This is a genomic window from Streptomyces sp. ME02-8801-2C, assembly GCF_033793965.1.
Lineage (GTDB): Bacteria > Actinomycetota > Actinomycetes > Streptomycetales > Streptomycetaceae > Streptomyces.
This window is the reverse complement of the sequence record NZ_JARAXP010000002.1, coordinates 630,881-688,551: the sequence shown is the minus strand read 5'-3', so window position 1 is coordinate 688,551 and position 57,671 is coordinate 630,881. Positions and strand designations below refer to the sequence as shown.

At 71.3% G+C, this 57,671-nt stretch carries 32 protein-coding genes, 1 tRNA gene and 1 pseudogene (2 of these 34 running past the window's edge); 14 read left to right on the top strand and 20 right to left on the bottom strand.

The window, feature by feature from the left end:
- Positions 1-3,233: the 5' portion of an amino acid adenylation domain-containing protein gene (locus PV396_RS07530; RefSeq protein ID WP_319201678.1), read on the bottom strand. Its footprint begins 52 nt before the window's first position; only the first 3,233 of its 3,285 coding nucleotides appear in the window; its start codon is at positions 3,231-3,233; its stop codon lies beyond the left edge, outside the window.
- A 68-nt stretch (positions 3,234-3,301) separates the two neighbouring features.
- Complete coding sequence (locus PV396_RS07525) at positions 3,302-6,481, bottom strand: putative bifunctional diguanylate cyclase/phosphodiesterase (RefSeq protein WP_319201676.1); 3,180 nt, start codon at positions 6,479-6,481, stop codon at positions 3,302-3,304.
- Between the two features lie 398 nt (positions 6,482-6,879).
- Here PV396_RS07525 and PV396_RS07520 point away from each other — a divergent pair, with 398 nt between their 5' ends.
- Complete coding sequence (locus PV396_RS07520) at positions 6,880-8,070, top strand: MFS transporter (protein ID WP_319201674.1); 1,191 nt, start codon at positions 6,880-6,882, stop codon at positions 8,068-8,070.
- A gap of 227 nt (positions 8,071-8,297) precedes the next feature.
- Here the strand turns inward: PV396_RS07520 and PV396_RS07515 are convergent.
- A tRNA-Pro gene (locus tag PV396_RS07515) sits at positions 8,298-8,371 on the bottom strand.
- A 168-nt stretch (positions 8,372-8,539) separates the two neighbouring features.
- Between PV396_RS07515 and PV396_RS07510 the strand changes: the two genes are divergently transcribed.
- Complete coding sequence (locus tag PV396_RS07510) at positions 8,540-9,088, top strand: excalibur calcium-binding domain-containing protein (RefSeq protein WP_319201672.1); 549 nt, start codon at positions 8,540-8,542, stop codon at positions 9,086-9,088.
- 14 nt (positions 9,089-9,102) lie between these two features.
- On the opposite strand, the gene PV396_RS07505 is transcribed toward PV396_RS07510, so the two are convergent.
- The 5 genes from PV396_RS07505 to PV396_RS07485 all read right to left on the bottom strand — a co-directional run bounded on the left by PV396_RS07505 (position 9,103) and on the right by PV396_RS07485 (position 14,667).
- Positions 9,103-9,888 (bottom strand): NPP1 family protein, encoded by a 786-nt coding sequence (locus tag PV396_RS07505; RefSeq protein ID WP_319201670.1) that lies wholly within the window; start codon positions 9,886-9,888, stop codon positions 9,103-9,105.
- A 73-nt stretch (positions 9,889-9,961) separates the two neighbouring features.
- A complete protein-coding gene (locus PV396_RS07500) occupies positions 9,962-10,873 on the bottom strand; it encodes a YceI family protein (RefSeq protein ID WP_319201668.1) in 912 nt (303 codons plus the stop codon).
- A 19-nt stretch (positions 10,874-10,892) separates the two neighbouring features.
- Complete coding sequence (locus PV396_RS07495) at positions 10,893-11,939, bottom strand: maleylacetate reductase (protein ID WP_416071365.1); 1,047 nt, start codon at positions 11,937-11,939, stop codon at positions 10,893-10,895.
- 35 nt (positions 11,940-11,974) lie between these two features.
- On the bottom strand, positions 11,975-12,904 hold the full coding sequence (locus tag PV396_RS07490; protein ID WP_319201664.1) for an intradiol ring-cleavage dioxygenase: 930 nt from the start codon (positions 12,902-12,904) through the stop codon (positions 11,975-11,977).
- 23 nt (positions 12,905-12,927) lie between these two features.
- On the bottom strand, positions 12,928-14,667 hold the full coding sequence (locus tag PV396_RS07485; protein WP_319201662.1) for an FAD-dependent monooxygenase: 1,740 nt from the start codon (positions 14,665-14,667) through the stop codon (positions 12,928-12,930).
- 174 nt (positions 14,668-14,841) lie between these two features.
- Here PV396_RS07485 and PV396_RS07480 point away from each other — a divergent pair, with 174 nt between their 5' ends.
- Positions 14,842-16,599 carry a helix-turn-helix domain-containing protein gene (locus PV396_RS07480; RefSeq protein WP_319201660.1) on the top strand — a complete coding sequence of 586 codons (1,758 nt, stop codon included), beginning with the start codon at positions 14,842-14,844 and terminating at the stop codon, positions 16,597-16,599.
- Between the two features lie 86 nt (positions 16,600-16,685).
- Here the strand turns inward: PV396_RS07480 and PV396_RS07475 are convergent, their stop codons facing one another.
- The gene (locus PV396_RS07475; RefSeq protein ID WP_319201659.1) at positions 16,686-17,696 is read right to left on the bottom strand and encodes a LacI family DNA-binding transcriptional regulator; all 1,011 of its coding nucleotides are present in this window, start codon (positions 17,694-17,696) and stop codon (positions 16,686-16,688) included.
- Between the two features lie 110 nt (positions 17,697-17,806).
- Here PV396_RS07475 and PV396_RS07470 point away from each other — a divergent pair, with 110 nt between their 5' ends.
- Positions 17,807-18,964, top strand: a complete 1,158-nt coding sequence (locus PV396_RS07470; RefSeq protein WP_319201657.1) for a Gfo/Idh/MocA family oxidoreductase — start codon at positions 17,807-17,809, stop codon at positions 18,962-18,964.
- Between the two features lie 203 nt (positions 18,965-19,167).
- On the opposite strand, the gene PV396_RS07465 is transcribed toward PV396_RS07470, so the two are convergent.
- Positions 19,168-20,190 carry a LacI family DNA-binding transcriptional regulator gene (locus PV396_RS07465; protein WP_319201655.1) on the bottom strand — a complete coding sequence of 341 codons (1,023 nt, stop codon included), beginning with the start codon at positions 20,188-20,190 and terminating at the stop codon, positions 19,168-19,170.
- A gap of 123 nt (positions 20,191-20,313) precedes the next feature.
- On the opposite strand from PV396_RS07465, the gene PV396_RS07460 reads away from it, so the two are divergent.
- The 3 genes from PV396_RS07460 to PV396_RS07450 all read left to right on the top strand — a co-directional run bounded on the left by PV396_RS07460 (position 20,314) and on the right by PV396_RS07450 (position 23,385).
- Entirely contained in the window at positions 20,314-21,492 is a 1,179-nt protein-coding gene (locus tag PV396_RS07460) for a phytanoyl-CoA dioxygenase family protein (protein WP_319201653.1), read from the top strand.
- Between the two features lie 11 nt (positions 21,493-21,503).
- Entirely contained in the window at positions 21,504-22,280 is a 777-nt protein-coding gene (locus PV396_RS07455) for an SDR family oxidoreductase (RefSeq protein WP_319201651.1), read from the top strand.
- Between the two features lie 100 nt (positions 22,281-22,380).
- Positions 22,381-23,385 (top strand): Gfo/Idh/MocA family oxidoreductase, encoded by a 1,005-nt coding sequence (locus PV396_RS07450; RefSeq protein WP_319201649.1) that lies wholly within the window; start codon positions 22,381-22,383, stop codon positions 23,383-23,385.
- Positions 23,386-23,416: 31 nt separating this feature from the next.
- Here PV396_RS07450 and PV396_RS07445 read toward each other — a convergent pair whose 3' ends face one another.
- From PV396_RS07445 to PV396_RS07430, 4 genes are all read right to left on the bottom strand, one after another.
- Positions 23,417-24,436 (bottom strand): Gfo/Idh/MocA family oxidoreductase, encoded by a 1,020-nt coding sequence (locus tag PV396_RS07445; RefSeq protein WP_319201647.1) that lies wholly within the window; start codon positions 24,434-24,436, stop codon positions 23,417-23,419.
- 135 nt (positions 24,437-24,571) lie between these two features.
- Positions 24,572-25,483 (bottom strand): ATP-binding cassette domain-containing protein, encoded by a 912-nt coding sequence (locus PV396_RS07440; protein ID WP_416071364.1) that lies wholly within the window; start codon positions 25,481-25,483, stop codon positions 24,572-24,574.
- A gap of 46 nt (positions 25,484-25,529) precedes the next feature.
- Positions 25,530-26,603: an ABC transporter permease gene (locus PV396_RS07435; RefSeq protein ID WP_319201643.1), complete on the bottom strand. Its 1,074-nt coding sequence runs from the start codon at positions 26,601-26,603 to the stop codon at positions 25,530-25,532.
- A 5-nt stretch (positions 26,604-26,608) separates the two neighbouring features.
- The gene (locus PV396_RS07430) at positions 26,609-27,622 is read right to left on the bottom strand and encodes a substrate-binding domain-containing protein (protein ID WP_319201641.1); all 1,014 of its coding nucleotides are present in this window, start codon (positions 27,620-27,622) and stop codon (positions 26,609-26,611) included.
- A 285-nt stretch (positions 27,623-27,907) separates the two neighbouring features.
- On the opposite strand from PV396_RS07430, the pseudogene PV396_RS07425 reads away from it, so the two are divergent.
- From PV396_RS07425 to PV396_RS07410, 4 genes and pseudogenes are all read left to right on the top strand, one after another.
- Positions 27,908-28,102 (top strand): annotated as a pseudogene (locus tag PV396_RS07425) (5-dehydro-2-deoxygluconokinase); the annotation flags it as partial.
- A gap of 123 nt (positions 28,103-28,225) precedes the next feature.
- On the top strand, positions 28,226-29,122 hold the full coding sequence (gene iolB / locus PV396_RS07420) for a 5-deoxy-glucuronate isomerase (protein WP_319201639.1): 897 nt from the start codon (positions 28,226-28,228) through the stop codon (positions 29,120-29,122).
- Complete coding sequence (iolD, locus tag PV396_RS07415; protein WP_319201637.1) at positions 29,122-30,999, top strand: 3D-(3,5/4)-trihydroxycyclohexane-1,2-dione acylhydrolase (decyclizing); 1,878 nt, start codon at positions 29,122-29,124, stop codon at positions 30,997-30,999. The genes iolB and iolD overlap by 1 nt, the downstream gene beginning before the upstream one ends.
- A gap of 80 nt (positions 31,000-31,079) precedes the next feature.
- A complete protein-coding gene (locus tag PV396_RS07410) occupies positions 31,080-31,865 on the top strand; it encodes a GntR family transcriptional regulator (RefSeq protein ID WP_319201635.1) in 786 nt (261 codons plus the stop codon).
- A 64-nt stretch (positions 31,866-31,929) separates the two neighbouring features.
- Here the strand turns inward: PV396_RS07410 and PV396_RS07405 are convergent, their stop codons facing one another.
- Genes PV396_RS07405 through PV396_RS07390 form a run of 4 tightly spaced genes read right to left on the bottom strand, consistent with a single transcriptional unit; the run spans position 31,930 to position 52,843 of the window.
- Entirely contained in the window at positions 31,930-32,166 is a 237-nt protein-coding gene (locus PV396_RS07405; protein WP_319201633.1) for a hypothetical protein, read from the bottom strand.
- Positions 32,163-33,737, bottom strand: a complete 1,575-nt coding sequence (locus PV396_RS07400) for an amidohydrolase (protein WP_319201632.1) — start codon at positions 33,735-33,737, stop codon at positions 32,163-32,165. Before PV396_RS07400 ends, PV396_RS07405 begins: the two co-directional genes overlap by 4 nt.
- A gap of 22 nt (positions 33,738-33,759) precedes the next feature.
- Positions 33,760-33,987, bottom strand: coding sequence for an MbtH family protein (locus tag PV396_RS07395; protein ID WP_319201630.1), 228 nt, complete (start codon positions 33,985-33,987; stop codon positions 33,760-33,762).
- A 55-nt stretch (positions 33,988-34,042) separates the two neighbouring features.
- Positions 34,043-52,843 (bottom strand): non-ribosomal peptide synthetase, encoded by an 18,801-nt coding sequence (locus PV396_RS07390; protein WP_319201628.1) that lies wholly within the window; start codon positions 52,841-52,843, stop codon positions 34,043-34,045.
- 166 nt (positions 52,844-53,009) lie between these two features.
- Here PV396_RS07390 and PV396_RS07385 point away from each other — a divergent pair, with 166 nt between their 5' ends.
- The 3 genes from PV396_RS07385 (at position 53,010) to PV396_RS07375 (ending at position 56,064) form a co-directional block, all read left to right on the top strand.
- A complete protein-coding gene (locus PV396_RS07385) occupies positions 53,010-54,035 on the top strand; it encodes a FecCD family ABC transporter permease (RefSeq protein ID WP_319201627.1) in 1,026 nt (341 codons plus the stop codon).
- A 2-nt stretch (positions 54,036-54,037) separates the two neighbouring features.
- On the top strand, positions 54,038-55,144 hold the full coding sequence (locus PV396_RS07380; protein ID WP_319201625.1) for a FecCD family ABC transporter permease: 1,107 nt from the start codon (positions 54,038-54,040) through the stop codon (positions 55,142-55,144).
- 80 nt (positions 55,145-55,224) lie between these two features.
- On the top strand, positions 55,225-56,064 hold the full coding sequence (locus tag PV396_RS07375; protein WP_319202296.1) for an ABC transporter ATP-binding protein: 840 nt from the start codon (positions 55,225-55,227) through the stop codon (positions 56,062-56,064).
- Between the two features lie 52 nt (positions 56,065-56,116).
- Here PV396_RS07375 and PV396_RS07370 read toward each other — a convergent pair whose 3' ends face one another.
- Together PV396_RS07370 and PV396_RS07365 are read right to left on the bottom strand one after the other, a co-directional pair.
- Positions 56,117-56,749, bottom strand: coding sequence for a GNAT family N-acetyltransferase (locus PV396_RS07370; protein ID WP_319201623.1), 633 nt, complete (start codon positions 56,747-56,749; stop codon positions 56,117-56,119).
- Positions 56,750-56,802: 53 nt separating this feature from the next.
- Positions 56,803-57,671, bottom strand: partial view of a methionyl-tRNA formyltransferase gene (locus PV396_RS07365; RefSeq protein WP_319201621.1) — the 3' portion only. The gene runs 79 nt beyond the window's last position; only the last 869 of its 948 coding nucleotides appear in the window; its start codon lies beyond the right edge, outside the window — the gene reads right to left on this strand; the stop codon is at positions 56,803-56,805.

Here is a 57,671-nt window from a genome sequence, read left to right as displayed (position 1 = left end):
GCCCGCCGGAGGAAGTCGATGTAGTGGTCCATCATCTCCGCGTCCACCGGCGGAATGTCGATCCCGGCGTCCACCAGCGCCCGTTCGGCGTTGCCGCGGGTGAACTCCGCGAAAACGCCCTGGAAGTACATCTCGCTCACGGTGATGTCGGCGCGCGCACACCGGTCGACGAAGAGCGGGACGAACGGGCTGATCGGGTCGGTGGGGTGCCCTGCCGCGTACTTCACCAGAGCGGCGACCCACTCGGCGTACGGGATCTCCTGGACCGGGTAACCCCGTCGGCGCAGGCGCTCGGCGAGCGAACTCAGCGGCGCAGGACGGGGGTTGGTGAGGTGATACACCTCGCCGCGAGCGGAATGGCGGGTGGAGATGTGACCGATGGCGCGGGCGAGGTGGTCGGCCGGAAGGAAGTCCAGCAGCAGCCGGGCGTCCGGGCACAGCCCGGTCCGCGCGATGAAGCCGAAGAGGGCGGCCAGCTCGCTGCTGGTGTTCATCACGCCGGTTCCGCTACGGCCCGTGATGTCCATCAGGCGGTAGACGGCGACCGGCAGGCCCGCGTCGGAGGCCTTCTTCAGCAGCGCTTCGCCGACCCATTTGGTCTCCACGTATCCCACCGACAGGTACTCGGGAAAGCCCAGCGGCGTGTTCTCCGTCACCTCGCGCACCCCAGCCGGCCCGAATCCGGCGAGCACCGCCATGCTGGAGGTGAAGTGGACGGGCACGGCCCGGCCGGCGGCGAGACGGATGATCTCGTATGTTCCGTCGACGTTGGCCGCGCGCAACTCGTGGTACGGGTAGATGAAGTTGACCTGGCCTCCGAAGTGGTAGACGGCGTCGACGGTCGATCCCAGCTCCTCGAACCGGCTTGGGGACAGGCCCAGTCCGGGCTTGCCCAGGTCGCCGACGACCGGCTGGACACGCTCGCTGGTCAGATCGCCCAGGACGTACCGTCGGTGGCTCGCACGGATCCGCTCCATAGCGTGCTGGTCGTCGGAGGCCCTGACCAGGCAGAGGACCCGTCCCGTCGTCCTGCGCAGCAGCTCGTCGATCATGTGCGCGCCGCAGAACCCGGTCGCCCCGGTGAGGAGGACGTCGCCGGGGCGCCGGGGGTCCGGAGCCGACGCGTCACGGCCCACTGTCGGAACGTGCCGATCGGTTTCGGCGGCGAAGTCGACCCTCCCGCCGTCCGGGTGGGCCAGTGTGCCGGCACGTGCCTGGCGGACGGACTCGGCGAACGCGGCGAGCGTCGGATAGCGCAGCAGCGAACGGGTCAGGTCGCGGATCTGTGTGATGCCGATGCCGAACACGACGCGGGTCCGGGCGAGCATCTCCATGGCCAGCAGCGAGTTGCCGCCCAGCTCGAAGAAGTCGTCGTGCGGACGGACGTAGTCCACCTCCAGGATCTGGCCCCACAACTGCGCCATCCCCTGCGGCACCGGACGGTCGTCGGCGCCGACCGGCGCCGCCGCGGCCACGGGTTCCGGCACGGCCCTGCGGTCGAGCTTTCCGCCGGGAGTGACGGGCAGACACTCCACCTCGTGGAAGGCCGCCGGGATCATGTGGCCCGGCAGGACCTCGGCGAGTGCCGACCGCAGCCGTGCGCGCAGCACATCCTCGCCACAGGCCGACCGCGAGGCCGGCGTGAAGTACGCGATGAGGTCCCGGTCGCCGCCTGCGCGCGTGCGGGCCACCACCATCGCCTGGCCGATCTCCGGATGGGAGACGAGCGCGGCCTCGACCTCGGCCGGGTCGACCCGGAACCCGCGGATCTTCAGCTGGTCGTCGACCCGGCCCAGGACCTCCAGGTTGCCGTCCGAGCGCCGGCGGCCCAGATCCCCGGTGCGATACATCCGGTCCCCGGGCGCCGAGCCGTGCGGGTCGGGCAGGAACTGCTGTGCGGTCAGGGCGGGTTGCCGCCAGATACCGCGGGCCAGCCCCGGGCCGCCGACGTAGATCTCGCCGCGCTCGCCCGGCGGCACCGGGCGCAGTTCGGCGTCGAGCACATGGACGGAACTCCCCTCCAGGGGCCTGCCGATCGGGGCGACGGCGGTGTCCGGCGCGGCAAGCACTTCCTCGTTCAGGTCGCAGAGCGTCGAGGTGATCGTGGTCTCGGTGAGTCCGTAGGCGTTGACGAGCCGCGCGCCGGGCATCCGGTGCAGAATGGCGCGGCAGCCCTTCGTGGTGACGATCTCGCCACCGACGATGACGAGCCTCAGCGACGCGAGGCTCTCGTCGCGGTCCGGGACGGAGACGATCCGATGCCAGTAGGCGGGGGTCAGGTCGGCGACGGTGATCCCGTGCTCCGGCAGACGGTGCAGCAGGTCGGTGGGCGCCCACGTGTGTGTTCCCGCGAGGACTAGTGTCGCGCCGCTGATCAGCGTGGCGAAGATCTGCTCCAGTGAGGTGTCGAACCCGAGCGCCGCGGCGTGCAGCACCCGGTCGCCGGGCGTCAGTTCGTATGCCCGGGCCACCGCGGTGAGGGAGTGTGCCAGCGACCGGTGGGTGATCATCACTCCCTTGGGAGGTCCGGTGGATCCGGAGGTGTAGAGCACGTAGGCGAGGTCGTCCAGCCGAGGGCCGGGGACCGGCTGTGTCTGCCGGGGGCTCTCCGGCGGCGCCTGCGTGGCCGGTTCCCCGGCGTGGAGGATCCGCGCCTCGCACTCGGCGAACATCGGGGCGTGCTCGCGGCTGGAGACGATGAGGCGTGAACGGCTCTCCCCGATCAGTGCGGCCATCCGTTGCCGCGGCATCGCCGGGTCGAGGGGCAGGAACGCGCCGCCGGAGCTCAGCACCGCCAGCAGCGCGACGACCAGCTCGGGCACGCGGTCGAGGCACACGGTGACGACGGACTCCGCGTCGACACCCGACTCCCGCAGCCGGTGGGCGAGCCGGTCCGCGCGGCGGATCAGCTCGGCGTAGCTGAGCCGGCCCTCGTCCGAGAGCACCGCGAGAGTGGACGGCTCACGCCGTGCCCGCTCCCGGACCAGCTCGGGCACGGTGCCCCGCCCGGGTCTCGGGGGCCGCCCCGCGGCGCGGGCGGTCGCGGGCCGCATATCGGTCCACAGGCGGTCGACCAGGCTCCCGCACCACCCGGCGGACGCCGGTCCGCCGATGCGACGCCACCCGGCCGGAATCCGGCGGTCGGCGGGCCAGATCGCGTACTGCTCCTCGTCGTTGCGCAGCACGACGCACGGCGCAGCCGACTCTGCCGACTGGTGATCACATTCCGTCACCTCGGGCCTCCTGCCTCGCGCGGCGTCCTGCGGAGCACGATCTGCGCCCCTCGCGGGAGGGGCCGCCATCACCGCTTCCTGTTCGCGCGAGGCACAGGCAGTCCGGCCGGGCGGCCGAGCGGCGGCGCGAGGATGAGCTGCTCCGCCTCCTCGGCGCTGACCGGTTTGGCGAAGAGGTACCCCTGGCCCAGCCGGCAGCCCATGGAGGTCAGCAACTCCCGCTGCCTCACGTTCTCCACACCTTCGGCGATCACCGTGAGGCCGAGCGTATCCGCGAGATGCGTGATGCCCTCGACCAAGGCGTACTGTTCGGGCGAGCGCCCGAGTTCGTCGACGAACGACTTGTCGATCTTGAGTATCGAGATGGGGAACTCACGCAGATAGCTCAGCGACGAGTAGCCCGTCCCGAAATCGTCGATCGCGATACGGATACCGAGGTCCGTGAGCGAACTCATCTCAGCCAGGATACGTTCGTCGTTGTACATCAGCACACTCTCGGTCAGTTCCAGTACGAGAGACGACGGTTCGATGCCGGAAAGCTGCAGGGCGCGCCGGATCACGTTGTGGAACTCGTCGTCCCGGAACTGACGCGGCGACACGTTCACGCTGACATAAGGTGCGGTGCGGTCGGCCGTCCCGTGGCGCAGCACGGAGTCCTCCCACCGGACAGCCTCGGCCGCGGCCTGGTCAAGCACCCAGGCACCGAGCGGGACGATCTGGCCGCTCTCCTCGGCAAGCGTGATGAACTGCTCCGGCAGCACCATGCCGCGCGTGGAGTGGGGCCAGCGAACGAGCGCCTCGAAGCCGGCGATCCGACCGCTGGTCAGCTCCACGATGGGCTGGTAAAGCACCATGAACGACGTCTCGATCGACGAACTGTCCAGGGCCTCCTGCAGCTTGGCACGCTCGGCCATGCCGCTCTGCAGTTCCGGGTGGTAGCGGCGCCACTGGCGCTTGCCCTCCGTCTTCGCCGAGTACAGAGCGAGGTCGGCGTGTGTCAGCAGTTCGACCGAGTCGATGCTGTCCTCCGTCGTCGCGACGCCGATGCTGGCGTACGCGGTCATCGGCCCCACACTGAGCCGGAACGGCTCGGCGAACGCGGTCATCACGTGTTCGGTGAACCGCTCCACACCCGCCGGCGTGGCGGAACCCTCCACCAGGAGCGCGAACTCGTCGCCGCCGATGCGCGCGGCGGTGTCGGAGGCACGGACGGTGGTCTGCAGCCGGAGTGACAGCGCGACCAGGAGTTCGTCGCCCACACCGTGGCCGTGTATGTCGTTGACGACCTTGAAGTCGTCCACGTCGACGAAGAGCACGCCGACCACCGTGCCCTCGCGCTGAGCCTGCACCAGGGCGTGGTTGATCCGCTCCTGGAAGAGCACGCGGTTGGCCAGGTTGGTGAGGGAGTCATGGAACGCCTGGTGCGTGAGTTCGCGTTCGAGCTTGCGTTGTTCGGTCACGTCCCGCAAGGTGAGCACCACCCCACCGACGGTCGCCTCCTCACGCAGGTCGCTCCACCTCACCTCGACCTCGATGGACGTTTGGTCGACGCGGACCATGCGCCAGTGCTCGCGCCTGCTCTGGTACTCGCCCCTCCGTATCCGGCCGAGCGTCTCGACCACCGTGCGACTGTCCTGCGGCGGCACCAGATCGATGAGCTGGGTGCCCTCCAGGCTCGGAACGCCCAGCATCTGGTCGGCGGAGGGGCTGGCGTAACGGACCCGGTCGCCGTCGTCGAGGATCAGGATGACGTCGGAGGCGTTCTGCACCAGCGTGCGGAAGTACATCTCGCTGTTGCGCCGGTTGACCTCTTCGGAGAGGGAGACCCGCGCCGCGGCAAGGGCCGTCTGCGCGGCGAGAGTCGCCAGCGTGTCGTGGAGCACGAGCAGGTCGTGCTCGTCCCCGGCCACGATCAGTGCCCCGATCAGCGGATCGCCCGAGGGGTGATCCTGCGAGGTGAGCGGGCAGACCAGCGCGTGGTCGGTGGGGGCCGGCTTCGTGTCCGGGCCCGTGAGGTGGGCGGCGAGATCGGGCCCCACACCGTCGAGGGCCGCCAGGCGGTTCTCGCCGGACGCGATCAGTTCCCGTACGGCTGCGGTCGCCGGCGCGGACAGGGGCCCGCTCACGCCGCCGTGCGCCCCGTTCACCCAGAGCGTGTTGTCCGGCAGGGTGAGCAGGGCGGAGCGCGGCGGGCCGTTCGACATCAGCTCCGTCACCGCGGAGTGGACGGCGGCGGCCACATCCCGCAGATCGCCCGCTCCGCCCAGCGACGACACCGCGTTGCGCAGCACCTTCTCCCTGCCGACCGCCCACCGGTGGATCGCCACCACGCCCGCCAGGCGGTAGAGCACGAGGAGGAAGAGCACCGCGGAGAACACCCCGATGACGCCGCCGTTGGAACTCACGCCGCGCACCGCCTCCGTCAGGAGGATGACCGGCGCGATCAGCGATGCCAGGATGAGCAGGCTCAGCCGGCCGGTGCCGGCCTCGGCGCGCCATCTCACCGGCTGGGTCAGCGACCGCATGGACGGATGGAGCGCCGCGGCCGCCCAGGCGCCGTACAGGACGGCCCAGCCGAGTTCGACGGCACTACCCGTGCGCCACGTCCCGTTCAGCTGGATCAGGCCGTAAAGCACGTCGGCGGTGAGCAGGCCTACGGTGCCCGCTGTGAGCAGCATGAGCGAGCGGCTCTTTCCGCCTCGCCCGGCGAGCAGGCGCAGCAGCATCGCCAGGACGAGGATGTCGCCGAGCGGATAGGCGATGGCGAACGCCTTCTGCACCCAGGTGAGACCCTCGACGCGGGCGTACGGCTCGATGAGGAAGAGCCACGACAGCAGTGCCAGGCCCACTGTCAGCGTCAGCGCGTCGACGAGACTCGCGCGGTCGCGCCAACTCGTGCGCCAGTGGACGAAGCCCAGCAGCCCGGCCGCATAGAGCGGATATGCCGCGAGATAGAAGCCGTCGGCGATCGACGGGAATGGGATCTCCTCGTGGAGCAACTGGATGAGGATGATCTGGGTGACCTGTCCTGCGGCGAAGGCGAAGTTTCCCGCGGCGAGCAACAGCCAGGGCATTCGATGCGCCGGGTGGTTGAGAAAGATACCCAGGACGATACCGATAACGCCGGTCGCTCCAATGGCGACGAAAATCATCCGCTGTTCCGGAAATACGTAGTAGAACGCGGTCAGCACGACGATAATTGAACTGACGGCGGCCATCGCAGCTTGACTTCGCAGTCGCGCGTTCATCCCAACTAACCTCCTGGGAGGGCCATTTGTCGGACGGTCCGAGCTGGGCGAACGGCACCATCCAGGCGGCGAGAAGCCCGTGGGACCGGGCTGAAAAAGGAGAATTCTCCGGGCCGGGATTCGGCCCTGGTCGCCAGTGAACACGATCGCCGGCATACGCGGTCCGGCCTACGCGGTCCGGCATACGCGGTCGCCGTTATGCGGGCTCCTTCTCGCCGAGACATCGACGTGTCTTCCATCCACCTTACCCGGATTGCCATTTCCCGCACGCGCGCGGAGAGATACCGCCTCGCGTCGCGGGATAGTGCGCCATGCGGGAACATGGAGTACAAGGAGGACGCAGTAACCGGACCGGATCCGCCCAGCGACGATCGGCTCCTGACGGAGCGTGGAGTCCCATGCTCTCCGATTACCGCCGGACCTTCTCTCCCGCAGGCAGTCTGCTCTTCTCCACGGCGGGCTTCATCGCACGCCTTCCGCTGTCGATGATCGGCGTCGGCATCGTCACCATGCTGTCGCAGCTCGGCGGTGAGTACTGGCTCGCCGGCTCGGTCTCCGCCACACAAGCGATCGCCGCCGCCGCGATCGGACCGCAGATCTCCCGGCTGGTCGACCGTCATGGCCAGCGCCGGGTCGTCCTCCCGGCGACGGCCGTGACGGTCGCCGCCATCTGTGCGCTGACGCTGTGCGCCCGGTACGCCGCCCCGGACTGGACACTGTACGTCGCGGCGACGGTAGCGGGCTGCATGCCCAGCATGGGCGCGCTCGTCAGGTCCCGCTGGGCGGAGATCCACCGGGAGTCACAGCGGCTGCTGCACACAGCGTTCTCGCTGGAGTCGGTGCTCGACGAGGTGATCTACGTCGTCGGCCCCGTCCTGGCGATCACGCTGTCGACCGGCCTCAGCGCCGAGGCCGGACCGCTGATGGCGGCGGTCCTGCTCGCCGTCGGCGTCCTGCTGTTCACCGCCCAGCGGCGTACGGAACCGCGGGTGCGCCCCGAGTCGGGGCGCGCTGGGGGCAGCGCCCTGCGTATCCCGGGACTCGGCCTGCTGACGCTGACGCTGACCTCGGTGGGCGCGTCCTACGGTTCGGTGGAGGTCGCGACGGTGGCGTACGCCGGCGCACACGACCACAAGGCGCTCTCCGGCCTGCTGCTGGGCGTGTACGCGCTCGGCTCGGGCCTGGCGGGCGCGGTCTTCGGCGCGATGAGGCCGAGGGGGGAGATCACGCGGCGGTTGCTGGTCAGTGTCTGGGCGATGGCGGTGACGATGGCACCGCTGTTGTTGGCGCCGGGTCTCGCGGCGCTGGCGGGGGTGCTCTTCGTGGCGGGCATGTCCGTCGCGCCGACCCTGATCACCACGATGGGGCTGGTGGACCGTCTGACGCCGGCCGCCCAGCTCACCGAGAGCATCACCTGGGTCGTGTCGGGCCTCTCCCTCGGGGTGGCGGTGGGCTACGCCGCGTCCGGGTGGCTGGTCGACGCGGCGGGGGCCTCGGCGGGCTACTGGGTGCCGTGTGCGGCAGCCCTGCTCGCCGCCGCGACGGTCTCCGTCGCCCTGCCACGACTGACCCGCGCCGGCGCACAGTGAGCGCAGCCGGCCCCGCCGCTCGTGGTGGGGTGCCCGAGGCGGCCGATGGCACGCGCCGGATCCGGGGCGAGCCGACGCCGACGACACCTTTGTGTGAGGTTCGAACCGCCCCGGGCCTCACCCGAGATGCCGACGAGCGTCATCTTCCACCTCGAAGCCCGGATCCGACCCACACGAAACGAAGAAGGGCCCCCGCAGGCTCTCGCCTGCGAAGACCCTTCGCACCGTCGGGACGACAGGATTTGAACCTGCGACCCCTTGACCCCCAGTCAAGTGCGCTACCAAGCTGCGCCACGTCCCGGTGCGTCGACCCGCGGTTGCCCCGCGTGATCGCACAGAGAAACCCTACCGCACGCCCGCGTGTGCGTCCGAGCGGTCACGGAACGGTCACCGGCGCATCAAGGACCCCTTATCGCCTCATCTGACGCTCTAACGTCGTCCCACCTGAAACGCAACAGGGGGGACGAGCATGAGCAACCCGTACAACACTCCCGGCAACCCGCCCGGCAACACGCCCCAGGGTCCGATACCGGGCCCTGGAGCGGACCGCCAGGGCCCGAGATGGGCGCGCAAGAGATTCGTACTGCCCGCCATCGGGCTCGCGTTCATCATCGGTCTCGGCATCGGTGACGGCGGCCAGGGGGACGGGAAGGACCCGGTGTCCGCGGAACCGAAGCCCACCGCGACCGTCACCGCCACCGCGACAGCCACGGTCACGGCCACCGCTACGGCGACCGAGACAGCCACGCCCGAACCCGCGGCTACGGTCACCGTGCTGGCGACGAAAACGGTGACGGCCGAACCGGCGCCGGATTCCGACACCCGATCGGACACCGGCTCCGACAGCGGGTCCGACGGTGGTTCCGGATCGGACGGGGGCTCCGGCTCCGGGGGCGGCGACGTGTACTACCGGAACTGCGCGGCGGCCCGCGCGGCCGGAGCCGCCCCGGTGCATGTCGGTGATCCCGGCTATGGACGGCATCTCGACCGGGACGGCGACGGCGTCGGCTGCGAGTGACGGGAACGGTGGCGTCAGGCGTTCGGGTCGAAGGTGATGCCCGCCGGCATGGCCGCCGCCAGGTGGGAGTTGAAGTTGCCGTCCTTGAGGCCGAAGTTGGCGCTGCCCCAGTCGGCGGAGGTCAACTTGTCGCGGATGCCTGACGGGTAGCCGTTCCAGCCGACCAGCGCCGGGAACTGCCAGGTTCCCTTGTGGTTCTCCGGCGGCTCGTCGTTGGTGCCCGCGAGGCGGAAGCAGTGCGTCCTGATGCCGTCCTTGTGGTAGACGATCTTGGGATGCGTGCCGTCCCAACGGACCTGGTCCCGGGTGTGGATGCTGAAGCCGCCGTGGTTGGACGTCGAGACGTACTGCGCCACGCCGTCCCGCACCCAGACCACCACGTGTTCCCAGTCGTGCCGGTGCCCGCCGATGCTGCTTCCCGCGAGGGCCTGGTCCTTCTCGAAGTAGAGGCCGTAGATGATCGCGCACCAGCCGTTGTTGCACTTGTACCGGGAGTAGCCGTTGGTGTTGTCGAGGTCGGCGGCGTCCCGGCACTGCCCGTTGAGAGAACCGGTCGGCTTCAGGCCGCCGTTGAGGGTGCCCGTGGACCCGATGGCGGGGCTGGAGTAGCAGCCGTCGGTGTCGTAGTCGTAGGCCGGCTGGTACGTCTGTTCGGTGCTGTCCGCGTTGGCCGGCAGCGCCCCGGGCGGGTCGGCGAGAGCGGTGCCGGGGAAGGCGACGACCAGCGCGACCGCGCTGCCGAGGACGAGCGAGGCTCTGCGGGTGCGCGTACGTCTCTTCGCGGGAGCGGCTTGGGTCATGGGTGCCTCCTGATCGATGACGTCCCGGGGAACGGGTGCTCGGTCAGATTGGCATGCCCATATCACGGATGGGTCACTCGGGAGGCGTGGGGGTGTCGTGGGTCCGGTACATCGCCTGTACGTCCAGCTCGAGTTGGACCGTCGGGCCGACCACCGCGATGCCCCGCGCCAGCATGGAACGCCAGTTGAGCGTGTAGTCCTCCCGGTGCAGCTCGGCCCTGGCGTGGGCCGCGCAGCGCAACTCCTCGCCGTAGCCGCCGTTGACCGAGCCCAGGTAGGTCGTGTCCAGCGACATCGAGCGGCTCACGCCATGCATCGAGAGCGAGCCCTGCACCGCCCACTTCGCGCCGGCCCGGTAGGAGAAACGCGAGCTCACGAAGTCGATGTACGGAAAGCGCTCGACGTCCAGGAAGTCCGGCGACCGCAGATGGTCGTCCCGGGTCCGGTTGCCGGTCGTGATGCTCGACGCGTCAATACGGACCTGGACCCGGGACTCGGTCATCGTCCGCGCCACCTGGATACCGCCCTCGAACCGCTCGAAGCGGCCGTGCACATGGCCCATGCCGACATGCTTGGCGATGAAACGGATCGCCGTGTGCGGCGGGTCGAACAGCCAGGTGCCGGGCACCGGCAGGTCAAGCGGCCGGGCCGGCTCCAGCCGGACAGGTTGAGCCGGGAGCGTCTCGCCGTCGAGCAGATCGACGGCCTCGCGGTACGGCGTCAGCCCCTCGGCACTGACCATGAGGCTGTAGCGGCCCGCCGGCAGCACGGCGAGAAAGTAGCCGTACGGGTCCGTCGTACCGCGTGCAACCACCTGATGGGCGTCGGTCGCGCTCACCGTCACCTCGGCGCCGCCCATCGGCTGGCCCAGCGGGTCGAGGACCTCGCAGTTGAGGGCACCGGCCCCGGCGGGCAGGGGTAGTGCGAGGCCCGCGCGACCGGGGGCGCCTTTGGACCGCAGACGCCTGAGCAGTGCGAGGGTCATGGGAAATGCCTTTCTGTTCTCAGTTCGTCGTCCCGGGCGCCGCGCCCCGGAATGCCGCGCGCAGCAGAGCGAGCACGCCCTCCCGCGTGACCTCGCGCGGGTTGGCGTACGGCTGTTGTCCGGTGAGCTGGGACGCCGCCGTCTCCACATCGCCCTCTGTCAGGCCGAGTTCGGCGAGGGAACGCGGTGCGCCGAGGCGTCCGGCCAGTTCCCAGAGGGCGGTTGGGGCATCGGACGCTCCGCCCAGCGCATGGGCGACGGTGTCGGCCGCGTCCGGAGCGGCGGGCGCGTTGTAGGCCAGGGCGTGCGGCAGGACCACCGTGTGGGTCTCGGCGTGCGGCAGGCCGAAGGTGCCGCCGAGGACATGGCACAGCTTGTGGTGCAGGCCCATGGTGGTGGCGCCGAGACAGGCGCCGCACAGCCACGCCCCGTACAGGGCCCGGCCGCGTGCGTCGAGGGACGCCGGGTCGGCGGCCACGTCCGGGAGCGCCTCGGCCATCGCCCGTACCCCTTCCCGTGCCATCAGGGAGACGAGCGGGGAGGCGTCCGGGGCGTACAGGGCTTCCACCGCGTGCGCGATGGCGTTGATGCCGCTGGTCACCGAGAGCGGGACGGGGAGGGAGAGGGTCAGCTCGGGGTCGTACACCACACTGCGCGGCAGGACCGAGCGGTCGCGGCCGGTGCGTTTGACGCCCTGTTCGGTCAGGCCCCAGACGGGGGTCATCTCCGAGCCGGAGTAGGTGGAGGGCACGGCGATCAGCGGCAGCCCGGTGCGCAGCGCGATCGCCTTTCCCAAGCCGATCGCGCTGCCGCCGCCGACCGCCACGCACCCGTCGGCGCCCACTTCGAGCGCCACCTCCACGGCCCGCTGGGCGACTTCGACGGGTACGTGCATCCGTGCCTCGTCGTGCAGGCCCGCCAGGGCCGGTCCGAGTGAGTCGGCGACCGCCCGCGCGGTGTCCTTTCCGCGCGCGCCGCACACCACCAACAGCCGTCGCAGCCCGAGCCGTTCGGCCTCACCGGCCGTCGCGGTGACTGCTGCTCCGGCGCGCAGGACGACACGCATCGGCTGGGCCTCGTAGCTGAAGTCCGGTGCGCCGCTCACGACTTCCTCTCCACCGGCTTCGCCGACTTCTCCGACTTCTCGAGTACGAGGTCGAAGCGCGCGTGGCGGAAGGGGTTCGGGACGTCGAACTCGGCTGCCAGGGGCGGGTCGTCGGTCTCGGTGAAGTCCTGGACCAGGCTCTCCTTCACGGCGAACACGGCGTCCGAGTCGAGGTAGTCGCTGCCCGCGACGAAGATGTGGGTGGTGACGGGCTCGTGGCCCTCGGCCGTGGCGATGAAGTGGATGTGGGCGGGGCGGTAGGGGTGCCGGCCGGTGGCGTTCAGGAGGTCGCCGACCGGGCCGTCCGTCGGGATCGGGTACGGGCTCGGTACACAGGTGCGGAACCAGAAGCGGCCCTCCGCGTCCGTGGTGAAGAGCCCTCTGCCGTTGCCCGGCGGCTGGACGTCCGGCTGCTGGACGTCGTAGTAGCCCCCGGCGTCGGCCTGCCAGACGTCGAGTACCGCGCCGGGCAGCGGAGTTCCATCCCCGTCGAGCACCCGTCCGCTGACCACGCACGGCTCACCGGCGCCCACCAAGTCGATGTCGGCGCCGAGTTCCCGTACCGGTGACTCGGTCATGTGGAAGGGGCCGAGCACGGTCGACTCGGTCGCGCCCGGGTCCCGTTGGCCGTTGAGGGTCTCCACGAGCATCGAGACGCCGAGGACGTCCGACAGAAGGATGAACTCCTGCCGGGTGTCGGTGCAGGTCTGCCCGGTCGCCGTCAGGAAGCCGATGGCCCGCTCCCACTCGCGCATCGTCGGCTCGGTCTCCCGGACGAAGGCGTGGAGGTGCCTGGTGAGGGCGGTGAGCAGCTCGCGCAGGCGCGGGTCGGGGGTTTCGCTCATGCTGTCGACGACGGCCTCGGTGACGGCGGTCGTGAACCCGGCGCCGTCACCGCCGTCGCTCGCTCCGGCTTCAGTGGTCATGTCGCGCTCCTCGTCCCGTCCGGTCAGGCATGTCCGAGGATCTGTCGCAGGGCGTCCGTCAGCAACTGTTCGGCGTTCTCGGCCGCTTCGGCGTGTCGGAAGGCGACGAACCCGTCCGGGCGTACGAGGAGCACGCCCGCGTCGGAGATCTCGCTGAGGCCGGCCCAGTCGCCGTACGGGTCCTCGTACGCCTGGCCGGGGCCGATGACGACCGTGGCGATGTCGAGGGGCTGTGCCTTCGCCGCGCGTGTCCAGGCGTCGCCGCCGATGCCGGTGAGGAGGGTGAAGCGGCCCCGGCCCACGGTGTCGAGGGTGGACAGGGTGCGGGTTCCCGAGGTGAGCCAGGCGTGCGGGATTCTGGCGCCTGGGCGGGTGGAGGGCTGGTGGTGCAGCTCGTGATCGCGGGCGAAGCCGGGGACGGGGGTGCCGTCGGGGACGATCGCGGCGGACTCGTAGCGCTGGTTGAGGTCGACTCCGTGGGCGTTGAACTCGTACACCTTGGCGGCGATCGCCGCGCGCAACCGGGCGCGCTGTCCGGCGGCGGCCTCGGTGGCGTCCTTGCGGGCGGCGATGTTGGCCCAGAGTTCCTCGGGGGTCTGCGGGGAGAGCCCGTCGAGAGCCTCGAAGATCGGGGCGGTCTCGGCGATGGACTTGTTGGCGCGGGTGACGATCTGCTTGCCGACGGGGGCGCGTTCGGCCGTGTAACTGTCGAGCAGCGTGGGGGCGGCGACGCCGTCGAGGACCAGTTTCAGCTTCCAGGCGAGGTTGTAGGCGTCCTGGATGGAGGTGTTCGAGCCTAGGCCGTTGGACGGCGGGTGGCGGTGGACGGCGTCGCCGGCGCAGAAGACGCGCCCGTTGGCGTATGTCTCGGCGTACATCTCGTTGACCGTCCAGGCCGAGGACGACTTGACGGTCACGGGGATGTCGTCGTCGCCGACGAGCCTGCGGACGATGGATTCCGCGTACTCGGTGGTGAGGTCGGGGGCGCCGGCGGTCACGTCGTAGCCCCAGACGATCATCCACTCGTTCCAGGGGCGGACGTTGCGGACGAGGCCCGCGCCGATGCCGCCGACGGTGGCGCCGGGGGCGAGGACCCAGTAGAGGGTGGAGGGGCGGTGGGCCGTGTACCGGGTCAGGTCGGCGTCGAAGACGATGTTGATGCTGCCGGCGACGCCCATCTGGCCGCCCATGGGCAGCCCGGCGTCCTCGGCGACCTTGGAACGGCCGCCGTCCGCGCCGATCAGATAGCGGGCGCGTATCTCGTAGGTGTCGCCGCGCAGCCGGTCACGGACGGTGGCGGTGACCCCGGACCCGTCCTGAATATGGGTCAGATACTCGGTCTGGAACCGGAGTTGGGTGCCGCGTGCGACGGCCGCGTCGACGAGGACGGGTTCCATCAGATGCTGCGGGAGGTCGCACATACGGGTGGGACTGGCCAGTTCATGAGCGGCCTGGACGAGCGGATCGTTGCCCCAGGAGCGCACCCGGCCCAGTTCCTCGCCGGCCAGGCTGGTGCAGAAGGTGGTGTTGCCCATGAGGTGCTGGGGCGTGGCCCTGGCGACCACGTCGCCCTCCACACCGAGGTCGCGCAGGACCTCCATCGTGCGCTGGTTGGTGATGTGCGCGCGGGGCGTGTCGGCGAGGCTCGCGTACCGGGTGACGACGATGTTGGACACACCGTAGGCGCTGAGCGCGAGCGCGGCCGACGCCCCGGCCGGGCCGCTGCCCACGATCAGTACGTCGGTCTCGACAACGGTAGGCATGGGGCTGCACTCCAGACGCTGGGCATGCCGCGCGCGGGAACAGTAGGCGGCCATGGGTGATCGTGGAGCGGTACGGCCGTCCGTGGGTGTCTCATTACGAGACACCAGGCGCTCTCCGTATCCCCGTACCTCGGCGACGGTCGCCGGGTGCGGCCCGATACCGTGAGTCGTGCCATGACCACAGCTGAAGAATCCCCCGCCCTCCTCCTGCTCAGTCAGGCACGCCAACGGTTCCTGACCGGGCGTCCGCTGCCCGCCGACATCCCTGACGAGACCGTCGCGGCCTGGCGGCGCGCCCGCTTCCTCGGCGTACGGCACGACGTGCGCCGGGCCGATTCCGTGGACGGACGGTCCGCCGGATCGGCGCTGCTGGCGGCGGCCCTGCCCGTCCTCGAACGGCTGGCCCCGGCGCTCGGCGGCCACTCGGCGCTGCTGCTCACCGACGAACGGCTGCGGGTGCTGTGGGTGGGGGGCGACGCGCCCGAGGGCCGGTTGCGCCGCGATCTGGCCGAGCGGGAGGTCGGGCACAACAGCGCGGCGCTCGCCCTGCGCGTCCGGCGGCGGGCCGAGGTGCACGGCCCCGAGCACTTCCTCGACGTGTGGCAGGACGTGTCGGCGGTCAGTGTGCCGGTGTTCGCCCCGGACTCCGGCCGGCCCCTCGGCACGATCACCGTCGCCTCGAAACTCTGCACCGGCGAGGGCCCGCATCCCGGTGCGGCCCTCGCGGAGGCGGCGGTGATCGCGGTGGAGGCGGAGTTGCTGGCCCGGTCCCACTCGGCCGAGCGGACCCTGCTGGCCGCGTACGCACGGGCGGCGCAGGGCCGGGACGGCGGGCCCGGCGGCGGGCAGGAGCGTGCGGTGGTGGCCCTGGACGGGCGCAGCCGGCTGGTCAGTGAGGCGGCGGTGCGGTTGGTGTCGCCGCAGGTGCTGGAGTCGCTGGAGCGAAGCGCGCGGGCGGTGCTGCGGTCGGCGGCGCCTGTCGGGTCGTACGACCTCGCGCTGCCCGAAGGGGCGGGCTGTACCGCCGAGTTCAGCCCGGTGCGGGAGGAGGACGGCGGCCGGCTCCTCGGGATCGTCGCCGTGCTGGAGCCGGTCTCGGAGGGGACGACGGTACGGACGCCGGTACGGGCGGTGGCGCGGCCGGTGACGGGGCGGCCGGCCGGGAGTTCGGTGCCGTGGCTCCACGCGGTGGGCCGGGCAACGGAGTTGGCGCGCGGCAGCGAACCGCTTCTGCTGACCGGGGAGCGCGGCTCCGGCAAGACCACGCTGGCCCGCAAACTGCTGGGCGACACCGAGTTTCTGGTCCTGGACGCCGCCGAGTCGCCCGAACTGGGCCTGAGGGGCAGCGAGTTGCTGGGCTACCGGCCGCTTCTCCTGCGGCACGCCGAGCGGCTCGCCCAGTCCGATGTCGCCGCGCTGAACTCGCTCCTCGACGAGCGTCCGGACGTCCGGTTGCTCGTCACGTACACACCCGGCACTCCCCCGGGCCCCTGTCACCAGCGGCTCCTGGACACGCTGGCCGCCCGCTCGGTGACCCTGCCCGCGTTGCGTGAACGCCCCGAGGACATCCGCGAGTTGCTGGCGGTGCTGGCTCCGCGGCCGGCCGACGGCACACCGCCGCTCACCTGGACACTGGACGCGCTGCGGGCACTGGAGCGCTATCCGTGGCCGGGCAATCTCACCGAACTCGCCCACCTGGTACGGACGTTGGCGGAGACCCGGCGGGCGGCGGGGCCGGTCGGGCGGGCCGAACTCCCCGACCCGGTAAGGGAAGGGCCCGCCGCGCGTCCGCTCAGCCCGATGGAGCACGCCGAGCGCACCGCGATACTGGAGGCCCTGCGCCGCAACGGCGGCAACAAGGCGCGTACGGCGGCCGACCTGGGCATCGCCCGCGCGACGCTCTACCGGAAGCTGCGCGAGTACCGGGCCTGAACACGCTTCACGGGCTTGAGCAGGGCTTTACGGGCTTGAGCAGGGCTTTACGGGCTTGAGCAGGGCTTCACGGGCCTTGGTGAATTTCACGGGCCTTCGGCCGGTGGTGCCGTCGTCCCCCTGATCTCCAGTGTCGGGGCGGCGAGGTGGACGCCGCCCGGCTGCCGGGGCCGGTCGAGCCGCTCGAGGAGGCAGCGGGCGGCGCGGCGGCCGATCTCGTGGCTGGCGGGGTTCACGGTGGTCAGCCAGACGTGCCGCAGCCGGGAGATGTTCGTGTTGTCGTAGCCGATGACGGACAGGTCCCGGGGAACGCTCAGTCCCAGCTCCTCGGCGGCGGAGAGGGCACCGACAGACGTCATGTCGTTGACGGCGAAGACGGCGGTGGGCCGGTCGGCGGGCCCGCCGAGCAGGCGGACGGTGCTGCGGTAGCCGCCCTCCTCGGTGAGGTCGCCGGCCTCGACGAGCGCGCTGTCCGCCAGACCGTGCGCGCGCATGGTCGCCTCGAAGCTGCGCCGGCGCAGTTCCCCGACGGCGCCGTACCCGGCGATGTGGGCGATCCGGCGGTGCCCGAGCCCGATGAGGTACTCGGTGGCGATGCGGGCGCCGTACTCGTCGTCGTTGGCGACCATGTCGACGCCGGGCAGCGCGGGCTCGCGGGCGCCCGCGACGACGACCGGGATGCGCTCGGCGAGGGTGCCGAGAAGCGCCGGGTCGGGCAGGGTGCCGACGACCACCAGGCCGTCGACGCCGAGATCGCGGAAGGGGCCGGTGAGGTCCTGGCCGCTGCGCCGGTTGAGGCGGGCGTCGGCGAGCAGCATGTGCAGGCCGTTGTCGTGCAGGACGGAGTTGAGCCCGTCGAGGAGGTCGACGAACCAGGGGTTGCGCAGGTCGTTGAGGAGGACACCGACGGTACGGCTGCGCTGTTCGCTGAGGCTGCGCGCGGCGGCGTTCGGCCGGTAGCCGAGTTCCCGTACGGCGAGCAGGACGGCGTCCCGCTTCTCGGGCCGCACCTGTTCTGAGCCGCGGAGCACCAGGGAGACCAGGGACTTCGACACACCGGCTCGTTCGGCGACGTCTCGGATGGTCGGCGGTCTCATGCGTTGGACCGTTCCACAGGGTCCCATGTCCTGTCAAAGGGTTGACAGCACAGGCCGTGGGCGCGGAGGGTGAGGGGAAATGTTCTGGACCGGTCCAAAGAGGGGCTGTCATGGCAAGTACGCTCGGTGTCGCCGTCGTGGGGTTCGGCTGGATGGGACGGGTGCACACACAGGCGTACGTCCGCCTGGCGCACCACTTTCCCCAGCTGGGGCTGCGGCCCGAACTGGTCACGGTCGCGGAGGAGGTGCCCGGGCGGGCCGAGGAGGCCGCCGCGCAGTTCGGGTTCGCCTCGACGACCCGTGACTGGCGTGACATCGCCGAGGACCCGCGCGTTCAGGCGGTGAGCATCACCGCGCCGAACTTCCTGCACCGGGAGATCGGCGTCGCGATGGCCGAGGCGGGCAAGCACATCTGGATCGAGAAGCCGGTCGGCCCGTCGGCGGCCGACGCGAGCGCGGTGGCCGACGCGGTCGCCAAGGCGGGCGTCCAGGGCACGGTCGGCTTCAACTACCGCAACGCGCCTGCCGTGGAGCGGGCCCGCCAGCTCATCGCGTCGGGCGGGATCGGCACGGTCACGCATGTCCGCGTCCGTCTGTTCAGCGACTACGCGGCCCATCCGGACGGCGCGCTGACCTGGCGGTACGAGCGGGAGCGCGGCGGCAGCGGAGTGCTGGGCGACCTCGCCTCGCACGGCGCGGACCTGGCCCGCTTCCTGCTCGGCGACATCGCCGCGCTCACCGCCGACACGGCCGTCTTCGTGCCCGAACGGGCCCGTCCGACGGGCGCCACGGCCGGTCACACCCGTGCGTCGGGTGGTGAGCTGGGGCCTGTGGAGAACGAGGACTACGTCTCCTGCCTGCTGCGTTTCGCCTCCGGCGCCCGGGGTGTCCTGGAGGCGTGCCGGGTGTCGGTCGGGGAGCAGAACAACTACGGCTTCGAGGTGCACGGGACGAAGGGGGCGGTGTTCTGGGACTTCCGGCGGATGAACGAGCTCGGTGTGAGTACGGGTTCGTCGTACCAGGATCAGGCGGTCAGCACGGTGTTCGTGGGCCCGGGGGACGGGGAGTTCGGAGCGTTTCAGCCGGGGGCGGCGAACGCGATGGGGTACGACGATCTGAAGGTGATTGAGGCTTATCGGTTTGTGCGGTCGGTGGGTGAGGGGGTGCCGTACGGGGCTACGTTGGTGGACGCCGTTCACAGTGCGGTGGCGTTGGATGCGATGGGGCGGTCTGTGGAGTCGGGGGCGTGGGTGAGCTTGGGGGCGTAGCGCGCGGTTTGTTGGCTGCGGGCCGGTGGGGGGTCGTTTGCGCAGTTCCCCGCGCCCCTGTCGATGCGGTCGGTTTGTTGGCTGCGGGACGGTGGGGGCTTGTCCCGCTGTTCCTCGCGCCCCCATCGATGCGCGCGGTTTGTCGAGTGCGGGACCGGCGGGGGCTTGTCGCGCAGTTCCCCGCGCCCCTGTCGGGGCGCTTGTCAGCGTGGAGGCATGTTGTAAGGGGTGACCACCTGGATCGGTGACGGGAGTGTCGGGCCCGCCGGGGGGAGGGCGCCGTGGGCTCGCATGATGGTGCGGCAGGCCTCGTGCATGTCCTGGCGGAGGTCGTGGTGGAGGACGCAGGACAGGCGCTGTTCGCCCAACAGGCGGGTGTTGTCGTGGTCGAGGTCGTGGGCGACGAACACCGCGCACTCGCGCCCCAGGTCCTCGAAGGCCCGTAGCGTCGCGATGTTGCCGCCGCCGATCGAGTAGACGGCCCGGATGTCGGCGTCGCGTTTCAGGGTGTCCCGGACCAGGTCGTACTGGGTGGCGTCCAGGCCCTGCCCCTCGGCGATCTCGACGAGGGCGCGGTCGGGATACCGGGCCCGCATGACGCCCCGGAAACCCATCTCGCGTTCCTCCTCGTTGCGGAAGAAGCCGCTGCTGAGGCTGGTCAGCACGTTGCCGGGGCGCTCGCCGAGCCACTGGCCCATGAGGTACGCGGCGGTCGCGCCCGCGGCCCGGTTGTCGATGCCGACATAGGCGAGGCGGGCGCTGGAGGGCAGATCGGTCACCAGGGTGACGACGGGAATGCCGGCGGCCACCAGGCGTCCGACGGCGGCCGTGATCTCGGGTACGTCCGGCGCCTTGACGATGACACCCTGTGAGCCGCGCCGGGCGATGCGGTCGAGGGTCGAGGCCAGTTCGGCCACCGGACCGGTCTCGCGGAAGTGGAAGCGGGAGCGCACGACGGCCGGGTGGAGAGCGGGCAACTCGGCCTCCAGGGCGGCCCTGACTGCGGTGGTGAACCGCTCGGGCGCCTGCATCACAATGTCGATCATGAACGTACGGCCGACCAGCCTGACCTGGGTGCGCTGCCGGTCAAGGTCCGTGATGGCCTGCCGCACCTCCCGCTGGGTGCTCTCGCGCACCCCTCCCCGGCCGTTCAGGACGCGGTCGACGGTGGCCTCGCTGAGGCCCGCCTGACGGGCGATCTCCCGGATCGGGTAGGGGTGGCCCATGGGAAGGATCCTCGGCTTCGACTTGAGGGGTTTTTGATGGCTGTCTGCCGGTTGTTTGACGAGTTTGTCATGACAACAATGACAGCAACAACAACAGTCGAGAGAAGCGAGAGAAGGACGACGATGTCCCTCACCGCCGCACAGCACCCCGCGCGGCTGTCCGAACAGGACTGCGATCTCGACGTCTTCCGCGCCGAGGTCGAACGGACGACCGACGCCGCGGACTACCCGTACGCGACCGCCGTCCGCGAGAACGTCCTCGTCTACGACAGTGAGCGGCTGCGCACCGCCGCCGCCACGCCCGACGGGCGCCGGGAGGTCCTGGCGGAGCTGGTCCGGGCGCTCACCGGCGGACCCGGGGTCGTGGTCCTGGAGCGGGCCTTCACCGATCCGTCGGTCGTGGACCGGGCGAGTGCCGCCTTCGAGGCACTCATCGCCGACCAGCGTGCCGCCGGGACCGTCGCGGGCGACCACTTCGCGAAGCCGGGGGCCAACGACCGGGTGTGGAACGCCCTGGAGAAGACGGCCCTGCGCGACCCGGAGGCGTTCGCCGACTACTACGCCAACGACATGATCGCCCTCGTCTCGGCCGCCTGGCTCGGCCCCGGCTACCAGGTCACCTCGCAGATCAACGTCGTCAACCCCGGTGGCGCCGCGCAGAGCCCGCACCGCGATTACCACCTCGGCTTCCTTTCCAACAAGACGGCGGCCGCCTACCCGGCGCACGTCCACCGGCTCTCCCCCGTGCTGACCCTGCAGGGCGCGGTCGCCCACTGCGACATGCCCGTCGAGTCGGGGCCGACGCTGTACCTGCCGTACTCGCACGCGTACGAGCCCGGTTATCTGGCGTGGCGGCTCCCGGAGTTCAGGGCGTACTTCGACGCCCACCACGTGCAGCTGCCGCTGGCCAAGGGCGACGCGGTGTTCTTCAACCCGGCCCTCTTCCACGCGGCCGGCACCAACCGCTCCGCGGACATCCGCCGGACGGCGAACCTCCTCCAGGTGTCCTCCGCGTTCGGGCGGGCCATGGAGACCGTGGACCGGGAGGCGATCGTGAACGCGGTCTATCCCGTGCTGCTCACCCGCAAGTCCGAGGGAGCGGGTGACGCCTGGCTCGAGGCGGTCGTAGCCGCTTCCGCCGAGGGCTACCCCTTTCCCACCAACCTCGACCGGGATCCGCCGGTCGACGGACTGGCCCCGCCCTCCCAGGCGGACCTCGTACGGCGTGCGCTGCACGAGGAGTGGACCCCCGAGGCGCTTCGCGACGCACTGCGGACCGGCGCCGAACGACAGATGAGCTGAGGAACAACGGCATGGGACTTCTTCAGGACAAGGTCGTCCTCGTCAACGGCGGCAGCCAGGGCGTCGGCGCGGCCATCGCCCGGGCCGCCGTCCGCGAGGGCGCCGTCGTCGCGGTGACCGGGCGGCGCCCGGAACCGGGTGAGGCGCTGGTCGCGGAGCTGACTGCGGCGGGCGGCAAGGCCATGTACGTACGCGCCGACCTCTCGGACGCCGAGCAGGCGAAGGCGTCCGTCGCCGAGGTCGTCGCCGCTCACGGGCGGATCGACTGCCTGGTCAATTCGGCGGGCCTGACCTCGCGCGGCACGCTGCTCGACACCACGCCCGAGCTGTTCGACGCGCACATCGCGATCAACCTCAAGGGCCCGTTCTTCGCCATGCAGGCGGCGGTCGCCGACATGGTGGGCCGGGGGGCGCCCGGCACGGTCGTCAACATCATCACGTCCTCGGCCCACGGCGGGCAGTCCTTCCTGGCCCCGTACGTCGCCGCGAAGGCCGGTCTCATCGGCCTGACCCGCAACGCGGCGCACGCGCACCGCTGGGACCGGGTCCGGATCAACGGCCTGAACATCGGCTGGACCGCCACGGAGGGCGAGGACGCCACCCAGCGGGCCTTCCACGGCGCGGGCGACGACTGGCTCGAGCAGGCCGCCGAACGCCTGCCGATGGGCAAGCTGGGCCAGCCGGACGAGATCGCGGACTTCGTGGTCCTCCTGCTGTCCGACCGGTCGGGCGTGGTCACCGGTTCGGTGATCGACTGGGACCAGAACGTCCTGGGCGGCCTGGACTGATCCCCCTGTACCTTCCTGCACCTCCCTGCGCCTCTCCTCTCCACTCCTCTCCTCTCCTCGTAAGACACCCCCGCACGACACCCAAGGAGCAGTACAGCCCATGCGCATCGGAATCCTCGGCCTCGGCCGCATCGGCGCCTTCCACGCCGAGACCCTCTCCGGTCTCGACGCCGTCGACTCCCTCGTCTTCAGCGACCCGTTCGGGGACGCCGCCAAGACCGCCGCGGAGCGCTTCGGCGCCCAGGTGGCGGACTCCCCCGAGGCCCTCCTGGCCTCCGGTGTCGACGGCATCGTGGTCGCCGCCGCGACCGACGCCCACCCGGCCCTGATCCTCGCCGCCGTCGAGGCGGGTGTCCCGGTGTTCTGTGAGAAGCCGGTGGCCCGCACGATGGCCGAGGGCGTCGCGGTGCTCAACGCCGTCAAGGACAGCGGCGTCGAGATCCAGATCGGCTACAACCGCCGCTTCGACGCGGGCTTCGTCGCCGCGCGTGCCGCCGTGCAGAGCGGTGAGCTTGGCCGGCTGCACACCGTCCGGTCGACCACACTGGACCCGGCGCCGCCGCCGGCCGCGTACATCGCCTCCTCCGGTGGCATCTTCCGGGACTGTTCGGTGCACGACTTCGACATCATCCGCTGGGTGACGGGCCGCGAGGTCACCGAGGTGTACGCGGTGGGCTCCAACAACGGCGCCGACTACATCAAGGAGGCGGGCGACGCCGACACCACCGGCGCGATCCTCACCCTGGACGACGGCACGATCGCCGTGGTCTCCAACTCCCGCCACAACGCCCGGGGTTACGACGTCCGCATGGAGATCCACGGCTTCCAGGACAGCATCGCCGTGGGCTTGGAGGACAAGCTCCCGCTGCGCTCCGTGGAGCCGGGCGTGACCTTCCCGGCGGGCGTCCCGCACGACTTCTTCATGGACCGCTTCATCCCCGCCTACCGCGCCGAGCTGACGGAGTTCACGGAGGTCGTCGCGGGCAACCGTACGTCCCCCTGCACGGTCGCCGAGGCGCTGGAGGCCGGCTGGATCGCGGACGCGTGCACGCTCTCGCTCCAGGAGCACCGCCCGGTGCGCATCGAGGAAGTACGCACGGTCTGACCAGGCCGGATTACATGAAGGGCCCGCGCTGTCAGTCGTACAGCGCGGGCTTTTCGACGAGTTCCACCTCGACCCGCCGGCCCTCGCGCTGTGCGCGTACGCCGGCCTCGCAGACCGCGGCCACCGCGTAGCCGTCCCAGACACTCGGTCCGGTGACCTCGCCGCGCCGGGTGGCGTCGACCCATGCCTGGACCTCACGGTCGTACGCGTCTTCGAACCGCTCGATGAAGTCCTGGGGGATGGTCCCGCCCCAGCGGCCGGCCGAGCTGACGACCATGTCCTGACCGTCGCCGATCCGTGCCGTCCCGCGCTCGCAGACCACCTCGGCCTGCACCTGGTACCCGAAGCCGCAGTTGACGTTGATCTCGACGTCGACGAGCGCGCCGCCGTCGGTCTCCATCACGACGAACTGCGGATCCTGAAGGCCGTCCGGGGCGTTCCGGGACGGCCTTGGAAACAGCACGGTGACCGCGGTGATCTCCTGTCCGAGGAGCCACCGGGTCACGTCCATCTCGTGCACCACGGAGTCGTTGATGTGCATCGCGCTGGTCCACCAGGGCGGGGAGGCCAGATTGCGATGCCGGTTGTGCAGCATGAGCGGCCGGCCCAACTGCCCTGTGTCGAGCAGCGACTTGAGCTTCAGGTACTCGGCGTCGTACCGCCGCATGAACCCGACCTGCACCCGGCGCCGCCCGAGCCGCCGCTCGGCATCCAGCACCCGCAGCGCGGAAGCCGCGTCGGGCGTGAGCGGCTTCTCGCACAGCACGGGCAGGTCGCGGGAGAACGCCGCGAGCAGGGCCGCCTCGTGAGCGGCCCCGGGCGAGGCGATGAGCACGGCGTCGACATCGGTGGATGCCATGGCGGCGACGGGGTCGGTGTAGGCCGTACAGCCGTCGACCCGGCCGGCGACCAGTTCGGCACGCTCCCGATCGACGTCCACGACGGCGACCACCCGGGCACCACTGGTGACTTCCTGAATCCGCCGAACATGATCAGCACCCATCTTGCCGGTACCAATCACGGCTACGCCCAGCGCGTCACGGCTTTTCATGGAGTAGCGACACCCCTTCGACAGACGTGGGCTGTACCTACCAAGGGGCGCGGGGAACTGCGCGACCAACCCCCACAGACCCGCACCCGCCGAACAACCGCACGGAGCCGACCCGGACGCAGTCGACCGGAGTCATCATGCCGTCTTCTCCTCCGAGGAGTCCGAGGAGTCCGAGGAGTCCGAGGAGCCGTTGGCAGAGGCAACGGGCGTCTTGAGATCCTCGACCTCGGGGAGTTCCTCGACGTCGACACCGCGCACCTGGGCCAACTCGTGCTTGAGAGCCGCGAGTTCGGCGCCGCCGGCCATGTGGTTGGTGAGCTCTTCGAGGGTGACATCGCTGCGGGCGGCGGAGAGTTCCATGGTGCCCAGGCGCAGGACGCTGAAGTGGTCGCCGACCATGTAGGCGTGGTGCGGGTTGTGGGTGATGAAGATGACGCCCAGGCCCTTGTCGCGGGCAGCGGCGATGTACTTCAGCACGACACCGGACTGCTTGACGCCGAGCGCGGCGGTGGGCTCGTCCAGGATGAGGACGCGGGCGCCGAAGTAGACCGCGCGGGCGATGGCCACGGACTGGCGCTGGCCGCCGGAGAGGGTGCCGATGGGCTGGTCGAGGTCGTCCAGGACGATGCCCATGTTGCGCAGTTCGGTGTCCGCGGTCCGCTTCATCTTCTCGATGTCCAGGCGGCGGACGGGCCAGGGGCCCTTGGTCATCTCGGAGCCGAGGAAGAAGTTGCGCCACACCGGCATCAGCGGGACGGTCGCCAGGTCCTGGTAGACGGTGGCGATCCCGGCGTCCAGGGCCTCACGGGGAGTGGCGAAGTGGACGGGGTTGCCGTCGATGAGGAGTTCGCCCTCGGTGTGCTGGTGGAGCCCGGAGATGATTTTGATCAGGGTGGACTTGCCGGCGCCGTTGTCGCCCAGGACGCAGGTGACCTGGCCGGCGTTGACCGCGAGGTTCACCCCGTGCATGGCGCGGATGTTGCCGTACGACTTGCCGGTGGCCCGGAGTTCGACGATCGGCTTCTTGTCCTCGGGCGAACTGTCCATGGTGAGCGTGCCGTTGGGGGAGGTGGTTTCGTTGGTTGTCATCAGTTCACCTCCGGGTCGCCTGGCGGCGGACCCACAGATTGACGAGGGCGGCGAGCAGGAGCATCACGCCGAGGAACGCCTTGAACCAGTCCGGGTTCCAGTTGGCGTAGACGATGCCCTGGGAGACCATGCCGAAGATGAAGGCGCCGATGACCGAGCCGATGGCCGAGCCGTAGCCGCCGGTGAGCAGGCAGCCGCCGATGACCGCGGCGATGATGTAGAGGAACTCGCTGCCGACGCCTTCGCCGGACTGCACCGTGTTGAAGGAGAACAGCAGGTGCATGCCGACGAACCAGGCGCACGCGCCGACGCCCATGAACAGGGCGATCTTCGTGAAGTCGACCGGAACGCCGACCGCGCGGGCGCTGTCCTTGCTGCCGCCGACCGCGAAGATCCAGTTGCCGAACTTGGTGCGCAGCAGCAGCCAGGTCGCGATCGCGGCGAACACCAGCCAGTACACGATCGTGATCTTGAAGTTGACGTCGCCGATCTTGAACTCGGACGCGAAGACGCTCTTGGCCTGGTCGAAGCCGTCCATGTCGGCGATCGAGTCGGAGGCCACGTTGCCGGTGAAGATCTTCGTGACGGCGAGGTTGGCGCCCTGGAGGATCAGGAACGAGCCCAGGGTGACCAGGAAGCTGGGCAGCCCGGTCTTGATCAGCAGCCAGCCGTTGAACGCGCCCACGGCCAGCGACACGATCAGCGCGACGAACACGCCCGTCCACACGTTCATCGACAGCTGGAAGCTGAGGATCGCGGCGGTCAGGGCGGAGGTGGTGACCGCGACACCGGCGGACAGGTCGAACTCCCCGCCGATCATCAGCAGAGCCACCGGCAGCGCCATGATGCCCATCACGGACGCCTGGTAGAGCACCGTCGCGAGCGCGCTGGTCTCCCGGAAGGAAGGCGCCGCCGCGAAGAAGAACAGGTACACGAGGACCGCCGCGATGAAGGCGCCGACCTCGGGGCGGCCGAGCAGCCTGCGCCCCAGCGACCGCTGCTTGGTACGGCCGTCCTTCTGAGTGACCGGCGGAGCCGGCGGCGAGGAACTCGCCGCCGGAGCCGTTGTCTGACTCATCGACATCACCGAGTGCCCTTCGCGGCGAACGCGGCGATCTGCTCGACGTTGGACTTGTCGACGAACGCCGGGCCGGTCAGCACGGGCTGCTCACCGCCACCGCTGTAGTTGCCGTTGTTCTTGAAGAGCCACATCGAGTCGACGGCCAGGTAGCCCTGGAGGTAGGGCTGCTGGTCGACGGCGAACTGGATGTCACCCTTCGAGATGGCGTCGGTCAGCTCCTTGTTGAGGTCGAACGTGGCGACCTTCGCCTTGCTGTTGGCATCGCCGACCGACTGCACCGCGGTCAGCGCGTAGGGGGCGCCGAGCGCGACCACGTAGTCAATGGCCTTGTCCTGGTTGAGCTTCGCCGTGATCGTCGACTTCACGGACGGCATGTCGGTGCCGTTGACGTTGAGGGTCTCCAGCGTGCCGGTGAACGTCTTCTTCACACCGTCACAGCGCTGGGTGAGGCCGACGTTGCCCTGCTCCTGGACCACACAGACGGCCTTCTTGGAGCCGAGCTCGTTCAGCTTCTTGCCGAACGCCTCGCCCGCGACGGTCTCGTCCTGGCCGAAGAACTGCTGGAGACCGAGCTTCTTCCAGTCGCTCAGGCCCGAGTTGAGGCCGACGACCGGGATGCCCGCCGCCGTCGCCTTGGCGACGACGTCCTTCATGGCGTCGGGCTTCGCCAGGGTGATGGCGATGCCGTCGACCTTCTGGTCGATCGCGTTCTGCACCAGGTTGGCCTGGTTGCCCGCGTTCGGGTCGGCCGAGTAGACGAGCTTGATGTTGTCCTTGTCCGCGGCGGCCTGGGCACCCTTGCGGACGATGTCCCAGAAGGTGTCGCCGGGCGCCTGGTGGGTGACCAGGGCGACGGTCATCCGAGGAGTGGTGGCCTTGCCCGCCGAGGCGTCCGCGCCGTTGTCCTCGGACTTCTTGCCGCCGGAACTGCTGGAGCAACCCGCGAGGACCATGGCCGTCACCGCGGCAGCGGCGACGACGGGAGCGATCCTGCGGGAGCGAGAAGAGCGGTCCATCTTTCCTGCACCTCACTGTGCGACCGGGGAGAGGGTGGGGATCAGGGTGATCCCGGGCCCGGGTCCCGGAGGTCCGGGCCGTGTGCCGCGAACACGGCAAGTCGTGTTGGGACCGAATCCAATTCCTTGGAACTGTCCGCTGTCAATACTTTGTTAAGACATCATTTCACGAGCAGGTCAGAATGTAAGAACAAACCCTTGACAGCGTCACCCTTCGAGTCCTACACCTTGGGGGACGACAGGCCCCTCGGGACCCGCATCCTCCGCAGCTCGAAGGAGCATCGCATGACCGAGTCAGCCCCGCCCTTCGACCTGGTCACCAAGGGCCGCATCGGAGTTGATCTCGTTCCGCTGCGGTCCGGCGCACCGCTGACCCTAGTGCAGATGTTCGGGAAATTTCTCGGCGGGTCCGCTGCCAACGTGGCTGTCGCGGCGGCCCGTCCGGGGCATTCCGCGGCCGTCGTCATCAGGGCCCGCGACCGGGCAGGTATCACGGTCTTCGACCTGGACCGGCGGCCCGCGCTCGACCAGTACGAGATCGCCACCGGCGCCCGCCGTGAACAGGGTCGACACGGGACCCGCTGTGAACAGGAGTGACAGACCATGACCACCGCCTACCACCTCCCGGCAGGCAAGGCCCTAGGCGGCTCGTACGTCGTCGATGTCAACCCCGAGAAGGCCGGCTGGGGCTACTCCAGCCTCCGGGTGCTGGAACTGCCACCGGGCGGCTCGCACACGCTCTCCAGCGGCGACAGCGAGTGGATCGTGCTGTCCCTGAGCGGCGCCTGCACGGTCGAGACGACGGACGACTTCGGCCGGTCCACCTTCGAGGTGCGGGGCCGCGACAGCGTGTTCAGCGGCGTCAGCGACTTCGTGTACGTGCCACGTGACGCGAGTACGACCATCACCTCGGCCGCGGGCGGGCGCTTCGCGCTCACCGGTGCCCGCTGCACCCGCCGGCTGCCCGCCCGCTACGGGCCCGCCTCCTCCGTCCCCGTGGAGCTGCGCGGCACCGGGAACTCCTCCCGACAGGTCAACAACTTCGGCGCGGCCGGCGTCTTCGAGTGCGACAAGCTGATCGCCGTCGAGGTGATCACCCCCGGCGGGAACTGGTCGTCCTTCCCGCCGCACAAGCACGACGAGCACCGGCCCGGCGAGGAGTCCGTCCTCGAGGAGATCTACTACTTCGAGTTCGCCGACCACGAGGGCACTCCCGGCCTCGGCTACCAGCGGGTGTCCCCGTCCGGCCAGGGCCGGAACACGGACGTGCTGGCCGAGGTGCGGGACGGGGACGTCGTCCTCATCCCCGACGGCTGGCACGGGCCCTCGATGGCCGTGCCCGGCCACCACATGTACTACCTGAACGTCATGGCGGGCCCCGAGGACGACCGTGCCTGGCTGATCTGCGACCACCCCGATCACGCCTGGGTCCGCTCCACCTGGCCCGAGCAGCCCGTCGACCCCCGTCTGCCCCTCTACACGGCCCCGGAGAAGTCCTGATGAGCACCACCCCTGTCCGCCGTCTGACCGTCGCCCAGGCGCTGGTGCGGTTCCTGTCCGTCCAGTACACCGAGCGCGACGGCGTCCGCCACCGGCTGATCACAGGCACCTGGGGCATCTTCGGCCACGGCAACGTGGCGGGCCTCGGACAGGCGCTTCTGGAGGCCGGTGAGGACGCGATGCCGTTCCACCAGGGCCGCAACGAACAGGCGATGGTCCACGCGGCCGTCGGTTACGCCCGCCAGCTGAACCGGCTCTCCACGCAGGCCGTCACCACGTCCATCGGCCCGGGCGCCACCAACCTCGTCACGGGCGCGGCCCTCGCGACGATCAACCGCCTCCCGGTGCTGCTCCTCCCCGGCGACTACTTCGCGACGCGCAGCGCCGACCCGCTGCTCCAGCAGCTGGAGCACCCGGTCGAGGCGGACCTGTCCGTCAACGACACCCTGCGCCCGGTCTCGCGCTACTTCGACCGGGTGACGCGCCCCGAGGCGCTGATCCCGTCCGCGCTGAACGCCGTACGCGTCCTCACGGACCCGGTGGAGACCGGTGCCGTGACGCTCGCGCTGCCGCAGGACGTGCAGGCGGAGGCGTACGACTGGCCGGAGGAGTTCTTCGCCGAGCGCGTCTGGCACGTCCGGCGCCCCGCGCCCGACCCCTATGAGCTGGCCGAGGCGGTCTCGGCCATCCGGGCCGCCGAGCGCCCGCTGATCGTCGCGGGCGGCGGGATCCACCACAGCGAGGCCGAGGAGGCGCTGAAGGCGCTGGTGGACGCCACCGGCATCCCCGTGGCCTCCACCCAGGCCGGCAAGGGCTCCCTGCGCCACGACCACCCCGCCGACCTCGGCGGGATCGGCCACACCGGTACGGCCGTCAGCGACGACCTGGCCCGTACCGCCGATCTGGTCATCGGCGTCGGCACGCGCTACACCGACTTCACGACCGCCTCGAACACGCTGTTCCAGAACCCCGGCGTGCGGTTCCTCAACCTCAACATCGCCGCGTTCGACGCCCACAAGCTGGCGGCGCGCACCCTTGTGTGCGACGCCCGCGCCGGCCTGACGGCGTTGACGGAGGCGTTGACCGGTCACCGTGTGAACTCGGTTCACGAGGCCGAGTACGGCGCCGGCAAGGCCCGCTGGGAGCAGGTTGTCAACGCCGCTTTCGCAGCTGCCGACGACTCCGCCGTGCCCACCCAGACGCAGGTGCTGGGCGCCCTGGACTCGGTCGTCGGCGACGACGACGTGATCATCAACGCGGCCGGTTCGCTCCCCGGTGACCTGCACAAGCTGTGGCGGGCCCGCAGCCCCCGCCAGTACCACCTGGAGTACGGCTACTCCTGCATGGGCTACGAGATCCCCGCCGGGATCGGCGTCCAGCAGGCCGCGCCGGACACCCCGGTCTGGTCGCTGGTCGGTGACGGCACCTATCTGATGATGCCGACCGAGATCGTCACCGCCGTCCAGGAGGGTCTGCCGGTCAACCTGGTCCTCATCCAGAACCACGGGTACGCCTCCATCGGCGGCCTCTCCGAGTCGGTCGGCGGGGAGCGCTTCGGCACCCCCTACCGCTACCGGGCCGCCGACGGCACCTTCACCGGCGACCCGCTGCCGGTCGACCTCGCGGCGAACGCCGCCAGCCTCGGCATGGACGTGCTGCGCGCCAAGACCGTGGGCGAGCTGCGCACGGCCCTGGCGACCGCGCGCGCCTCGGACCGGCCGACCTGCGTGTACGTCGAGACCGACCCGACGCCGACCGCTCCCCCGGCGGAGGCCTGGTGGGACGTACCGGTCGCCGAGACCGCCGCCCGCGAGTCCGCCGTACGGGCCCGTGAGGAGTACGAACGTCAGGTCGCCGACCGCCGCCGGCACCTCTGACCCGGAGGTGGCAGGCAGGCCAACCCCGTTTCCCCCAGCCACTTCTGACGCAACGTCATTATCCGAAGGGAGGTGCCCCCGTGGCGACACCCGGTGATCGTGCCCGTGCGGTGTCCGGCTCCCCGCTCGACACCCTGGACTTCACGCTGGACCGCTCCAGCCCGGTCCCGCTCTACTACCAGCTGGCCCAGCAGTTGGAGGCGGCGATCGAGCACGGGGTGCTGGCGCCCGGCAATCTCCTGGGCAACGAGATCGATCTGTCGGTCCGCCTGGGCCTGTCCAGGCCCACGGTCCGCCAGGCGATCCAGTCCCTGGTCGACAAGGGCCTGCTGGTACGCAGACGGGGCGTCGGGACGCAGGTGGTGCACAGCCAGGTCAAACGCCCGCTCGAACTGAGCAGCCTGTACGACGACCTGGAGGCGGCCGGGCAGGGGCCCACCACCGACGTGCTGCGCAACGAGGGGCAGCCGGCGTCCGCCGAGGTCGCCGCCGCCCTCGGGGTGAAGGAGGGCACCGAGGTCGTCGTGCTGGAGCGGCTGCGCTGCACGCACGGCGAGCCGGTGGCGTTCCTGTGCAACTACCTGCCCTCGGGGCTGCTCGAACTCGACGCCGGACGGCTGGAGTCGACGGGTCTGTACCGGATGCTGCGCAGCGCGGGGATCAACCTGCACAGCGCCCGCCAGACCGTCGGCGCCCGCTCGGCCACGGCGGCGGAGGCGAAACGCCTGGAGGAGCCGGAGGGCGCCGCCCTGCTCACGATGCAGCGGACGGCGTACGACGACACCGGCCGGGCCGTGGAGTACGGCACCCACATCTACCGGGCGTCGCGCTACGCCTTCGACTTCCAGCTGCTGATGCGGCCCTGAGCCGCCGCCCCTCCCGCCATCCGTACGGCTCACTGGATCCGTGCGGATGGCGGCATCCGTACGGCTACCTGGAGCAGGGGCGGCCCGGGTACTCGGCGCTCTCCGGTACGCCCGCCGCGCGCATCCGGCGCAGTACCTCGCCCCGGATCGCGTCGTCGTCGATGTAGAGGGGGCAGTTGACGTCCCGGTCGAACACCAGCACGTCCCCGGCGGTGTCCCAGAGCACCCACCGGGGTGCGTGGGGCGAGTCCTGCCACAGCTCGGTGTAGTCGGCGATGACGTCCGTCGTCGGAGCGCTCACAGCGTTCCCTCCTCGTTCTCCCGGCCGTCGACGAGTGTCGCCACGACCTCGATGTCCCCGACGCGCGAGATGTCGACGCTTCGGGGGTCGTCTCCCAGCACGACCAGATCGGCACGCTTTCCCGGCGTGACGCTGCCCGCGCTGTCCTCCCAGTGGCAGGCGTGGGCTCCGTCGACGGTGTACGCGCGCAGCGCCTCGTCGACGGTGATCCCCTCGTCCGGCCCGATCAACTGCCCGGACAGGGAAGCCCGTTCGACCATGAACTGCACGGCACGCAGCGGCGACCCGTCCGCCACCGGCCGGTCGGAACTCCCCACCAGCCGGATCCCGTACTCCAGGAACCCCCGGCCCCGGTACAGCCAGTTCGCCCGCTCCTCCCCCATGATCGCCGCGTAGTCGTCGCCGAAGTACCGCAGGAAGTTGGGCTGTACGACGGCTGCCGCACCGAGCCGCGCCATCCTCGGCAGCTGGTCGGGCCGGATCAGTCCGGCGTGCTCGATGCGGTGCCGGGCACCCGGCCGGGGCCGCAGCCGCTGCGCCTGCTCCAGCGCGTCCAGCGCGACATCGGCGGCCCGGTCGCCGATGGCGTGCACGGCGAGCTGCCAGCCCGCGAGGTGCCCGTCCACGATGGTCCTGGTCAGGAGTTCGGGGTCCTCCTGCAACTGCCCTGCGGTGTCGAGCCCTTGGTAGGGGCTGGTGAGGGCGGCGGTACGGGCCATCATGCCGCCGTCGGTGTACACCTTCAGCGCGCCGACGGACAGCCAGTCGTCGCCGAAGCCGGTCCGCAGTCCGAGATCGAGGGCGCGCGGGATGCCGTCGGTCTCGTGGGCGGTGACGGCGTGCAGCCGGTCGGCGGCCACCATCAGCTGGACCCGCAGGGGCAACAGGCCGCGTTCCCGGGCGAGTTGATAGGCGCCCAGCTCGACCGGGCTGTTGCCGAGCAGGGCACCGCCGATGCCCGCCTCGGCGCACGCGGTGACGCCCTCGGCCAGACAGGCCCGGGCGGCCCGTCCGATCGCCTCGGCCAACTCCTCCTGGGAGTGCGGCAGTCGAAGCGCCCGGGCCGCCCCCATGGCTCCTTCGGCGAGGAACGCCCCCTCGTGCGGGACCACTCCGGGCAGCAGTTCCAGCACGGGACCGCTGACCGCGCAGCCGTGTCCGGAGTCATGCATCAGGAGCACTTTGCGCCCGGCGGCCGCCCGGTCGAGCTCGGCGAGCGTCAGATGCCGTCCGAGCCCCCGCTGGTCGTACCCCGCGATGTCCACCCAACCGCCCGCCGGCACCCGCGCCGCGGCCTCGGCGACGACCGCGAGCACGTCCTCGACCCGGACGCACGGCGCGACCGTGGGTGTGGCCGCCTTGAACCCGGTCCAGGCCAGGTGCACATGGCTGTCGATGAACCCGGGCAGCAGGGTCGCGCCCTGCAGGTCGACCACCCGCTGTGCGGGCAGCCCGGTCACCGCCTCGTCGAGGCCCACGATCCGGCCCCGCCAGATGCCCACGTCGTGGGCCACGGGGTGGTCGGGGTCCATGGTGAGGACGTGGGCGTTGGTCAGTCGTGTGGTGAGCATGGGGAGTCGGTTCGATCGTGGCTCAGGCGGTCGGTTCCATGCGTTCCGCCAGGCTCCTGGGGCGCATGTCCGTCCAGTTGGTCTCGATGTGGTCCAGGCACTCCTGGCGGGGCGCCGGGCCGTGGACGACGGTCCAGCCGGCCGGTACGTCGACGAAGTCGGGCCACAGGCTGTGCTGGCCCTCGTCGTTGACGAGCACGGAGTAGACGCCGTCGGGGTTCTCGAAGGGGTTGGTGCTGCTGCCGCTCATGCGGTTCTCCTCTGTCGGGGGTGGGCGGGTGAGTGAGTGGTGGATGGGCTCGGGGTCAGTGCCGGTCGAGGTTCTCGGCGCGGGCGACCAGGGCCCTCAGCGCCCGGAACCAGGTCTCCGCCAGGTCCCGGACCGCCTCCTCGGACAGGACGGCGGCGGGCCAGGACCAGTGGGCGGCCAGGACCGGGCCGTCGGCGCGGTCCTCGGTGACGACGTTGATGCCAAGGGCGTGGCCCTCCCGCATCTCCGGCTCGGCGCCGATGTCCGAGACGTCCTCCTCGGGGGCGTACGACCAGTCCGTGGCCTCGGGGATGCCGAAGCGGCCGAGGTAATTGAACTCGATCGACGGCGGGGCGAAGCGCGCCAGGACGGGCGCCGTACGGGGGTTGAGGTGGCGCAGCATGCCGTAGCCGGTGCCGTTCGCGGGCAGTGAGCCGAGGTGGGCCCGCACCCGCGCGAGTGCCTCGTCGATCTCCGCGCCGCCCGCGAGGGCTGCCTCCAGGTCGACGGGTCCGGGATCGAGCAGGACCGGGAAGACGCTGGTGAACCAGCCGACCGTACGGGACAGATCGGCGTCCTCGGCCAACTCCTCGTCACGGCCGTGGCTTTCGAGGTCGACCAGGGCGGGGCCGCCCTGGTCGTCCCCGTGGCGGCGCCGCCAGTCGGCGACGGCGAGGCCGAGGCCGGTGAGCAGTACGTCGTTGACGTTCGCGGTGAAGGCGGACGGCACGGCGGACAGCAGCGGGCCGGTGATTTCGGCGGGCAGCCGCAGTTCCAGGTTCCGCACCGTGCCGGCCGTGTCGCGGACCGGGTCGAGCGGCCTGTCGAGCGGGAGCGGCGCGGCTCCTTCGAGTACGCCGGTCCAGAACGGCAGTTCCGCCTCGTGGGCCGGGTCCTGGGCCAGCTCCTCGAGCCGGTGGGACCAGGTGCGGAAGGAGGTGTCGACGGGCGGGAGTTCGGCCGGGCGTCCGGCGTCGACGGCGGTCCACGCGGCGGCCAGGTCGGGCAGCAGGATGCGCCAGGACACACCGTCGGTGACGAGGTGGTGGCCCATCAGCAGGAGCCTTCCGGGTTCGGTGCCCGCGTCGAACCACACGGCCCGCACCATGACGCCCGCGTCCGGGTCCAGGGCCGCGCGGGCTGCGTGGGTCCGCTCGCCGACGACGACCCGCAGCTCCTCCGCGTCCAGTCCGGTGACGTCGACCCGCTCGATCCACGTCCCGGTGTCCACCGATCCGGCCTCGGGCACCTCGAGGGTCCACTGACCGGCTTCCGTACGGACCAGGCCGGCGCGCAGCATGGCGTGCCGGTCGGCGAGAGCGCGGAGGACGGCGGTGAGCTTCGGCCGGTCCAGGGCGGCGGGCGTCTGGACGAGGGCCGACTGGTGGTAGCTCCTGAAGGGGCCGCCCAGTTCACGCAGCCAGTGCATGACCGGCGTGAGCGGCACGGTCCCGGTTCCGTCGTCCACGGGACGGGCGGCGGCGGAGCCGGTGGTCGTCGCCACTTCGGCGAGGGCGGCCACCGTGCGGTGGCGCAGCACGAGTCGCGGAGTGATCCGCACGCCCACCGCCCTTGCCCTGCTGACCAGTTGCATCGCCATGATGCTGTCGCCGCCGAGCGCGAAGAAGTCGTCGTCGACGCCGAGTTCGTCCAGTCCGAGCACGTCGGCGAAAACACCGCACAGGGCCTTCTCCAGCTCGGTGCCGGGAGCCCGGCCCGTGGAGAGGGCGGCGAAGTCCGGGGCGGGCAGGGCCGATCGGTCCAGCTTGCCGTTGGCGAGTTCGGGCAGCCGGTCCAGGAGGACGACGGCCGCCGGAACCATGTGGTCGGGCAGTCGCCGGCCGACCTGGCCGCGCAGCCGCGCCGGGTCGGGCAGTTGACCGGGTACGGGGACCACGTACGCCACCAGCAGCCTGCGCGCGCCCTCCTGACGTACCGTCACCACGGCCTGGGCGACGTCCGGTTCGGACGCGAGCACGGACTCGATCTCGCCGGGTTCGATGCGGAACCCGCGGATCTTGACCTGGTCGTCGGCCCGGCCCAGGTAGTCCAGGTAGCCGTCGGCGGTCCAGCGGGCCAGGTCGCCGGTGCGGTAGAGCCGGGAGCCCGGCTCACCGAACGGGTCGGCGACGAAGCGCTCGGCGGTCAGGGCGGGGCGGCCCAGATAGCCGCGGGCGAGGCCGCCGCCGGCCAGGTACAGCTCGCCCGTCACGCCGGGCGGCAGGGGCTGCAGGCGGTCGTCCAGGACGTACGCCCGGGTGCCCGCCACGGGCCGGCCGACCAGCGGCCGGTCGCTGTCGCGCACCCGTGCCACCAGGGCGTCGACGGTGGACTCGGTGGGGCCGTACAGGTTGAACGCCTCGGTGCCGGTCAGCCGCCCGAGGCGCTCCCAGAGCGCCACGGGGACGGCCTCGCCGCCGACGCCGACGACGGCGAGGGGGCAGCTTCCGTCGTCACGGACGAGACCCGTCTCGGCCATCTGCGCGAAGAACGACGGGGTGACCTCCAGGAAGTCGAAGCCGTGTTCGACGACAGCTGCCGCGAGCAGCTCCGGGTCGCGGCGGGTCTCGTCGGACACGACGTGCACGCAGTGCCCGTCGAGGAGCCACAGCTGCGGCTGCCAGGAGGCGTCGAAGGAGAACGCCCAGGCGTGTCCGGCCCGGAGACGGTCTCGGCCGGTGGTGGCCTTCGCCGGTGCGTAGAGCGTCTCGCGGTGGCTGTGGAAGAGGTTGCCGACGGTCTCGTGGGTGACGACCACGCCCTTGGGGCGCCCGGTGGACCCGGAGGTGTAGATGACGTACGCCGGGTGGCGCGGGGTGAGCGGGGCGAGGCGGTCGCCGTCGAGGAGGTCGGTCGTGTCCTGGGCGGCGAGCAGTTCGGCGGTCGCCGGGGCGTCCACCTCCAGCGTCGGCGGACCGCCTGCGGGCAGCCGCCGCGCGATGTCCCGCGTCGTGAGCGTCAGCACCGGGCGGGCGTCGTCGAGGGTGTCACTGAGGTGGCCCGTCGGGGCGTCGGGGTCGAGGGGCAGATAGGCGGCGCCGGCCTTCTGTACGGCGAGGACGGCCAGCAGTGTGCGGGCTGTCCGGGGCAGGGCGAGCGCCACGAGCCGCTCGGGACCCGCGCCACGCGCGACGAGCAGCCGGGCGAGGCGGTTGGCCTCCGCGTTGAGCTGGGCGTACGTCAGCTCGATGCCGTCGGAGGCCACGGCGGGAGCGTCCGGGGACAGTGCGGTCTGGCGCTCGAAGAGGGCCGGTATGGTGGTCGGCTCGGCGATGATCGGCCGGGCGTTCCACTCGGTGAGGATCCGGTGGCGTTCGGCGGTGCCGAGGATGTCGATCCGGCCGATCGGGGTGTCCGGGGCGACGACGACCGCCCGGAGGAGGCGGACCAGGCGCTCGCCGATCGCCTCCGCGGTGGCGGCGTCGAAGAGGTCGGCGCTGTACTCCAGGACACCGTCGACGCCGTTCCCGCCGGCGCGTTCCACAAAGTCGAAGGAGAGGTCGAACTTGGCGCCGGTCGCGCCGAGTTCCTCCCGGCGGGACTCCAGTCCCGGGAAGCCGCCCCTGTCGACGCCCGCGGCCAGGTAGACGACCATGACCTGGAAGAGCGGATGCCGGGACAGCGAACGGGCGGGGTTGAGCACGTCCACCACCCGCTCGAACGGTACGTCCTGGTGGTCGAAGGCCGCCAGGTCGGTCTCCCGCACCCGGGCGAGCAGTTCACGGAACGCGGGGTCGCCGGAGGTGTCGGTGCGCAGCACCAGGGTGTTGAGGAAGAACCCGACCAGGTCCTCCAGGGCCTCTTCACCGCGCCCGGCGATCGGGCTGCCGAGCGGGATGTCCGTACCGGCGCCGAGCCGGGTCAGCAGGGCCGCCACCGCCGCCTGGACGATCATGAACATACTGACGTTGCTCGACCGGGCCAACTCGCGCAGTCCGGCGGTCAGTTCCGGGTCCAGGGCGATGTCAGCCGTGCCACCGCGGTAGCTGGCCTCCAGCGGGCGCGGCCGGTCGGCGGGCAGCGCGAGTTCCTCGGGGAGCCCGGCCAGGGTCCGCTTCCAGAAGGCGAGTTGGCCGAACGCGAGGCTTTCCGGGTCCTTCTCGTCGCCGAGCATCGCCCGCTGCCACAGGCTGTAGTCGGCGTACTGCACCGGCAGCGGCGCCCGCTGCGGCGCCCGGCCGGCCGCGCGCGCCTCGTAGGCGGCGGCCAGGTCGCGGGTGAGCGGTGCGTCGGACCACTCGTCGCCCGCGATGTGGTGGAGCAGGAGCAGCAGCACATGCTCGTCCTCGGCGGTACGGAAGAGGTGGACGCGCAGCGGCGCCTCCCGGTCCAGTTCGAAGCCGTACGCGGCGGCCTCGGTGAGCCGTTCGGTGAGTTGTGCTTCGTCCCGGACAGCCTCGGCCGTCACCTCGACACGGGCCTCGTGCGGCTCCAGGATCCGCTGGTACGCCCGGCCGTCCTCCTCGGGGAAGACGGTGCGCAGCGGCTCGTGGCGGGCCACCAGGTCGTCGACGGCCAGTCGCAGCGCGTCGGCGTCGAGCCGTCCGGTGAGCCGCCAGGCGAGCGGGATGTTGTACGTGGCGCTCGGGCCCTCCACCCGGTACAGCACCCACAGGCGCTGCTGGGCGAAGGAGAGCGGCAGCCGCTCCGGCCGCTCGGCCGGTGCGAGTACGGGCAGTCGGGCGCCGCCGTTGTCCTGGCCGTCCGCCCGGAGGCGCTCGGCGAGCCGGGCGACCGTGGGTGCCTCGAACACGCTGCGCAGCGAGACTTCGGTGGCGAGCGCGGCACGGACGCGGGCGGCGAGTCGCATCGCGACGAGGGAGTGTCCGCCGAGGGTGAAGAAGTCGTCGTGGATGCCGACGCGTTCGAGGCCCAGTACGTCCGCGAAGAGGCCGCAGAGGATCTCCTCGCGCGGCGTGCGCGGCAGGCCCTCGCCGGTGCCGGAGCCGGCCGCCGTTGCCGCCGCCGAGAAGTCGGGGGCGGGGAGGGCCTTGCGGTCGAGCTTGCCGTTGGGGGTGAGGGGCAGGGCGTCCAGGGCGACGAAGGCCGCGGGGACCATGTGCTCGGGGAGCACGGTGGCCGCGTGCCGGCGGAGGGCGGTGGTGTCGAGCGCGGCGGTGTCGAGGGCGGTGTCGCCGGTCGGCACGACGTAGGCGACGAGCCGCTGGTCCCGGGCGACCACGCTGACGTGGGCGACGGAGTCGTGGCGGGCGAGGGCGGACTCGATCTCGCCCAGCTCGACACGGAAACCGCGGATCTTCACCTGGTCGTCGGTGCGGCCCAGGTATTCGAGTGTTCCCTCTGTTGTCCAGCGTGCCAGGTCACCCGTGCGGTACATGCGTGAACCGAGTTCACCAAAGGGATCGGCTGTGAACCGCTCCGCCGTGAGCCCCGGTCGGCCGAGATAGCCACGCGCCAGCTGCACACCGGCCAGATACAGCTCTCCCGCCACACCCGGCGGCACGGGCCGCAGCGCGCCATCGAGAACATACGCACGCGTGTTCCACACCGGCCGGCCGATCGACACCCGGCGGGTCAGCTCGGTCACCTGGGCCGCCGTGACGTCGACCGACGCCTCCGTGGGCCCGTACAGGTTGTGCAGCTCGGCCGGCAGTACGGCACGGAACCGCTGGGCCAGCTCGTCGGGCAGCGCCTCCCCACTGCACATCACGCGCCGCAGCCCCAGGCAGCCGGCTGCCGTGGGTTCCTCCAGGAACAGCTGGAGCATCGACGGCACGAAGTGCACGGTCGTGACGCTCTGCTCCTGGATCAGCCCGGCCAGGTAGACGGGGTCCTTGTGCCCCTCGGGCCTGGCGACCACGAGGGCCGCGCCGGTGATGAGGGGCCAGAAGAACTCCCACACCGACACGTCGAAGCTGGACGGCGTCTTCTGGAGCACGCGGTCGTCGCCGTTCAGCCCGTACTCCGCCTGCATCCACAGCAGCCGGTTGACGATGCCCTGGTGCGGCACGACGACGCCCTTGGGGGTGCCGGTCGAACCGGAGGTGTAGATGACGTAGGCGGGGCTCAACGGGTCGTAGAACGACGGGAGTTCACCGTCCGCCGGTCCCTCCGGGAGGGCGTCCCGGATCACTGTCACCGGGCGGGCGTCCGCGAGCATGAAGTCCAGCCGCTCCTGCGGGTAGTCCGCGTCCAGCGGCAGATACGCCCCGCCGGCGCGATGCACGGCCAGCAGCGCGACCACCAGCTCCACCGAGCGCGGCAGCGCGACCGCGACCGTGCGCTCCGGGCCCACGCCCAGGCCGGCCAGTACCCGGGCCGTCCGCTCGACCCGCTCGTCCAACTCGGCGTACGTCAGCCGCTGTTCGCCGAACACCAGCGCCAGGGCGTCCGGCGTACGCGCCACCTGGGCCCGGAACAACTCGGGCAGGCTCGTGGCGGGCACTTCACGGGCGGTGTCGTTCCAGTCGCCCAGAACGGCCCCCCGCTCGGACTCCTCCAGCACGTCCAGGTCCCGCACCAGCACGTCGGGGCGGCTCGCCACCTGTTCGAGCAGCCTCACCAGGCGCCCCGCCGTCCGGGTGGCCGTCGGTTCGTCGCAGAGGTCGGTCGCGTACTCCAGGAGAAGGATCAGCCGGTCCGACTCGTCCACGAAGGTGAAGTGGAGGTCGAACTTGGCCATGCCGGTGTCCATGTCGAACCACTCGGTCGCCATGCCGAGGACATCGGGGTCGCCGTCGGGGCGGTAGTGGTAGCCCAGCATGACCTGGAACAGCGGGTTGCGCCCCGCCACCCGGGCCGGGTTGAGGGCCTCGACGACCTGATCGAAGGGCAGGTCCTGGTGCTCGAACGCGGCCAGGGACGATTCCCTTACCCGAGCGGCCAGTTGACGGAATGTCAGGTCGTCGCCCGACACGTCGGTGCGCAGCACGAGCGTGTTGACGAAGAAGCCGACCAGATCATCGAGGGCGTCGTCCGTGCGGCCTGCGATGGGGGCGCCGAGGGGGATGTCGTCCCCGGCCCCGAGGCGGTGCAGCAGCGCGGCCGTGGCGGCCTGGAACAGCATGAACATGCTGGCGCCGGTGGCACCCGACAGCTCGCGCAGGGCGCGACCTGTGTCGGTGGGCAGTTCGAGGCGGACCTTGCCGCCCCGCCCGGTGGGCTCGGCCGGGCGAGGCCGGTCGAGGGGCAGCCGCAGTTCCTCCGGGAGGTCGCGCAAGGTGTCCGCCCAGTGGGCGAGTTGGCCCGCGCCGACCTGGCCGAGCAGCTCGTCCTGCCAGAGGGTGTAGTCGGCGTACTGGACCGGCAGCGGCGCCCACTCGGGGGCGCGGCCCGCGCGCCGGGCCCGGTAGGCGGTGGTGAGGTCGGCCAGGAAGGGGCGGTCGGACCACTCGTCGGTGGTGATGTGGTGGAGCACGACGGCCACGACATGGTCGGCCGGGCCGACCCGCAACACCTCGCACCGCAACGGGAGTTCACCGGTGAGGTCGAAGGGCCGGCGCTGTGCCGCCTCGATGCGCTCGGGCAGCTCGCCCTCCCCGCAGTCGCTCACGGTGAACCCTGGGTCGGCCTCGGCCGCCGGAACGATCAGCTGGTACGGCTCACCGTCATGCTCGGGGAACAGGGTGCGCAACGCTTCATGGCGTCCCGCCACGTCCCGTACGGCGGCCCGGAGCGCGTCGAGGTCCAGGACGCCCCGGAGCCGGAAGACCAGCGGGAAGTTGTAGGCGACGCCGCTGCCGGTGATCCGTTCGACCAGCCACAGGCGGCGCTGCGCGGCCGAGAGCGGGACGCGTTCGGGCCTGGCTGCGGGGGCGACGGCCGGGCGGGCCGGGCGTGCGGTGTCGGCGCGGGCCGCGAGCTGCTCGGGCGTGGGCGCCTCGAACAGATCCCGGATGGCGAGTTCGGCGCCCAGTTCGGTCCGGGCGCGGCTGATCAGGCGGGTGGCGAGCAGGGAGTGGCCGCCCAGGTCGAAGAAGCCGTCCTCGGCGCCGACCTCGGGCAGGCCGAGCACCTCGGCGAAGAGCCGGCAGAGCACCTCTTCGCGGGGGGTGCGCGGTCCCCGGCCGGTGCCGAGGGCGACGGCCGGTTCGGCGTCGGGCAGGGCGCGCACATCCAGCTTGCCGTTGTCGTTCATGGGCAGCCGGTCGAGGGTGACGAACGCGGCGGGGACCATGTACTCGGGCAGCCGCTGCTTGAGGTCGTCGCGGAGCTGCCGGATCAGGCTGTTGGCATCACGGGCCGCCGTCGGGGAGTTGGCGTACGGGGCCGCTCCCCCGCCGGGGAGGTAGAGCCCGGCGGTCAGCGCGGGTACCTCACCGGGGACGAACACGGCGTCGTAGGTGCCGGTTTCGCCGGACCAGGTGGTCAGGACGCGGTGCCCGAGCCCGGTGGCGAGGTCGCGCAGGGTCTCCGGGTCGACTCCGCCGGGGGTGCCGATACGGGCGTCGGGGATGCCGGTGAGGCGTACCGGGAGTTCGGTCAGCGGCCCGGCCAGATCGCCGCTGTCCAGGCCGTGCCCGATCGTGTCGAAGGGAACGGCGAGAACGTCCGTCAGTCGCAAGCCCGGCTCGGCGGCGTACAGGACGGCGTCGTAGCGGTAGCGGGTGAGTTCGTTGTGGTGGCGGGCCTGCTTGGTGCGGAGGTCGACGCCGTAGCCGAGGGTGGTGAAGTAGTCCGGGTCGACGAGGAGTTCCTTCTCCAGGCGCAGCCCGCGTTCGACGGCCCGTGCGAGCGCGTCGCCGGTGAGGCCCTTCGCCTCCTGGATCTCGGTCTGGAAGGCGCGGGCGAGCCGCAGGTTGCGGACGTCGCCGACGAACAGCGCGCCGCCGGGGGCCAGCAGCTTCATCGCGCCCCGGATCACCGAGGTCAGGTAGTCGATGCTGGGGAAGTACTGGATGACGGAGTTGATGACGATGGTGTCGAAGTAGCCGTCGTCGGGCAGGCCGGTGAGGTCGTCGGCAGGCTGGGCACGGAGAGTGACCCGGGCGGCCAGGTCGGGGTCCTGGAGCAGTTCCTGGCCGATCTTGCGGATGACGGGGGCGGCGAAGTCGGTGGCCCAGTAGGCCTCCGCGTCCGGGGCGAGCCGGGACAGCAGCAGGCCGGAGCCGACGCCGATCTCGAGGATGCGGCGCGGTCCCAGGGAGCGGATGCGCTCCACGGTGGCCTCGCGCCACTCCCGCATGTGGTCGAAGGGGATGGGCTGTCCGTCGTAGGAGGAGTCCCAGCCCGCGTAGTCCTCGGTGAAGACGGCGGTGCTGATCTCCTCGTACTCGTCGGAGTAGATCTCCTGCCACTCGCCGACCTGGTCGCGCTCCGCCGAATCCCGGTCGCTGCCCGCGAGCCCGGCCGGAACGACGTATCCGACGAGGCGTTCGTCGCGGACGATCACGGCGGCGTGGGCGACCCGGTCGTGCTGGGCGAGCGCGGTCTCGATCTCGCCGAGTTCGACGCGGTAGCCGCGGATCTTCACCTGGTCGTCGGTGCGGCCGAGGAAGTCGAGGTTGCCGTCGGGGTTGCGGCGGACCAGGTCGCCGGTGCGGTACATGCGCTCACCGGGTTCGCCGAACGGGTCGGCGACGAAACGCTCGGCGCTGAGCGCGGGCCGGTTCAGATAGCCGCGCGCCAGACCGATGCCGGCGATGTACAGCTCTCCCGGCACGCCTTCCGGCACGGGGCGCAGCCAGGCGTCCAGGATGTGGGCGCGGGTGCCACGGATCGGACGGCCGACCGTGGGGGTGGCGCTGTCGAGGGTGCCGCCGCCGAGGGTGTTGATGGTGTACTCGGTCGGCCCGTAGAGGTTGTAGCCGTAGGTGCCCTCGGTGTCGCGCAGCCGGTTCCACACCGTCTCGGACACGGCCTCGCCGCCGAGCAGCACCAGCGGCGGCCGGTGGCCCTCCAGCAGGCCTTCCTCGATGAGGAGATGGGCGTAGGTCGGGGTGACGTTGACGACGTCGACGCGATGGCGTTCGCAGTAGGCGACCAGCGCTTCGGCGTCGCGCCTCAACTCCTCGTCGCAGATGTGGACTTCATGCCCCTCGACCAGCCAGAGCAGCTCCTCCCACGACATGTCGAAGGCGAAGGACACGGTGTGCGCGATGCGCAGCCTGCGTCCGCCCGCCGACGCGATCGCCGGTTCGAAGATCTCCTTCTGGTGGTTGAGCTGCATGTTGGTCAGACCCCGGTAGGGCGTGACGACGCCCTTGGGGCGGCCGGTGGAACCGGAGGTGTAGATGACGTACGCGGGGTGTTCCAGGCTGAACGCCACGGAGACCAAGTCACCCGACAACGAGTCGAGTTCGGCGGCGATCTCCGGGTCGTCGAGCAGCACGCGCGGTGTGTCGCCCGTCAGCCGCGCCGACACTGCGGCGGTGGAGAGCAGCATCGTCGGCCGGGCGTCGTCGAGCATCGCGGCGAGCCGGTCGTCCGGGTAGTCGAGTTCCAGCGGCAGATAGGCGGCGCCCGTGCGCAGTACGGCGAACAGGGCGACGACCATGTCGAGGGAGCGGGGCAGACCGAGGGCGACGACCCGCTCGGGGGCGGCGCCCCGCGCGATCAGCAGACGGGCCATCCGGTTGATGCGGGTGTCGAGTTCGGCGTAGGTGAGGGTGCGGTCGCCGAAGACGACGGCCGTGGCGTCGGGGGTGGCGGCGGCCTGCGCGGCCAGCAGGTCGGCGATGGTCTCCGTGGGTTCGGGGACCCGTCCGGCGGCCCGCTCCTGCTCCAACTCGGCCTGCTCGGCGGGCAGTAGCGGGTCGAGGCCGCCCACCGGGGCGTCGAGGTCGAGGGTCAGGCGGTCCAGGAGGAGGGTGAAGCGGTCGAGGAGGTCCTGCGCCTGGGGGCGGGCGATGACGTCGGCCCGGTGGGTCAGGGTGACCTGGATGGAGCGGCCCGGGGTGACGACGAGGTTGACCGGGTAGTGGGTCGCGTCGACGTTGGCGACGGCCGTGGCGCCGTGCCGGTCGCTGAGCTCGGCGAGCCGGTCCTCGGTGTCGTTGTTGCGCAGCACGAACAGTGTGTCGAACAGCCGCCGGTGCCCGGTCTCGGCCTGGAGCACACCGAGGCCGAGGTACTCGTACGGCATGACGGCGAGCCGCTCGTCCTGGACGCGCCGCAGCAGCCCGAGCACCGGCTCGGCCGGGTCGTAGGCGATGCGGGCGGGGACGGTGTTGAGGAACATGCCGATGACGTTCTCGATGTCCGGCACCTCGCTCGGCCGGCCGGCGACGGTCGTGCCGAAGACGATGTCGGTGCGGCCGGTGGCGCTGGCCAGGGTGAGCCCCCAGGCCGCGTTGAGCACGGTGTTGAGGGTCAGACCGTGGAGCCGCCCGATGGCGCGCAGCCGCTCGCCCACCTCGTCCGGGACGAGGACGTCCAGGCTCTCCGGAATGTCCGGTTCCAGGCCCTGGTCGGCGGCGGCGAGCAGGGTGGGCTCGTCGAGTCCGGCGAGGGCGCGGCGCCAGGCGCCGGTGGCGACGGCCGTGTCCTGGACCTCCAACCAGGTCAGGTAGTCACGGTAGTTGCCGGGGGCGGGCAGGGTGCTCGCGTCGCCGCCGTTCTCGTACAGGGCGAAGAGCTGGTCGAGGAAGAGCCATGCCGACCAGCCGTCCCAGAGGAGCAGATGGCGTCCGACGACCAGTCGGTCACCCCGGTCCGCGCCGAGGCGGACGAGGAGCATACGGAAGAGCAGCGGGCGGGTGAGGTCGAAGCGCCGGGAGCGCTCGGCGTCGGTCAACTCCCGCAGGCGGATGTCCTGTTCGGCCTCCGGCAGCCCGGAGAGGTCGACCTCTTCGAGGGGGATCTCGGGGTCGCGCACGATGAACTGCACCGGCTGGCGCAGGCCCTCGCTGGTGAACCCGGCGCGCAGGCTGGGGTTGCGGTCCAGCAACACCCGTACGGCGGTGCGGAGTCGGGCGGTGTCGACGGTTTCGGCGAGGTCGAAGGACTCGTGGACGGTGTAGACGTCCAGAGCGCTGTCGTCGTACGTGGAGTGGAAGAACAGGCCTTCCTGGAGCGGGGCCAGCGGCCAGATGTCCTCGACGGGGTCGGGGCTGAGCCGGTGGACGCGCTCGGTCTCCTCGGCCGTGAGGGCGAACGAGGAGCGGAGGGCGGCCACTTCGGCCACGGGCGCCGCCGCTGCGGCGAGGGCGGCCGGGGTGCGGTGTTCGAAGACGTCACGCGGGCTGAGGTCGAGCCCTGCCCGGCGGGCGCGGCTGGAGACGCCGATGGAGGTGATGCTGTCGCCGCCGAGCATGAAGAAGTCGTCGTCGATGCCGACGTCCTCGAGCTTCAGTACGGCGGCGAAGATCCCGGTGAGGGCGTGTTCCCGCTCGTCGCGCGGGGCGCGCCTCTCGGCTCGCACCGCCTCCGGGGCGGGCAGCGCGGCCCGGTCCAGCTTGCCGCTCGGGGTGAGGGGAAGGGCGTCGAGGACGACATAGGCGGCCGGGATGACGGCGGCGGGCAGTTCCTGGGCCAGCGCGGCCTGGAGCTCTGCGGGCGGCGGGACGTCGGTGTCGCGGACCGGCACGACGTACGCGACCAGTTGGCCGGCGTTCACGGTGACGGCGGCCTGGGCGACCGCCGGTGTGCGGCTCAACGCGGCCTCGATCTCGCCGAGTTCGATCCGGTTGCCGCGGATCTTCACCTGGCGGTCGGTGCGGCCGAGGTACTCGATCACCCCGTCGGCGCGGCGGCGCACGAGGTCACCGGTGCGGTACATGCGTGCGCCGGGCTCCCCGTACGGGTCGGCGACGAACCGCTCGGCGGTCAGTTCCGGCCGGGCGTGATAGCCGCGCGCCAGCTGAACGCCCGTCAGGTACAGCTCGCCGGGCACCCCTTCGGGCGCGGGCCGCAGGCAGGAGTCCAGGACGCGCAGGCCCGTGTTCCACACCGGGCGCCCGATGGGCACGGTGGTGCCGGGTGCGCCGTCGTAGGGGTGGTACGTCACGTCGACGGCGGCCTCGGTGGGCCCGTACAGGTTGTGCAGCGGTACGCCGGTCAGCGCGCGCCAGCGGGCGGCGGCGGCGCCGGGCAGCGCCTCGCCGCTGCTGAAGACGTGACGCAGGGACGCGGCCCAGGTCGGGTCGGCGGTGATCTCCTCGGACTGGAGGAAGGCCTCCAGCATCGACGGCACGAAGTGCAGTGCGGTGACGCCCTGTTCGCGGATGAGGCCGGCGAGATAGGCGGGGTCGCGGTGTCCGTCCGGGCGGGCGAGGACCACGGCGGCGCCCTCGCACAGCGCCCAGAAGAACTCCCAGACGCTGACGTCGAAGCTGGCCGGGGTCTTCTGCAGCACCCGGTCGGCGGCGATCAGTCCGTACTCGCCCTGCATCCACGCCAGCCGGTTGAGGATGGCCCGGTGGGTGACGACGACGCCCTTGGGGCGGCCCGTGGAGCCGGAGGTGTAGATCAGGTAGGCCGGGTCGTCGGGGTGGGCGCGGCGGGCGGTCTTCTGCTCGGGCACGTCCTCGGACGGGGTGTCGAGCAGCAGGAGGGTGGGTCCGGCAGGCAGCCGGGGTGCGGTCGCCGAGGTGGTCACCACGGTGGTGGCACCGGAGTCGGCGAGCATGTGGGCGACCCGGTCGGCGGGATAGTCCACGTCGACGGGGAGGTAGGCGGCGCCCGACTTCAGCACGCCGAGCAGGGCGACCATCAGTTCGGCGGAACGCGGTACGGCGACGGCGACGATCGTGCCGGGGCCCGCGCCGCTCGCGGTCAGTCGCCCTGCCAACTCCCCAGCTCTGACGTCGAGTTCACGATAGGTGAGCGTCTCGCCCTCGAAGACGACCGCTGTCGCCTGCGGGCTGCGCGCCACCTGGGCCTCGAAGGCCGCGGCCAGGGTCGTACCGGCGATGTCCCGGTGTTCGCCGGTCGGGTGGGCGACGAGGAGTTCCTCGGCCGACAGCAGCTCGACGTCGGCGACGGACTGCGCCGGGTCGGCTGCCAGGGCGTGCAGGATGCGGGAGAGACGGTCCGCTATCCGGCGCACGGCGTCGGCGTCGAGCCGCTGGGCGTGGTGCTTGAGCCGCAGGTCGAGCCGTCGGCCCGGCTTGACGATCAGGGCGAGCGGATAGTGGACGGCGTCGTGGAACTCGTGCCCCGTCAGCCGGAGCGTGCCGGTCGGGTCGGCGAGGTCGGTCGCGGCGGGGTAGTTCTCGAACACGACGAGGGTGTCGAAGAGTTCACCGGCGCCCGCGAGGCCCGCGACGCGCTGGAGTTCGGCGAGCCCGAGGTGCTGGTGATCCAGCAGCTGGGCCTGTTCGTCCTGGAGTCGGCCGAGCAGGCCGGCGAGAGAGTCGGAGGGTTCCCAACGCAGGCGCGTCGGGAGGGTGTTGATGAACAGGCCGATCATGGACTCGATGCCCTCGACCTCGGCGTCACGCCCCGAGACCGTCGTGCCGAACACCACGTCCTGGCGAGCCGTGAGCCGGCCGATGAGCAGGCCCCAGGCACCCTGGACGACCGTGCCCAGGGTGACCCCGTGCTCGCGTGCCCGCGCGGCGAGTCGGGCGGTCACCCGCTCGGACAGTTCGAGGCGGATCTGCGCGGGCTCGACGGGCGTGCCGTCGGCGGGCGTCTCGACGAGCCGCGTCGGCTCCTCGACCCCGGCGAGGGCCGTGCGCCAGGCCGTGCGCGCCGCCTCGCGGTCGGCGGTGGCCAGGCGGCGCAGATGGGCGCTGTAGGGCGCGGGCTGCGGCAGCGCGGCCGGAGAGTCCCCGTAGGAGGCCATCAGTTCGCGGTGCAGGACGGGCAACGACCAGCCGTCGGCGACGATGTGATGGAACGTCAGCAGCAGGCGGCTGCGGTGCCCGTCGAGGCGGATCAGCGCGCAGCGCACGAGGGGCGGGTTGGCGAGGTCGAAGCGGTGGGCGCGTTCGGCGGCGGCGACCGCGTCGGCCAGCGGCACCCGGGCGGGCCCGTCGTGGACGGTCAGGTCGACTTCGCGCCAGGGCAGTTCGAGTCCGGCGGCGATGAGCTGCACGGGCTGCCCGTCCGGGCGGCGGCGGAAGCAGGCGCGCAGCGGGGCGTGCCGGTCCAGGACGCGCTGGGCGGCCCGGCGCAGGGCCTGGCCGTCGACCGGGCCGGTCAGGTCGAGGGCCTGCTGGACGATGTACGCGTCGAGGTCCGCGCCGTCGACGAGGGAGTGAAAGTAGAAGCCCTCCTGGAGGGGGCTCAGCGGCAGCGTCTCCTCGACGGCGACCGGGAACTCGCCCTGGATCTCGGCGAGTTCGGCGTCCGTGAGGGCGACCAGCGGGGCGTCCGGCTCGACGGTCTCCTGGACCACTTCCCCGGCCGCTGCCGCGAGCGCGGCGACCGTGCGGTGTCTGAAGACGTCCCGGGAGCTGAGGCGCAGGCCGGCGCGGCGGGCGTGGACGAGGAGCTGGATGGCGGTGATGCTGTCGCCGCCGAGGGCGAAGAAGTCGTCGTCGATGGTGGCCGAGCGCAGACCGAGGACGTCGGCGTAGGCCGCGCAGAGCAGTTCCTCGCGGGCGTTCCGGGGCGGGCGGCCGGCGCTGAGGGCGCCGTAGTCGGGCGTGGGCAGCGCGGCGGCGTCGAGCTTGCCGCTCGGGGTGACCGGGAGGCGGTCCAGGGGGACCACGGCCGCCGGGACCATGTACTCGGGGAGGTGGTCGGCCGCGTATGAACGCAGCGTCCGCATCAGGGCGTTGACGTCCCGGAAGGGGGCCGGGCGGTTGGCGTGCGGGGCGGTGCCCGAGGGCCGGTAGAGGCCGGTGAGCGGGGTGTCGCCGAAGGCGAAGACGATGTCGAGGCTGCCGTCGTCGGCGGTGCCGTTCCAGGTGACGGCCGTCCGGTGGCCGTAGCGGGCGCCGAGCTCGTGGAAGACCTCGGGGTCCGGGGCGTCCGCCGTGCGGCTGCTGTCGTCCAGGGCGGACAGCGCGGCCAGGTCCTCGGCGAGGCGGGCGTTGGGCACGCCGGTGACCCGAAGCAGCGAGGGCCTTTCGGCCAGCTGGGCTTCGAGCGCCTCCGGCCCGCTCCAGACGACCTCGGCACCGGTGGCCGCAGGCTTGTCGGCAGTGGTGGCCTGCTTGCTGAGCACCACGTCGTACCGGTAGCGCGTCAGCTCGTTGTGGTGGGTGCCGCGCTTGACGAGGATCTCGGCGTCGAACCCGTCGAGGACCGCGAAGTAGTCCGGGTCCAGGAGCAGTTCGCCCTCCCAGGCGACGGACCGCTCGACGGCGGCCCGCAGGGCCTGCTTGTCCTCCGGGTCCCCCGTGCGGCGGCTCTCCACGGCCGCGCGCAGGCAGCGCAGCAGCCGGGCGTTGCGCACGTCGCCGATGAACAGCCGTCCGCTGGGCGCGAGAAGCGTGCCCACCGCCCGGACGACCTCGGTCAGATAGTCGGCGCTCGGGAAGTACTGGGCGACGGAGTTGAGGACGACGGTGTCGAAGTGGCCGGCTGGCAACCCCGTGGTGTCATGGGCGGGTTGGGCCGACAGCCGTACCTTGTCGGTGAGTTCCGGCACTGCCTCGACCTGGGTACGCAGGGCGCGTACCGCTTCCTCGGAGAGGTCGGTACCCCAGTACTCGGCGCAGTCGGGTGCGATGCGGGAGAGGATCAGGCCGCTGCCGACTCCGATCTCCAGCACGCGGCGGGGCGCGAGTTCGCTGATGCGGGTCACGGTGGCCGCGCGCCACTCGCGCATCTCCTCGACGGGGATGGGCAGCCCGTCGTACATGCTGTTCCAGCCCGCGAAGTTCTCCCGGAAACCGGCCAGTTGCGCCTGGTAGCCCTCCGATCCGGCTGCCGCGTAGAGGAGTTCGTGCAGGTCCTTCCACTCGCGGACCTGCTCGGTGGCGTCCGGGACGGTCTCGCCGTCCAGCGCCGGGACGATGTAGGCGGCGAGCCTGCGGTCCCCGGGCCGGTCCTCGCGGACGACGACCGCGGCCTGGTCCACGGCCGGATGCGCGCGCAGTACGGATTCGATCTCGCCCGGCTCGATGCGGAAGCCGCGGATCTTCACCTGGGAGTCGGCGCGGCCCAGGAACACCAGCCGCCCGTCGGCCTGCCAACGCACCAGGTCACCGGTACGGTACAGACGCTCCCCCGGCGCCCCGAACGGGTCGGCGACGAACCGTTCGGCGGTCAGGTCGGGCCGCCCGAGGTAGCCGCGGGCGAGCCCGGCGCCGCCGAGGTACAGCTCGCCGGGGACACCGGCCGGGACGGGCTTCAGACGGGCGTCGAGGACGTAGGCACGTGTGCCGGGGTCCGGGATGCCGATGGGGACGACCGAACCGGACGGGATGTCGGGGTCGCACAGGCCGAGAGTGGAGTTGGTGGTCGCCTCGGTCGGGCCGTACGCGTTGAACATCATCCTGCCGCGCGCGTACCGTCCGACCAGCTCGGGCGAGACGCGTTCGGTGCCGGCGAGCAGGGTGGCGGGCGGGAGTTCGACGTCCTCGGGCATCGCGGCGAGCAGCGCGGGCGGGAGGATCATGAACGTGATGCCGTGCGCGCGGGCGTAGTCGGCCAACGCCCGTCCCGGCACCCGGCGTTCGGACGGTACGACGACGAGCCGGCCGCCGGACAGCAGGCCGAGGCACAGGTCCCAGAACGCCACGTCGAAGCTGGGCGAGGCGAACTGGAGCACCCGGCTGTGCGGGCCGATCCCGAACCGCTCGGTCTGCGTGGCGACCAGTTTGGCGACACCGGCGTGGGTGAGGACGACACCCTTGGGGCGGCCGGTGGAGCCGGAGGTGTAGATGACGTAGGCAGCGTTGGTGACGGTCAGCGCGCTCGGGTCGGCACCCGTGGGCTGACGTTCCGTCATCTCCCGAATGAGGTCCGGCGAGTCGAGAACGACGACAGTGACCCCGTCGTTCGCCGGGAGGTCGGCGGCGACCTCGGCCGTGGTGACCAGGCAGACGGGACCGGCGTCGGCGAGCATGTAGGAGATGCGGTCGGCCGGGTAGTCGGTGTCGACCGGGAGGTAGGCGGCGCCGGACTTCAGCACGGCGACCTCGGCGACGATCAGCTCCGCCGACCGGGGCACGGCGAGGGCGACCACCCGCTCGGGTCCGGCACCCCGGGCGATCAGGGCCGCCGCCAACCGGCCCGCACGGTCGTCGAGTTCGGCGTAGGTCAGGGAGACGTCCTCGAAGACCAAAGCGATGTCGTCCGGGCGCTGCCGCACCTGGTCGGCGAACATCTCGGGCCAGGTACGGAGCGGGACGGAGTGGTCGGTGTCGTTCCACTCGCGCAGGACGCGCCGGCGCTCCTCGGCGCCGAGCAGCTCCAACTCCCCGACGGAGGCGTGCGGGTGGGCGAGGGCGTCGGCGAGCAGGGTGGCGTAATGGTCGGCGACGCGCGCGGCGGTGGCGGCCTCGAAGAGGTCCTGGCGGTAGGTCACGTACAGATCGCCGTCGCGCACGGCGAGGGAGAGGTCGAGCCGGCCGCCGTAGCCTGACACCTCACCAGTCGCCTCGCCGGACCTGTCATCGCCGAACGCGGTGTTGAACAGCAGTCCGCCGCCCCGGGTGGGGTCCGGGCGCAACCAGTCGACCAGTGTGGCGTGTTCGACCCGGTGGGCCCGCGCCTCCGCAAGGGCCTCGGTCACCTGCCGTACGAGGTCCGTGAAGGAGACTCCGGCGTCGACTGCGATCCGGAGTGGCAGACCGTCGTACCCGAAGGTGAGGTCGCGGGCGCCGCTGTAGCGGTGCAGCAGGGCGGCGTACGCGGCCAGGAGGATCGGTTCGTCGGCCGTCGCCGACAACGAGCGACGAAGAGTGTGCCGTTCACCGGTGGGGTGCAGCGGGTAGGGGAAGTCGACCGGGAGCGCGGTCTCCTGCGGGAGCGGTTCGAGGCACCGCCGCCAGAAGGCCGGGATCGCGCCTTCCGCGTCGTCGATACCGGGCACACGTACTTCGAAACCGGACACAGGCGACGTGCCTCCATGGTGTACGGACCGGCTGAGCCGGAGGACCGCAGGCCATACTAAGGTAAGCATTACCTAACCAAAAGACCCCAGTCTCGGCGGAGCCGCTTCCCGCCCCTACTATTAAGGCCTGCCTAACCTAAGGGAGTTATCCGTTGGAAACCGCACGGTGACGCGGGGCAGAAGGGTTCGCCCCGTACTTCTGGTGGCGGTGCTGGGCGCCGTCCTGCTCGGACTGTGTCTTCTGTCACTCGCCCTCGGCGCGGCCAGCATTCCGCCCGATCAGGTGGTGCGGGCACTGTTCGGTGACGCGCCCAGCCGCTTCGTGGACAACGTCATCTGGTCGGCGCGGGTACCCCGAACGGCGCTCGGCCTCGCGGCCGGTGCGGCGCTCGGACTGTCGGGCGCGCTCATGCAGGCGCTGACCCGCAATCCGCTCGCCGACCCGGGAATCCTCGGCGTCACCGCCGGTGCCTCGTTCGCGATCGTGCTGGCCGTGGGGGTGTTCGGGCTCGGCTCGTTCTACGGCTATGTCTGGTTCGCGTTCGCGGGCGCGCTGGTGACGAGCGTTCTGGTCTATCTGCTCGGCCGCCTCGGCAGGTCCGGGCTCACCCCGGTGAAACTGGCCCTCGCCGGAATCGCCGTGTCCTCCCTGCTCAACTCCCTGACCAGCGCGATCGCACTGACCGACCCCGACGCACTCGACCGCTACCGGTTCTTCACCGCCGGTTCGATGGCCGACCAGGACGGGGCGACCGTGCTGCGGATCCTGCCCTTCCTGCTCGTGGGCGCCGTACTGGCGCTCGGCTGCGCGCCCGCCCTCAACAGCCTGGCGCTCGGCGAGGACGTCGCGGCCTCCCTCGGGCGGCGGCTGGGCCTGGTCCGGCTCAGCGGTGTCGCCGCGGTCACCCTGCTCACCGGGGCGGCCGTCGCGGTCATCGGCCCGGTGGTCTTCGTCGGGCTCGTGGTGCCGCACGTCGCCCGGGTACTGGCCCAGTTGGCCGGGATCGGCCCGGACCAGCGCTGGCTGCTGCCGCTGTCGGCGGCGCTCGCACCCTGCCTGCTGCTGTCGGCGGACATCGTCGGCCGGATGATCGCCCGGCCGGTCGAGGTCCAGGCCGGGATCGTCGTCGCCTTCATCGGCGGGCCGTTCTTCATCGCCCTGGTCCGACGACGCAAGCTGGCGGAGGCCTGACGATGACAACCTCGAGCTCTCCGGCCACGCCTTCTTCCGCCAAGGCCCCCTCCGCCGAGCGGCTTTCGCCACCCGTCCGCACCTACCGCCTGACCGTCCCCCCGGTCTCCGGCATCCTGCGCCCCCGCCTGGTGACGGTCGCCACGCTGCTCGCCGTCGCGACCTTCCTCCTCTTCTGCTGGAGTCTGACGATCGGCGACTACCCGATCGCCTTCACCGACGTCGTACGTGCCCTGGTCGGCTCCGGCGACCCCGGTACCGTGCTCGTCGTCCAGGAACTGCGGCTGCCACGCTCGCTGGTGGGACTGCTGGCCGGGATCGCGTTCGGGGTGTCCGGCGGGCTGTTCCAGACCATGACCCGCAATCCGCTGGCCAGCCCCGACATGATCGGCCTCACCCAGGGCGCGGGCACGTTCGTGGTCGCGGGCATCGTCCTGGGCTGGGACGGCGGCCTCGGCACCCAGACGCTGGGCCTGCTCGGGGCGCTGACCACGGCTCTCCTCGTGTACGCCCTGGCCTGGCGACGTGGCACCACCGGCTACCGGATCATCCTGGTCGGTATCGGCGTCGCCTGGATCTGTACGAGCGCCACGGACTACCTGGTCGCCAAGGGCGGCCGGTTCCAGGCGCAGGCCGCGCTGGGCTGGCTGGTCGGCAACCTCAACGGACGTACGTGGTCGGACGTCGGACCGCTCGCCGTCGCCCTGGCCGTCCTGCTGCCGACGGCACTGCTGCTCGGCCGGCTGCTGCGCACACTCCAGCTCGGCGACGACGTCGCCACCGGCCTCGGCACCCGCGTACAGCCCGTACGCCTCGCCATCCTGCTCTCCGGCGTCGGCCTGATCGCCTTCGCCACGGCCGCCGCCGGACCGGTGGCCTTCGTGGCGCTGGCCGCCCCGCAGATCGCCCAGCGCCTCGCGCGCACCGCGTGGCCGCCCACGCTCGCCTCGGGACTGACCGGGGCGCTGATGGTCCTGGGCAGCGACCTGATCGCCCGTACGCTCATCTCCGGCACGGAACTGCCGGTCGGAATCGTCACCGGCGTGCTCGGCGCGCCCATCCTGCTCTGGCTGCTCGTCCGCGCCAACCGCGCGGGTTCAGGAGGCTGATCCCCATGTCGACGGACCCAACGATGCCGACCGCCGCCGCCCCGACGGCCCGTTCCAGCACCAGGACCACCGAGGACACCATGCCGGCCGATCCCCTCCCCCGCACCCCGGAGCCGGCCGCCGACCCGGACCTGAGGGCGAAGGGGCTGCGGCTGTCGTACGACAACCGGGTGGTCGTCGACGGCCTCGACCTGGCCGTCCCGCCCGGCCGCATCACGGCCATCGTCGGGGCCAACGCCTGTGGAAAGTCGACGCTGTTGCGTGCCCTGGCCCGGCTGCTCGCACCCCGCGAGGGCGCCGTCCACCTGGACGGGCGGGCCCTCCAGTCCATCCCCACCCGGGAGTTGGCGCAACGCCTGGGCATCCTGCCCCAAAGCCCGGTCGCCCCCGAGGGGTTGACGGTCCTCGACCTGGTCAACCGGGGCCGTTCGCCGCACCAGACATGGTGGCGACAGTGGTCCAAGGCCGACGAGGAGGCCGTGCACGAGGCGCTCGCCGCGACCAACATGACCGACCTCGCCGATCGTGCCGTGGACGAGCTGTCCGGCGGTCAGCGGCAGCGGGCGTGGATCGCGATGGCGGTCGCCCAGGGCACGCCCGTACTCCTCCTGGACGAGCCGACGACGTATCTCGACCTGGCCCACCAGATCGATGTCCTGGACCTGATCACCGACCTCAACCGCCGCGAGAACCGCACCGTCGTGATGGTCCTCCACGACCTCAACCAGGCCTGCAGGTACGCCGATCACGTCGTCGCCATGAAGTCGGGGCGCATCGTGGCGGAGGGTCCGCCGAGCGAGGTCATCACGGCGGAGACGGTGGAGGATGTCTTCGACCTGACGTGCCGCATCACCCCGGACCCGGTCAGCGCCACGCCGATGGTGATCCCGCTGGGCCGCCATCACCAGACGGCCCCATAGTTTCCTCGGGGGCGCTGCCCCCCGAACCCCCGCTCCTCAAACGCCGGAGGGGCTAGATTTCAGCCCGTCCGGCGTTTGAGGACGAGGCCCCTTCAGGGCCGAAAGCGGGGGTCTGGGGGCGCAGCCCCCAGGGATGGGACGGGTAGGGGCGGCGGGGGCGGATCCCCCACACCACATGCCGCCGCAGCGGCCCCTCCGGAACCGTCAGGTCGTCGAAGTCCTTGGCAGGGTCGTGCGTCATGCCAAGACGCCGCATCACCGCCTGTGACCGGAGGTTGGCGGCGGTCGTGATGGCCAGTACCTCCTCGAGGCCCACCCCCTCCTCGTCGAAGGCGAACCCCACCACCGCCCGAGCGGCCTCCGTCGCATATCCGTGCCCCCACGCGGAGCGGGCCAGCCGCCACCCCGCCTCCACCCCGTCGAACGCCATGTCGTCCTCGACCGGGTCCAGCCCGGCGAAGCCGACGAACTCACCGGTGCCCGTGACCTCCACCGCCCACCAGCCCCAGCCCCGTTCGTCGAGGTCGGCCTGGAAGCCGGCGGCGGAGGCCTCGCTCTGTTCACGGGTCAGGAGGTCTCCGAGGTGCTCGCGCACCTCCGGGTCGGCGTTCATGGCCGCCCAGGGGGCGAGGTCCGACTCCCGCCACGCGCGCAGGAGCAGACGTTCGGTTCGCAGTTCTGGCATCCCGCCATCCTGGCGTCACCGTGAACCGGCGTCGATCGGATATTGGCACTGCCTCAGGGCCGCGCCGTCAGATACCCGCCCATCGTCCGGAAGTACTCCGTCGCCGGAAGCTCCGTCCCGTCCTCCGTCCGGATCCTCTTCACCAGCAGACCCCGCAGCCGCCCGTTCCGGGCCTCCGCGCCCGCGACCACCACGATTCCGTCGCCCTCGCGGATGAAGATCCGGCCCGGTGTGCCGCCGTAGCAGCCCTCGGAGACCGCGGCCTCGACGATGCGTATCCGCTGTCCCCTGTGATGGGTGAAGGCGTTGGGGTACGGGTCCGACTGGGCGCGGACGAGGCGTTCGAGGTCCTCGGCGGGCCAGGTCCAGTCGATGCGGCTGTCCTCCAGGGAACGCTTGTGGAAGAAGCTCGCCCTGCTGCGGTCCTGCGGAATCCACTCCGCGCGCCCGGAGGCGATGAGCGCGAGGGACTCGTGGATCACCGGTGTGATCAAGTCCACAGTGCGGTGGAAGAGGTCGGTCACCGTGTCGCGCGCCCCCACCGGGACCGCCCGCTGCAACAGCACGTCACCGGCGTCGAGCTCGGCGTTCATCCGGTGGGCGGTGACCCCGACCTCCCGTTCGCCGTTGATCAGCGCCCAGATCAGCGGGGAGAAGCCCGCGTACGCCGGAAGCAGCGAGTCGTGGATGTTGAGCGTGCCGTGCGCCGGGAGGTCGAAGATCTCCGGGGGCAGCACGGTCCGCCAGTTGTTGGCGACGATCAGGTCAGGCTCCAACTCCCGCAGCTTGGCGAGGAGTTCGGGATCGTCGGGGCGGTTGCGCAGCAGCACGGGGATGCCGTGCTTCTCCGCGAGGTCGGCCACCGAGTCGTCCCAGATCTTCTCGTAGACGTGGTCGCTCTTGGGGTGGGTGACCGCCATGA

Bases quoted from the DNA above. Each gene is read 5' to 3' on its own strand.
- PV396_RS07455 (WP_319201651.1), top strand. From the start codon at position 21,504: ATGGGACTTCTTCAGGACAAGGTCGTCCTCGTCAACGGCGGCAGCCAG.
- PV396_RS07435 (WP_319201643.1), bottom strand. From the start codon at position 26,603: ATGAGTCAGACAACGGCTCCGGCGGCGAGTTCCTCGCCGCCGGCTCCG.
- iolD (WP_319201637.1), top strand. From the start codon at position 29,122: ATGAGCACCACCCCTGTCCGCCGTCTGACCGTCGCCCAGGCGCTGGTG.
- PV396_RS07430 (WP_319201641.1), bottom strand. From the start codon at position 27,622: ATGGACCGCTCTTCTCGCTCCCGCAGGATCGCTCCCGTCGTCGCCGCT.
- PV396_RS07490 (WP_319201664.1), bottom strand. From the start codon at position 12,904: ATGACCACTGAAGCCGGAGCGAGCGACGGCGGTGACGGCGCCGGGTTC.
- PV396_RS07380 (WP_319201625.1), top strand. From the start codon at position 54,038: ATGACAACCTCGAGCTCTCCGGCCACGCCTTCTTCCGCCAAGGCCCCC.
- PV396_RS07460 (WP_319201653.1), top strand. From the start codon at position 20,314: ATGTCCCTCACCGCCGCACAGCACCCCGCGCGGCTGTCCGAACAGGAC.
- PV396_RS07480 (WP_319201660.1), top strand. From the start codon at position 14,842: ATGACCACAGCTGAAGAATCCCCCGCCCTCCTCCTGCTCAGTCAGGCA.
- PV396_RS07525 (WP_319201676.1), bottom strand. From the start codon at position 6,481: ATGAACGCGCGACTGCGAAGTCAAGCTGCGATGGCCGCCGTCAGTTCA.
- PV396_RS07475 (WP_319201659.1), bottom strand. From the start codon at position 17,696: ATGAGACCGCCGACCATCCGAGACGTCGCCGAACGAGCCGGTGTGTCG.
- PV396_RS07510 (WP_319201672.1), top strand. From the start codon at position 8,540: ATGAGCAACCCGTACAACACTCCCGGCAACCCGCCCGGCAACACGCCC.
- PV396_RS07450 (WP_319201649.1), top strand. From the start codon at position 22,381: ATGCGCATCGGAATCCTCGGCCTCGGCCGCATCGGCGCCTTCCACGCC.
- iolB (WP_319201639.1), top strand. From the start codon at position 28,226: ATGACCACCGCCTACCACCTCCCGGCAGGCAAGGCCCTAGGCGGCTCG.
- PV396_RS07520 (WP_319201674.1), top strand. From the start codon at position 6,880: ATGCTCTCCGATTACCGCCGGACCTTCTCTCCCGCAGGCAGTCTGCTC.
- PV396_RS07465 (WP_319201655.1), bottom strand. From the start codon at position 20,190: ATGGGCCACCCCTACCCGATCCGGGAGATCGCCCGTCAGGCGGGCCTC.
- PV396_RS07400 (WP_319201632.1), bottom strand. From the start codon at position 33,737: ATGCTCACCACACGACTGACCAACGCCCACGTCCTCACCATGGACCCC.
- PV396_RS07500 (WP_319201668.1), bottom strand. From the start codon at position 10,873: ATGACCCTCGCACTGCTCAGGCGTCTGCGGTCCAAAGGCGCCCCCGGT.
- PV396_RS07375 (WP_319202296.1), top strand. From the start codon at position 55,225: ATGCCGGCCGATCCCCTCCCCCGCACCCCGGAGCCGGCCGCCGACCCG.
- PV396_RS07445 (WP_319201647.1), bottom strand. From the start codon at position 24,436: ATGAAAAGCCGTGACGCGCTGGGCGTAGCCGTGATTGGTACCGGCAAG.
- PV396_RS07395 (WP_319201630.1), bottom strand. From the start codon at position 33,987: ATGAGCGGCAGCAGCACCAACCCCTTCGAGAACCCCGACGGCGTCTAC.
- PV396_RS07370 (WP_319201623.1), bottom strand. From the start codon at position 56,749: ATGCCAGAACTGCGAACCGAACGTCTGCTCCTGCGCGCGTGGCGGGAG.
- PV396_RS07495 (WP_416071365.1), bottom strand. From the start codon at position 11,939: ATGCGTGTCGTCCTGCGCGCCGGAGCAGCAGTCACCGCGACGGCCGGT.
- PV396_RS07485 (WP_319201662.1), bottom strand. From the start codon at position 14,667: ATGCCTACCGTTGTCGAGACCGACGTACTGATCGTGGGCAGCGGCCCG.
- PV396_RS07505 (WP_319201670.1), bottom strand. From the start codon at position 9,888: ATGACCCAAGCCGCTCCCGCGAAGAGACGTACGCGCACCCGCAGAGCC.
- PV396_RS07470 (WP_319201657.1), top strand. From the start codon at position 17,807: ATGGCAAGTACGCTCGGTGTCGCCGTCGTGGGGTTCGGCTGGATGGGA.
- PV396_RS07440 (WP_416071364.1), bottom strand. From the start codon at position 25,483: ATGGACAGTTCGCCCGAGGACAAGAAGCCGATCGTCGAACTCCGGGCC.